General features: G+C 73.9%; 54 protein-coding genes (1 of these 54 only partly in view). 17 read left to right on the plus strand and 37 right to left on the minus strand.

From position 1 onward, the window contains the following. Positions 1-147: 147 nt before the first annotated feature. From hpf to mtrA, 5 genes are all read right to left on the minus strand, one after another. Positions 148-783, minus strand: coding sequence for a ribosome hibernation-promoting factor, HPF/YfiA family (gene hpf, locus ACGF7U_RS30590; RefSeq protein ID WP_393112633.1), 636 nt, complete (start codon positions 781-783; stop codon positions 148-150). A gap of 248 nt (positions 784-1,031) precedes the next feature. Beyond that, the gene (locus ACGF7U_RS30595; RefSeq protein ID WP_393112635.1) at positions 1,032-1,736 is read right to left on the minus strand and encodes a ComF family protein; all 705 of its coding nucleotides are present in this window, start codon (positions 1,734-1,736) and stop codon (positions 1,032-1,034) included. After that, complete coding sequence (locus tag ACGF7U_RS30600; RefSeq protein WP_393112637.1) at positions 1,736-3,529, minus strand: LpqB family beta-propeller domain-containing protein; 1,794 nt, start codon at positions 3,527-3,529, stop codon at positions 1,736-1,738. The genes ACGF7U_RS30595 and ACGF7U_RS30600 overlap by 1 nt, the downstream gene beginning before the upstream one ends. Then, the gene (gene mtrB / locus ACGF7U_RS30605; RefSeq protein WP_393112639.1) at positions 3,526-5,310 is read right to left on the minus strand and encodes an MtrAB system histidine kinase MtrB; all 1,785 of its coding nucleotides are present in this window, start codon (positions 5,308-5,310) and stop codon (positions 3,526-3,528) included. Before mtrB ends, ACGF7U_RS30600 begins: the two co-directional genes overlap by 4 nt. Positions 5,311-5,322: 12 nt before the next feature. Next, positions 5,323-6,012, minus strand: coding sequence for an MtrAB system response regulator MtrA (gene mtrA / locus ACGF7U_RS30610; protein WP_089001893.1), 690 nt, complete (start codon positions 6,010-6,012; stop codon positions 5,323-5,325). Positions 6,013-6,210: 198 nt separating this feature from the next. On the opposite strand from mtrA, the gene ACGF7U_RS30615 reads away from it, so the two are divergent. Genes ACGF7U_RS30615 through ACGF7U_RS30635 form a run of 5 tightly spaced genes read left to right on the plus strand, consistent with a single transcriptional unit; the run spans position 6,211 to position 11,363 of the window. Further along, positions 6,211-7,053 (plus strand): hypothetical protein, encoded by an 843-nt coding sequence (locus ACGF7U_RS30615; RefSeq protein ID WP_393112641.1) that lies wholly within the window; start codon positions 6,211-6,213, stop codon positions 7,051-7,053. Then, positions 7,050-7,625: a DUF4129 domain-containing protein gene (locus ACGF7U_RS30620; protein ID WP_393112643.1), complete on the plus strand. Its 576-nt coding sequence runs from the start codon at positions 7,050-7,052 to the stop codon at positions 7,623-7,625. The genes ACGF7U_RS30615 and ACGF7U_RS30620 overlap by 4 nt, the downstream gene beginning before the upstream one ends. Then, the gene (locus tag ACGF7U_RS30625; protein WP_393112645.1) at positions 7,622-9,067 is read left to right on the plus strand and encodes a DUF4350 domain-containing protein; all 1,446 of its coding nucleotides are present in this window, start codon (positions 7,622-7,624) and stop codon (positions 9,065-9,067) included. Before ACGF7U_RS30620 ends, ACGF7U_RS30625 begins: the two co-directional genes overlap by 4 nt. Next, positions 9,064-10,056: an AAA family ATPase gene (locus ACGF7U_RS30630; RefSeq protein WP_393112647.1), complete on the plus strand. Its 993-nt coding sequence runs from the start codon at positions 9,064-9,066 to the stop codon at positions 10,054-10,056. Before ACGF7U_RS30625 ends, ACGF7U_RS30630 begins: the two co-directional genes overlap by 4 nt. Then, the gene (locus tag ACGF7U_RS30635) at positions 10,053-11,363 is read left to right on the plus strand and encodes a DUF58 domain-containing protein (RefSeq protein WP_393112649.1); all 1,311 of its coding nucleotides are present in this window, start codon (positions 10,053-10,055) and stop codon (positions 11,361-11,363) included. Before ACGF7U_RS30630 ends, ACGF7U_RS30635 begins: the two co-directional genes overlap by 4 nt. Positions 11,364-11,403: 40 nt before the next feature. Here ACGF7U_RS30635 and ACGF7U_RS30640 read toward each other — a convergent pair whose 3' ends face one another. Then, positions 11,404-12,393: a stage II sporulation protein M gene (locus ACGF7U_RS30640; protein ID WP_393112651.1), complete on the minus strand. Its 990-nt coding sequence runs from the start codon at positions 12,391-12,393 to the stop codon at positions 11,404-11,406. 33 nt (positions 12,394-12,426) lie between these two features. Here ACGF7U_RS30640 and ACGF7U_RS30645 point away from each other — a divergent pair, with 33 nt between their 5' ends. From ACGF7U_RS30645 to ACGF7U_RS30660, 4 genes are all read left to right on the plus strand, one after another. Beyond that, entirely contained in the window at positions 12,427-13,587 is a 1,161-nt protein-coding gene (locus ACGF7U_RS30645) for an RDD family protein (RefSeq protein ID WP_393112653.1), read from the plus strand. A gap of 75 nt (positions 13,588-13,662) precedes the next feature. Further along, positions 13,663-14,109, plus strand: coding sequence for a hypothetical protein (locus ACGF7U_RS30650; RefSeq protein ID WP_393112655.1), 447 nt, complete (start codon positions 13,663-13,665; stop codon positions 14,107-14,109). Then, on the plus strand, positions 14,106-14,978 hold the full coding sequence (locus tag ACGF7U_RS30655; RefSeq protein WP_393112657.1) for a tetratricopeptide repeat protein: 873 nt from the start codon (positions 14,106-14,108) through the stop codon (positions 14,976-14,978). Before ACGF7U_RS30650 ends, ACGF7U_RS30655 begins: the two co-directional genes overlap by 4 nt. 13 nt (positions 14,979-14,991) lie before the next feature. After that, the gene (locus tag ACGF7U_RS30660) at positions 14,992-15,159 is read left to right on the plus strand and encodes a hypothetical protein (RefSeq protein WP_393112659.1); all 168 of its coding nucleotides are present in this window, start codon (positions 14,992-14,994) and stop codon (positions 15,157-15,159) included. A 129-nt stretch (positions 15,160-15,288) separates the two neighbouring features. Here the strand turns inward: ACGF7U_RS30660 and ahcY are convergent, their stop codons facing one another. From ahcY to ACGF7U_RS30725, 13 genes are all read right to left on the minus strand, one after another. Continuing rightward, positions 15,289-16,788 carry an adenosylhomocysteinase gene (gene ahcY / locus ACGF7U_RS30665; RefSeq protein WP_393112661.1) on the minus strand — a complete coding sequence of 500 codons (1,500 nt, stop codon included), beginning with the start codon at positions 16,786-16,788 and terminating at the stop codon, positions 15,289-15,291. A 338-nt stretch (positions 16,789-17,126) separates the two neighbouring features. After that, a complete protein-coding gene (gene manA / locus ACGF7U_RS30670; RefSeq protein ID WP_393112663.1) occupies positions 17,127-18,290 on the minus strand; it encodes a mannose-6-phosphate isomerase, class I in 1,164 nt (387 codons plus the stop codon). A gap of 3 nt (positions 18,291-18,293) precedes the next feature. Next, complete coding sequence (locus ACGF7U_RS30675; protein WP_393112665.1) at positions 18,294-19,295, minus strand: cation diffusion facilitator family transporter; 1,002 nt, start codon at positions 19,293-19,295, stop codon at positions 18,294-18,296. Between the two features lie 76 nt (positions 19,296-19,371). Further along, positions 19,372-20,568, minus strand: coding sequence for an SIS domain-containing protein (locus ACGF7U_RS30680; RefSeq protein WP_393112667.1), 1,197 nt, complete (start codon positions 20,566-20,568; stop codon positions 19,372-19,374). Next, positions 20,565-20,747: a Trm112 family protein gene (locus ACGF7U_RS30685; RefSeq protein WP_091097439.1), complete on the minus strand. Its 183-nt coding sequence runs from the start codon at positions 20,745-20,747 to the stop codon at positions 20,565-20,567. Before ACGF7U_RS30685 ends, ACGF7U_RS30680 begins: the two co-directional genes overlap by 4 nt. 62 nt (positions 20,748-20,809) lie before the next feature. Beyond that, positions 20,810-22,195, minus strand: a complete 1,386-nt coding sequence (locus ACGF7U_RS30690; RefSeq protein ID WP_393112669.1) for a phosphomannomutase/phosphoglucomutase — start codon at positions 22,193-22,195, stop codon at positions 20,810-20,812. A 69-nt stretch (positions 22,196-22,264) separates the two neighbouring features. Beyond that, positions 22,265-23,296 (minus strand): hypothetical protein, encoded by a 1,032-nt coding sequence (locus tag ACGF7U_RS30695; RefSeq protein WP_393112751.1) that lies wholly within the window; start codon positions 23,294-23,296, stop codon positions 22,265-22,267. A gap of 175 nt (positions 23,297-23,471) precedes the next feature. Beyond that, a complete protein-coding gene (gene nfi / locus ACGF7U_RS30700; protein WP_393112753.1) occupies positions 23,472-24,218 on the minus strand; it encodes a deoxyribonuclease V in 747 nt (248 codons plus the stop codon). Positions 24,219-24,250: 32 nt separating this feature from the next. Continuing rightward, a complete protein-coding gene (locus tag ACGF7U_RS30705; protein ID WP_393112671.1) occupies positions 24,251-24,463 on the minus strand; it encodes a hypothetical protein in 213 nt (70 codons plus the stop codon). A gap of 98 nt (positions 24,464-24,561) precedes the next feature. Continuing rightward, complete coding sequence (locus ACGF7U_RS30710) at positions 24,562-24,987, minus strand: hypothetical protein (RefSeq protein ID WP_393112673.1); 426 nt, start codon at positions 24,985-24,987, stop codon at positions 24,562-24,564. A gap of 5 nt (positions 24,988-24,992) precedes the next feature. Beyond that, a complete protein-coding gene (locus tag ACGF7U_RS30715) occupies positions 24,993-29,363 on the minus strand; it encodes a toxin glutamine deamidase domain-containing protein (protein ID WP_393112675.1) in 4,371 nt (1,456 codons plus the stop codon). 18 nt (positions 29,364-29,381) lie between these two features. Beyond that, complete coding sequence (locus ACGF7U_RS30720) at positions 29,382-29,720, minus strand: hypothetical protein (RefSeq protein WP_393112677.1); 339 nt, start codon at positions 29,718-29,720, stop codon at positions 29,382-29,384. Then, a complete protein-coding gene (locus tag ACGF7U_RS30725) occupies positions 29,720-30,139 on the minus strand; it encodes a YbaB/EbfC family nucleoid-associated protein (protein ID WP_393112678.1) in 420 nt (139 codons plus the stop codon). Before ACGF7U_RS30725 ends, ACGF7U_RS30720 begins: the two co-directional genes overlap by 1 nt. Positions 30,140-30,214: 75 nt before the next feature. Here ACGF7U_RS30725 and ACGF7U_RS30730 point away from each other — a divergent pair, with 75 nt between their 5' ends. Further along, positions 30,215-31,447, plus strand: coding sequence for an SUKH-3 domain-containing protein (locus ACGF7U_RS30730; protein WP_393112680.1), 1,233 nt, complete (start codon positions 30,215-30,217; stop codon positions 31,445-31,447). 1 nt (position 31,448) lies between these two features. Here the strand turns inward: ACGF7U_RS30730 and ACGF7U_RS30735 are convergent, their stop codons facing one another. Beyond that, the gene (locus ACGF7U_RS30735) at positions 31,449-32,888 is read right to left on the minus strand and encodes an aldehyde dehydrogenase family protein (protein WP_393112682.1); all 1,440 of its coding nucleotides are present in this window, start codon (positions 32,886-32,888) and stop codon (positions 31,449-31,451) included. A 136-nt stretch (positions 32,889-33,024) separates the two neighbouring features. Here ACGF7U_RS30735 and ACGF7U_RS30740 point away from each other — a divergent pair, with 136 nt between their 5' ends. Together ACGF7U_RS30740 and gabT are read left to right on the plus strand one after the other, a co-directional pair. Continuing rightward, positions 33,025-34,461 (plus strand): gamma-aminobutyraldehyde dehydrogenase, encoded by a 1,437-nt coding sequence (locus ACGF7U_RS30740; RefSeq protein WP_393112684.1) that lies wholly within the window; start codon positions 33,025-33,027, stop codon positions 34,459-34,461. A gap of 3 nt (positions 34,462-34,464) precedes the next feature. Further along, positions 34,465-35,739 (plus strand): 4-aminobutyrate--2-oxoglutarate transaminase, encoded by a 1,275-nt coding sequence (gabT, locus tag ACGF7U_RS30745; protein ID WP_393112686.1) that lies wholly within the window; start codon positions 34,465-34,467, stop codon positions 35,737-35,739. A gap of 91 nt (positions 35,740-35,830) precedes the next feature. On the opposite strand, the gene ACGF7U_RS30750 is transcribed toward gabT, so the two are convergent. The 9 genes from ACGF7U_RS30750 to ACGF7U_RS30790 all read right to left on the minus strand — a co-directional run bounded on the left by ACGF7U_RS30750 (position 35,831) and on the right by ACGF7U_RS30790 (position 44,509). Then, entirely contained in the window at positions 35,831-36,142 is a 312-nt protein-coding gene (locus tag ACGF7U_RS30750) for a helix-turn-helix domain-containing protein (protein WP_393112688.1), read from the minus strand. Continuing rightward, positions 36,108-36,533, minus strand: a complete 426-nt coding sequence (locus tag ACGF7U_RS30755; protein ID WP_393112690.1) for a type II toxin-antitoxin system RelE/ParE family toxin — start codon at positions 36,531-36,533, stop codon at positions 36,108-36,110. Before ACGF7U_RS30755 ends, ACGF7U_RS30750 begins: the two co-directional genes overlap by 35 nt. Positions 36,534-36,591: 58 nt before the next feature. After that, a complete protein-coding gene (gene speB, locus ACGF7U_RS30760; protein ID WP_393112692.1) occupies positions 36,592-37,605 on the minus strand; it encodes an agmatinase in 1,014 nt (337 codons plus the stop codon). After that, positions 37,602-38,804: a saccharopine dehydrogenase family protein gene (locus ACGF7U_RS30765; RefSeq protein WP_393112694.1), complete on the minus strand. Its 1,203-nt coding sequence runs from the start codon at positions 38,802-38,804 to the stop codon at positions 37,602-37,604. Before ACGF7U_RS30765 ends, speB begins: the two co-directional genes overlap by 4 nt. Beyond that, positions 38,804-40,264, minus strand: coding sequence for an NAD(P)/FAD-dependent oxidoreductase (locus ACGF7U_RS30770; RefSeq protein ID WP_393112696.1), 1,461 nt, complete (start codon positions 40,262-40,264; stop codon positions 38,804-38,806). The genes ACGF7U_RS30765 and ACGF7U_RS30770 overlap by 1 nt, the downstream gene beginning before the upstream one ends. After that, positions 40,261-41,106 (minus strand): ABC transporter permease, encoded by an 846-nt coding sequence (locus ACGF7U_RS30775; RefSeq protein ID WP_393112698.1) that lies wholly within the window; start codon positions 41,104-41,106, stop codon positions 40,261-40,263. The genes ACGF7U_RS30770 and ACGF7U_RS30775 overlap by 4 nt, the downstream gene beginning before the upstream one ends. Positions 41,107-41,164: 58 nt before the next feature. Beyond that, on the minus strand, positions 41,165-42,079 hold the full coding sequence (locus tag ACGF7U_RS30780; RefSeq protein WP_393112700.1) for an ABC transporter permease: 915 nt from the start codon (positions 42,077-42,079) through the stop codon (positions 41,165-41,167). Between the two features lie 73 nt (positions 42,080-42,152). Beyond that, a complete protein-coding gene (locus tag ACGF7U_RS30785; RefSeq protein ID WP_393112702.1) occupies positions 42,153-43,319 on the minus strand; it encodes an ABC transporter ATP-binding protein in 1,167 nt (388 codons plus the stop codon). A 5-nt stretch (positions 43,320-43,324) separates the two neighbouring features. Beyond that, positions 43,325-44,509 carry an extracellular solute-binding protein gene (locus ACGF7U_RS30790; RefSeq protein WP_393112704.1) on the minus strand — a complete coding sequence of 395 codons (1,185 nt, stop codon included), beginning with the start codon at positions 44,507-44,509 and terminating at the stop codon, positions 43,325-43,327. Positions 44,510-44,714: 205 nt separating this feature from the next. Between ACGF7U_RS30790 and ACGF7U_RS30795 the strand changes: the two genes are divergently transcribed. After that, complete coding sequence (locus tag ACGF7U_RS30795; protein WP_393112706.1) at positions 44,715-45,227, plus strand: Lrp/AsnC family transcriptional regulator; 513 nt, start codon at positions 44,715-44,717, stop codon at positions 45,225-45,227. On the opposite strand, the gene ACGF7U_RS30800 is transcribed toward ACGF7U_RS30795, so the two are convergent. Then, complete coding sequence (locus ACGF7U_RS30800; protein ID WP_393112755.1) at positions 45,187-45,867, minus strand: Scr1 family TA system antitoxin-like transcriptional regulator; 681 nt, start codon at positions 45,865-45,867, stop codon at positions 45,187-45,189. The two genes, ACGF7U_RS30795 and ACGF7U_RS30800, sit on opposite strands and share 41 nt — an antisense overlap. Here ACGF7U_RS30800 and ACGF7U_RS30805 point away from each other — a divergent pair. Further along, positions 45,866-47,212: an aspartate aminotransferase family protein gene (locus ACGF7U_RS30805; protein ID WP_393112708.1), complete on the plus strand. Its 1,347-nt coding sequence runs from the start codon at positions 45,866-45,868 to the stop codon at positions 47,210-47,212. The two genes, ACGF7U_RS30800 and ACGF7U_RS30805, sit on opposite strands and share 2 nt — an antisense overlap. Before the next feature lie 75 nt (positions 47,213-47,287). Here ACGF7U_RS30805 and ACGF7U_RS30810 read toward each other — a convergent pair whose 3' ends face one another. Continuing rightward, positions 47,288-47,656, minus strand: a complete 369-nt coding sequence (locus ACGF7U_RS30810; protein WP_393112710.1) for a DUF3499 domain-containing protein — start codon at positions 47,654-47,656, stop codon at positions 47,288-47,290. A gap of 155 nt (positions 47,657-47,811) precedes the next feature. Between ACGF7U_RS30810 and ACGF7U_RS30815 the strand changes: the two genes are divergently transcribed. Further along, the gene (locus tag ACGF7U_RS30815) at positions 47,812-48,261 is read left to right on the plus strand and encodes a metallopeptidase family protein (protein ID WP_393112712.1); all 450 of its coding nucleotides are present in this window, start codon (positions 47,812-47,814) and stop codon (positions 48,259-48,261) included. Positions 48,262-48,346: 85 nt separating this feature from the next. On the opposite strand, the gene ACGF7U_RS30820 is transcribed toward ACGF7U_RS30815, so the two are convergent. From ACGF7U_RS30820 to ACGF7U_RS30840, 5 genes are all read right to left on the minus strand, one after another. After that, complete coding sequence (locus ACGF7U_RS30820) at positions 48,347-48,604, minus strand: WhiB family transcriptional regulator (protein WP_007455784.1); 258 nt, start codon at positions 48,602-48,604, stop codon at positions 48,347-48,349. A gap of 471 nt (positions 48,605-49,075) precedes the next feature. After that, positions 49,076-49,411: a phospholipase gene (locus tag ACGF7U_RS30825; protein WP_393112714.1), complete on the minus strand. Its 336-nt coding sequence runs from the start codon at positions 49,409-49,411 to the stop codon at positions 49,076-49,078. A gap of 12 nt (positions 49,412-49,423) precedes the next feature. Continuing rightward, complete coding sequence (locus ACGF7U_RS30830) at positions 49,424-50,155, minus strand: DUF4331 domain-containing protein (RefSeq protein ID WP_393112716.1); 732 nt, start codon at positions 50,153-50,155, stop codon at positions 49,424-49,426. 208 nt (positions 50,156-50,363) lie between these two features. Further along, positions 50,364-52,871: a bifunctional FO biosynthesis protein CofGH gene (locus ACGF7U_RS30835; RefSeq protein WP_393112718.1), complete on the minus strand. Its 2,508-nt coding sequence runs from the start codon at positions 52,869-52,871 to the stop codon at positions 50,364-50,366. A 143-nt stretch (positions 52,872-53,014) separates the two neighbouring features. Further along, positions 53,015-53,923 (minus strand): hypothetical protein, encoded by a 909-nt coding sequence (locus ACGF7U_RS30840; RefSeq protein ID WP_393112720.1) that lies wholly within the window; start codon positions 53,921-53,923, stop codon positions 53,015-53,017. Positions 53,924-54,022: 99 nt separating this feature from the next. Between ACGF7U_RS30840 and cofD the strand changes: the two genes are divergently transcribed. Both cofD and ACGF7U_RS30850 read left to right on the plus strand, forming a co-directional pair. Then, the gene (gene cofD / locus ACGF7U_RS30845) at positions 54,023-55,018 is read left to right on the plus strand and encodes a 2-phospho-L-lactate transferase (RefSeq protein WP_393112722.1); all 996 of its coding nucleotides are present in this window, start codon (positions 54,023-54,025) and stop codon (positions 55,016-55,018) included. Beyond that, positions 55,015-56,094, plus strand: coding sequence for a coenzyme F420-0:L-glutamate ligase (locus ACGF7U_RS30850; RefSeq protein WP_393112724.1), 1,080 nt, complete (start codon positions 55,015-55,017; stop codon positions 56,092-56,094). The genes cofD and ACGF7U_RS30850 overlap by 4 nt, the downstream gene beginning before the upstream one ends. Before the next feature lie 127 nt (positions 56,095-56,221). On the opposite strand, the gene ACGF7U_RS30855 is transcribed toward ACGF7U_RS30850, so the two are convergent. Beyond that, a protein-coding gene (locus ACGF7U_RS30855; RefSeq protein WP_393112726.1) for a transcriptional regulator crosses the window boundary here: on the minus strand, positions 56,222-56,394 show its 3' end. The gene runs 829 nt beyond the window's last position; only the last 173 of its 1,002 coding nucleotides appear in the window; its start codon lies beyond the right edge, outside the window; the stop codon is at positions 56,222-56,224.

The following is a 56,394-nucleotide window of genomic DNA, read 5'->3' on the forward strand; positions in this document are numbered from 1 at the left end:
CGGGGGGGGGGGCGGGGGCGGGGCGGGGGGGGGGGGGGGGGGGGCGCGGTGCGGCCCCCGGGGGGGGGGGGGCGCCCCCCCGCGGGGGGGCGGGGCGGGGCGGGGGGGGGGGGGGGGGGGGGGGGCCCCCCCCCACGGCCGTCGGGATCAGATGGCGAGGGAGATGATTCCGTAGTCGTAGGCGTGTCGCCGGTAGACGACGCTCGGCCGGCCGGACTCCTTGTCCTGGAACAGGTAGAAGTCGTGGCCGACGAGTTCCATCTGGAACAGGGCGTCGTCGACGGTCATCGGCTCGGCGGGGTGCACCTTCTCCCGCGCGATGTGCCAGGGCTGGTCGTGCTCCTCCTCGACCCGTTCGGCGACGGCGGTGGCCGTGCCGGCGCGGGCGCCGTCGGCGGAGGCCCCCAGGGGGACGTCGAGGTCGGCGACCGGCAGGCCGGCGGTGGCGGCGGCGACGGAGAGCGGGGCGTGTCGGCCCCGGTGGACGCGGCGGCGGTCGGCCGCCCGGCGCAACCGGGTGTCGAGCTTGGCGATGGCCGCGTCGAGCGCGCTGTAGAAGTCGTTCGTGCAGGCTTCCGCCCGGATCACCGGGCCCCGGGAGACGCAGGTGATTTCGACGCGCTGGCAGTGGTCCGCCTGGCGGGGATTGCGCTCGTGGAAAAGCTCCACATCGACACGAATAAGTTTGTGGTCGTAGCGTTCGATCTTCGCGAGTTTCTCCGCCACGTGCACCCGGTAATGGTCCGGCACTTCGACGTTACGGCCCTTGACCACGATGTCCATGTGACCTCCCTGGTCGGATGGTCGTTCGATCCGGCATCCGGTCGCTCGCCCCTGGGGGAGGTCCCACTCGGCGTCGACCGGTCAGTACGGCTACGCCTCCTTTCACCGCCGGGGGCGGGTGGGAAGACCTCCTACCCCCGACAGGAAAACGCTAACTCCTGTTCGCCCGGCAGTCACCCCCGGTCGCCGAGCCGGCCAGAAATTTTTCACACCTCATACACCAACGGGTGAAACGGAAACACGATCAGTTACGAACGGTGCCGTTTCTCGGTCGCGGCGAGCACCGCCGCCACCGTCGGTGACAGCCCGCTCGCGGTCAGCGCGCGCCCCACCGCGGCGAGGGTGGCGCCGGTGGTGAGGATGTCGTCGAGCACCACGACCGCCGTACCGTCCGGGGCGGGCCCGACCCGCGGGCGGACCAGGAAGGCGGACTCGGCCGCCGCCGCCCGCCCGGCGCTGTCCAGCGTCACCGAGTCGGGACGGGGCAGCGCGCGCAGGGGCCGCCGCACCCGCACCGACCAGCCCGCCCGGCGCAGCCGGTCCGCGCAGTGGCGGGTCAGCCGGCCGAGGTGGTCGCCGTAGCGGGCACGGGCCGCCGCCGCGGTGTCCGGCACCGGCACCAGCGTCACCGGCCGCGCCCCGCCGACCCCCGCCGCCACCACCTCGGCGAGCAGCGCGCCCAGCGGCCGGGCCAGCCCGTGCCGGCCGTGGTCCTTGTACGCGAGCAGCGCCTCCCGCAGCGGGCCCGCGTACGGGCCGAGGGCGACGCAGGGCGGCAGGTCGGGCGGGGCGGGGGTGGGGCGCACCGCCCGGGGCCGCAGCCCACCCAGCGCCGCCACGCACTCCGGGCAGACGCCGTGCCGCAGCCCCGGCCGGCGTTCCCGGCAACCGGCGCACTCCACGGGCAGCACCAGGTCGGTGAGGTCCGCCCAGAGCGCGCCGAGGTCCGGCATCAGTAGAGGAAGAAGGGGGCGGTCGGGTTGCCGGCGCGCGTTCCGGGCGAGGGCGGCGACACCTGCACCTGCTCCGGCTGGATCCGCTCGAACGGCGCGCTGCTGTACGCCACCCCGTTCGCCTCGTACATGGCCGCGCCGCGCGGCACCTCGGTGTTGGCCGGGTACGCGGCGAGGTGGGTCACCCGGGCGCCGATCTTGTCCTCCACCCGGCTGTCCCGGGCGCCGTCCACGCTGACCTCGTAGACCGCCGGACGGCCGGACTTCCCCGCGAGGATCAGCTTGTCCTCGCCGTACCAGTCGACGGCCGACAGGTCGGTCAACCGGGTGGGCAGCCGACGGGCCGGGCCGAGGGTCACCCCGCCCTCGTTGGCGCTCAGGGCGGCGACGTGGAGCGCGCCGCCGGCGATGACGGCGATCCGGTGCCCCTCGAGCGAGGCGGCCACCGCGGTCACCCTGCCGGGAACGCCGAGCGACACCGGGGTGAGCTGCGCCCGGGCGTCGAAGCGGTAGAGGACGCCGTCGGCGACCACCAAGCCGGCCGGGGCGCCGCCGGCCGTCGAGCGCAGCCAGACCGGCCGGCCGATCGTGCCGTAGCCCTTGGCGCTGCGGGTGAAGACGGCGACCGGGTCGCGGCCGGTGCCGACGGACAGCCACTGCCGGCCCGCGTCGGTGACCACCAGCGCCGCCAGGATCTGGTCGTCGGCGCGGCTCAACCCGGCCGTCACGACGTTCCTGTTCACCTCGGGCGCCACCGGCACCGCCGCGATCGTGCCGGCGGCGTCGGCCAGCGGGTGGACGGCGCCCTCGTAGACGCAGAACCGCTGGAAGCCGTCGCCGATCCGGTACACCGGGTGCGCCTGCCGGTGCGCTTCGAGGTCGGGGATGTCCTTCCGGGGCTGGGTGCGGATCTTGATCTCCAGCGGCCCGTCGACGTCGTCCAGCGACCAGGCGAGCTGCGTGGCGAACTGCTCCAGCCGGACCTTCTCGTCCGGCATCTCCAGGTCGACCTCCCAGCGGCCGTCCGTCCGGGTGGCGTTGTTGATCAGCCGGGTGCCGTCCGGCAGCCCGGTGACCCCGGAGCGCAGCCAGAGGGAGGGACCGGCGGTCAGCCACTTCACCACCTCGCTGACCAGCCGCTCGTCGGGCACGGCGAGGGGCAGGTAGCGCTGGTCCGGCACGAGCCGGGTGCGGTCGGAGGTCCAGAAGTAGATCGTCCGGCTCTGGTAGTACGCCTCCAGCGCGTCGACGCTGAGCAGCAGCACGTTCGGCGGGTTGGCCACGAACAGTCCGGCGTCCACCCGGCCCTCCTGCCCCGGCGGGTTGCGCAGCTCGAAGGAGTACGCCGTGGTGCTCGTCTCCGGCGGGGCCAGCGTGCCGTCGGCGCGCAACTGGCCCACCTGCTGCACCTTGAGCGTGACCTCGGTCCTGTTGTCCGGGGCGTTGACGATGACCGGCTCCTCGGTGAGCCGGACGACGGTCAGCGCGACCTCGCTGCCCTCCTTCACCTGGAGGCGGTCCCGGTCCTCCGGGGCGATGAACTGCCGGACCCGCTGGTAGGCCCGGTCCGGCTCGCCCGCCGCGGCGGAGAGGAAGTTCTTGACGAACTGCTCCTTCTCGCTGCTCGCGCTGCGGTTCGGGGGCTCGCCCCGGACACCGCTGACGGAGCCGGCCTCCGCCGCCGGGCCGGATCCCTCCACCCGCACCTCGGTGTGGTCCGGGATGCCGCAGCCGGCCGCGCCACCCAGCAGCAGCGCGCCGCCGAGCACACCGGCGAGCAGGTGGCGCCTCACGATCCCACCTCCGTGCGTCCCCCGGCTCCCTGCCGCCCCGGCCCGACGGCCACCCCGTCCGTGGCCGGGCCGATCGCGAGCACGCCCCCGCTGCCGGGGCCGATCGCCAGCAGCCCGCCCTCACGGGGGCCGCCGAAGGGCAGGGTGGCATCGGCCGGCACCAGCCGCAGCGGCGAGGTGGTCAACCGGTCGCCGGCCCGGGCCGGCAGGGTGAGCCGGAACTGCGCGCCCTGCCCGGGCGCGCCCCACGCCTCCAGCCAGCCGCCGTGCAGCCGGGCGTCCTCCAGGCTGATCGACAGCCCCAGCCCGGTGCCGCCGGTCTGCCGCGCGCGGGACGGGTCGGCCCGCCAGAAGCGGTTGAAGACGAGCTTCTCCTCGCCCGGCTTGAGGCCCACCCCGTGGTCGCGGACGGTGATCGCGACGGCCGTGTCGTCCATCCCCAGGGTGATCAGCACCGGCTTGGCCTCGCCGTGCTCGACGGCGTTGCCGACCAGGTTGCGCAGCACCCGCTCGACCCGCCGCGGGTCGACCTCGGCGATCACCGGGGTGGTGGGGACGTCCAGCTCGATGGGCACGCCGACCCGCTCGGCCAGGCCGGCCAGCCGGTCGGCGACCCGGTGCACGACCGGCACCAGGTCGGTCGGCTCGGAGTCGAGCATCGCGAAGCCGGCGTCGAAGCGGCTGATCTCCAGCAGGTCGGTGAGCAGCTCCTCGAAGCGGTCCAGCTCGGCCTGGAGCAGCTCGGCGCTGCGCGCCACCGCCGGGTCGAACTCGTCCCGCTCGGCGAAGATCAGGTCGGCGGCCATCCGGACCGTGGTCAGCGGGGTGCGCAGCTCGTGCGACACGTCGGAGGTGAAGCGGCGTTGCAGCCGGGACATCTCCTCCAGCCGCAGGATCTGGCGTTGCAGGTTGGTCGCCATCTGGTTGAACGACGCGGCGAGCAGGGCCAGGTCGTCCTCGCCGTTGACCGCCATCCGCTGGTCGAGCAGGCCGGCGGAGAGCCGCTGGGCGGTGCGGGCGGCCACCCGTACCGGGGTCACCACCAGCCGGGTGACCAGGCCGGCGAGCAGGCCGAGCAGGATCACCAGGGCCGCCCCGGTGGCGACCACCGTCGCGCGGGCATCGGCGGCCGTGGCGTCCTGCCGGGTCAGCGGCACGAGGTAGTAGAGCTCCACCTGACCGAACTTGGTGGGCACGGGCGAGCCGTAGACCAGGTACTTCGTGCGTTCCCCGCCCAGCCGGCCGGTGCGGATCTGGCTGGCCACCTTGCCCCCGGCGACCGTGGCCCGCAGCTCGCGGCTGATCAGCGGCCGGACGTTGACCGCGGGCGAGGACCGCGGCTGGATGAGGCCGGTGTGGCTGTCGGCGGTGAGCGCCACGATCACGCCGGTGGTCTGCTGCGGGTCACCGCCGGCGAGGTAGTTGACCGTGCCGTCGACGGTCTCCTGGAACTGCGCCTCCTGCGGCTGGTTGTAGAGGCCGAACTGCTTCGCCGCGTACGCCGCGCCGCTGTCCAGCCGCACCCGCACGTCGGTCTCGGCGTTCTCGATCAGGATGCTGGTGATCTTGTCGGCGATCAGGTAGGCGAAACCGCCCACCAGCAGGCTGGACGCCACCAGTGTGATGGTCACCACCCGCAGCTGCAGCGACCGCCGCCAGGCCTGGTGCAGCCCCGCGAACAGGCGCGCGGCCCGGCCGCTCACGCCACGCCACAGCTCCCGCGCGGCGACACGCCGGCGCGGGGCTGCCGTCTGAGGGTCCGGGATCGGGGAGGTGGCCACAGTGTGACCAGGCTATCCGGTGCCCGCCTTGTAGCCCACGCCCCGCACGGTGAGGATGATTTCCGGCCGCTCCGGATCCGGCTCGATCTTGGCGCGCAGCCGCTGCACGTGCACGTTGACCAGCCGGGTGTCCGCCGCGTGCCGGTAGCCCCAGACCTGCTCCAGCAGCACCTCGCGGGTGAACACCTGACGCGGCTTGCGGGCGAGCGCGACCAGCAGGTCGAACTCCAGCGGCGTCAGCTTCACCTCCTCGCCGTTGCGGCTGACGGTGTGCGCCGGCACGTCGATGGTGATCTGGTTGCCGGGCGGCCCGATGGTCAGCATCTCGGGGGCGACGTCCTCGCCACGGCGCAGCCGCGCCCGCATCCGGGCGACCAGCTCCTTGGGCTTGAACGGCTTGACCACGTAGTCGTCGGCCCCGGACTCCAGGCCGAGGACCACGTCGACGGTGTCGCTCTTGGCGGTCAGCATGACGATCGGCACGCCCGACTCGGCCCGGATCGACCGCGCCACGTCGATGCCGCTCATGCCGGGGAGCATGAGGTCGAGCAGGACGATGTCCGGCCGGTTCTCGCGGAACGCGGCCAGGGCCCGCTCCCCGTCGGCGACGAAGGAGGGCAGGAACCCCTCGCTGCGCAGGACGATGCCGAGCATCTCGGCGAGCGCGGGGTCGTCGTCGACCACCAGTACCCGGGCTCTCATGGGGTTAATGTTTCCATCCCGTTCAGTTCGGTGGGATCCGCGTCACCCGGCACGGTACTGCCGTGGGACGCCGCCGCCCAGCAACCGACGCCGGCGTCGCCGCCCCGGCGTGCGGGTCCACCCGATCGGACCGCGCGTGTCACCATGATCCCCGCGTGCGCCGTCACGCGCCACCGCCGCCCGTCCCCAGGAGTACGCGTGCCCGACGCCGGCCCGACCGCCGTGCTCCCACGCCGCCCGCTCACGGTCGGCGAGCTGCTGGACTCCGCGGTCCTGCTGCTGCGCGGGCAGGCCCGGGTGTTGGTCCCGCTCGCCGTCGTCCTGGCCGTCGGCGAGCAGCTCCTGCTCTACCCGCTGCGGCTCGCCGCCGACGTCGCGCCCCCGGCCTGGTTCGTGCAGTTCGAGCGGTTCGGCGCGTACTGGCTGCTGCTGGCGACCGGCGCGGCGACCGAGGCGATGATCATCACGCTGCTCGGCAGCCCGGCCGCCCGGGCCGCCGGCGGCGCGCTGTTCGGTCGTGCGGCCGGGCCGCGGGAGGTGCTCCGCCCCGCCGGCGCCCGGTGGGGCGCCACCGTGCTGCTGACCGCCCTGGTCGGGGTGGTGATGTGGGTGGCGGCGCTGTTCGGGCCGGCCTGGTTCGTCGGCTTCGCCCTGCTCGGCGCCGTGGCGCCCGCGCTGGTCGTGGACCGGGTGCACCCACTGCGCGCCCCGCTGCGGGCCGCCACCCTGGCCGTCCGCGGCGGCGGCCGGGCCGGCTGGATCCGCCTGCTCGGCTACCTGGCCTGGTGGATCGTCCGCCTCGGCCTCGGCATCGGCGTCTACTACGGGCTGGGCGCGCTCGACCTGGTCGACCGGGACTGGGCCGCCTGGCTGTCGCTGGCCGTGTGGGCGGGCGTGAACAGCGTCGCCTACCCGGCCCTGGCCTGCCTGGACGCGGTGCTGCATCTGGAGACCCGGATGCGCACCGAGGGGCTGGACATCCGGCTCTCCCGGGCGCGGGCGGGCACGCCGGAGAACGCCCTGCTGGCGGCCGACCGATGAGCTTCAGCCGGTGGTGGACCGAGACCACGGCCGCGCTCGGCGACCACGTGCCCCTCCCCCTGGCCGCGCTGCTGCTGGTGCTCGCCGCGGTGCTGGTGGCGGTCGGCTGGTACGCGTACCCCGCGTGGGTGCCCCGCCGGCTGCCCCGACTGCCCCGGTTGCGTCGCCGCCGCCGGGAGCCCCCGCCCGCGGACGCCCCGGCGCCGGTCGTACCCGCGCCGCGCGAGCCGGAGCTGCCGGCCGCCGCGTACGCCTCCCTCGCGGACCGGCTGGCGGCCGAGGGCAGGTACGCCGAGGCCGTCCGGGAGCGGCTGCGCGCGATGATCCGGGAGCTGGTCGCCCGGCGGCTGCTGGAGCCGCAGCCCGGCCTGACCGTCCTCGAGGTGGTGCGGGCCGCCACGGAGCACCGCCCGCAGGTCGGTCCGCCGCTGAGCGCCGCCGGGGCGGTCTTCTCCGAGATCTGGTACGCCCAGCGCCCCGCCTCGGCCGAGCACGACCGGCGGATGCGGGAGCACGCCGCCGACCTGGACCGGCTGCTGACCGGCCGACCCGAGGACGGGCCACGACCATGAGCGCACAGGTCACCGCCGCCCCGCCGGCCTCCGGGGTCGGCGCCGCACCCCGGCGGCGCCGCCGCCGGCACCGGCTGCTGATCCCGTTGGGGCTGGCCGCCGCGCTGCTGACCACCACCCTGGTCACCCACGCGGTCGACCAGCCCGACGCCGACGACCACGGGTTCCTCTCCCCCGTCGCGACCGGGGACGACGGCGGCAGCCGGCTCGCCGAGGCGCTGCGCGAGCGCGGGGTGACGGTGCGGCGGGAGACGGACACGCTGGCCGCGCTGCTGGCCGCCCGCGACAGCCCCGCCACGCTCTTCGTGCCCGCGCCGGCGCTGCTGCACCCGGACACGGTCGGCGCGTTGCGCTCGCTGCCCTCGGCCACGCGGCTGGTGCTGGTGGACCCGCCGCGGCGGGTGCTCGACGCGGTCCCGCTGGGGATCGAGCCGGCCGACCGCAGGTGGGCCGCGCAGGCGGTGGAGCCCGACGCGCGGGGCCTGCCCTGCCCGATGCCCGAGCTGCGCGAGCTCGGCCCGGTGGCGGTCGGGCTGCAGCGCTACGCGGTCAGCCCGGGCGCGTCCGCGCCGCAGTTCTGCTTCGACGGCGGGCTCGCCCGGCTGCTCCGGATCCCCGAGAGCGTGGTGGTGGTCGGCGCCAGCGACCCGTTCCGCAACGACCGGATCGACGAGTGGGACAACCTGGCGTTCGCCACCGCGCTGCTCGGCGGGGCGGGCCGGGTGGTGTGGCTCGACCTGGACGGCCCGGCGCCGCCGCCGACCTTCGGCTCCGGCGACAGCGGCAGCCCCGCCTGGTCGCCCACGCCGGGCGGCTCCACCGAGTACGGCGGGCCGGGTGGCGGCCGCCCCGGCGGCGAGGGGGACGGCGACGCCGGGCGCGGCGATCCGGGCCGCGGCTCCGACGGTGACGGGGACGGTGACGACTCCAGCGCCGGCGGCTCCGACCCGCCGAACCCGCTCTGGTCCGCCTTCCCCGGCTGGTTCTGGGCGCTGCTGGTCCAGCTCGCCGTGGCCGCCCTGCTGGCCGCCGCCTGGCGGGCCCGCCGGCTCGGCCCGCCGACGCCGGAGCCGCTGCCGGTGACGGTCCGCTCGGCGGAGACGGTGCTCGGCCGGGCCCGGCTCTACGAGAAGGCCGGCGCCCGGGACGTGGCCGCGCGCACGCTGCGCACCGCCGCCCTGGACCGCCTGCTGCCCCGGCTGAACCTGCCGCCGACCGCCCCGACCGCCGAGGTGGCCGCCGCGGTCGCCGCCCGCACCGGCGACGGCCCGGGACGGGCCGAGGAGTTGCTCTACGGCGGCGCGCCCGACACTGACCAGGATCTGCTGGAGCTGGCCCGCGCGCTGGACCGGCTGACCCGCACGGTCGCCCCGCACCCGGCCGACGGGCCGCCACCGACCGCCGCGCCGCACCCGCACCGACCCGAAGGAGACGCCCGGTGACCCGACCCGCCGGAACCGCCGAGCCGCCGACCGCCGGCGCCGCCGACCCCCGTGCCGCCCTGCACCGGCTGCGTGCCGAGGTCGCCAAGGCGGTCGTCGGGCAGGACGCGGTCGTCACCGGCCTGGTGATCGCCCTGCTCTGCCGCGGGCACGTGCTGCTGGAGGGCGTGCCGGGCGTGGCCAAGACCCTGCTGATCCGCACCGTGGCCACCGCGCTCGACCTGGGGTCCAAGCGGGTGCAGTTCACCCCGGACCTGATGCCGGGCGACGTGACCGGCTCGCTGATCTTCGACCCGCACACCGCCGCCTTCACCTTCCGCGAGGGCCCGGTCTTCACCAACCTGCTGCTCGCCGACGAGATCAACCGGACCCCGCCGAAGACCCAGTCGGCGCTGCTGGAGGTCATGGAGGAGCGGCAGGTCACGGTCGAGGGCGACCGGCGTCCGCTGCCCGACCCGTTCATCGTCGCCGCCACCCAGAACCCGATCGAGTACGAGGGCACCTATCCGCTGCCGGAGGCGCAGCTCGACCGGTTCCTGCTCAAGCTCACCGTGCCGCTGCCCAGCCGGGAGGAGGAGATGGGGGTGCTCCGCGCGCACCACGCCGGCTTCGACCCGCGCGACCTGAGCGCCGCCGGCGTACGACCGGTGGCCACCGCGGCCGACCTCGCGGCGGCGCGGGCGGCGGTCGGCCGGGTGCACATGGCCGAACCCCTGTTCGGCTACATCGTCGACCTCTGCCGGGCGACCCGCAGCACGCCGGCGCTGGAGCTGGGCGCCTCGCCCCGGGGCGCGACCGCGCTGCTCACCACCGCCAAGGCGTGGGCCTGGCTGGCCGGCCGGGACTACGTCGTCCCGGACGACGTGAAGGCGGTCGCCCGGCCGACGCTGCGGCACCGGCTGCGGCTGCGGCCCGAGGTCGAGCTGGAGGGCGTCGGCGTGGACGCGGTGCTGGACACGGTGCTGGCCACCGTGCCGACGCCGCGATGACCTGGCGGGCGGCGCTCCTGCTGGCGGTCGGCGCGCTGACCCTGCCGGCCTGGCCGGCGCCGTTCGTCGGCCTGCTCGTGATGACCGCCGTGGTGCTGCTGCTCGTGCTGGTCGACCGGGCGCTGGCCGTGCCGCCGGGGGCGCTCGCGGCGGCCCGGGAGGGTGACCGGGCGGTCCGGCTCGGCGGCACGGCCACCGTCACGCTGCTGCTGCACAATCCCGCCGCCCGTACGCTGCGCGCCCGGGTCCGCGACGCCTGGGTGCCCTCCGCCGGCGCCCGCCCGGACGTCCCGCCGTCGCGGACGGTGCGCGTCGAGCCGGGCGGGACGGCGGCGCTGCCCAGCCGGCTCACCCCCCTGCGGCGGGGCGACCGGCCGGCGGTGACGCTGACCGTGCGCTCGTTCGGGCCGATGGGGCTGGGTTTCCGGCAGCGCTCCGGCCGCCCGGCCACGCCGCCGTGGACGCTGCGCGTGCTGCCCCGCTTCGACTCGCGCCGCCACCTGCCGGAGAAGCTGGCCCGGCTGCGGGTGATCGACGGCACCCAGGTGAGCCGCGGGCGCGGCCAGGGCACCGAGTTCGACACCCTCCGCGAGTACGTGGTGGGCGACGACGTGCGGTCGATCGACTGGCGGGCGAGCGCGCGCCGGGCCGACGTGCTGGTGCGGACCTGGCGGCCCGAGCGGGACCGCCGGCTGGTCTGCGTGTTGGACACGGGGCGCACCTCGGCGGTGCGGGTCGGCGACGAGCCCCGGCTGGACACCGCGATCGACGCCGCGCTGCTGCTCACCGCCCTCGCCGCCCGCGCCGGTGACCGCGTCGACCTGCTCGCCGCCGACACGGCGGTCCGGGCGACGGTGACCGGCACCGGGCGGCCGGCCCTGCTCCCCCGGCTGGTGCACGCCCTCGCCCCGCTCCAGCCCGCGCTGGTCGAGACGGACTTCGACCTGATCGCCGGTGAGCTGCTGCGCCGGCGGAGCCAGCGCGGCCTGGTGGTGCTCTTCACCGCCCTGGAGGCCGGCGCCCTCGGCGAGGGGCTGCTGCCGGTGCTCCCCCGGCTCGCCGCCCGGCACAAGGTGGTGATCGCCGCGACGCACGACCCGGTGCTGACCGCGCTCACCACGGCCGCCCCGCAGCGGCCCGGGGACGCCTACGCCGCGGCGGCGGCCTGGCGGGCGCTGGCCGAACGCGACCGGGTGCGCGCCGCCCTGGGCCGGCACGGGGTGATGGTCGTCGACGCTCCGGCGGGTCGCCTGGCCCCCACCCTGGCCGACACCTACCTGCGTCTCAAGTCCCTCGGCCAGCTCTGACAGCGGTCCCGACGGGTCTGACAGCGAACCGACGGGGCGGTCAGCGGGCAGCGTGCGGGTCGAGGACGTCGTCGCCGGCGGACGGCGCGGCGCCCGCCCGGCGACCGAGGAGCACGACGTACGCCAGGAAGGCGAGCCAGACGGCGGTGCCCACGGCGACGCGGAACGGAACCGGCACCGGCGCGGGGGTCACGAACGCCTCGATGACGGCGGAGACCGCGAAGAGCCCCACCAGGCCCACGGCGACCAGGACGCCCTCGCGGCCCGCCCGCGCGACCGCCTGCCCCCGGGTGAGCTGCGCGGGCGGCGCGATCCACGCCCAACCGGTGCGCAGGCCCAACCCGGCCGCCACGAAGACGCCGGTCAGCTCCAGCAGCCCGTGCGGGGTGATCAGTCCGAAGAAGACGTCCGCCCGGCCGTAGGCCACCATCACCCCGCCGACCACGCCGATGTTGAGCGCGTTCTGCCAGAGCAGGTAGAACACCGGGACGATCAGCACACCGGCGGCGAGGCACTGGGCGGCGAGCCACGCGTTGTGCGTCCAGAGGTGGAAGGCGAAGGTCGGCGCGGCGAACTCGGTGTAGTAGCCGGCGAAGCCCGACTCGACCAGGTCGGCGGCCGCCTCCTCGCCGATGAAGGCGCCCGCCGTGTCCGGGTTGCCCGCCACGAACCAGATGAGGAAGAAGCTGAGCAGGGTGAAGCCGGTCGCCACCCCGCACCACCAGGGCCAGGCGCGGTACACCGCGCCGGGGAAGCCGACCAGCAGGAACCGGCCGACCGCCGCCCAGGACGGCCGGGGACGGCCGGTGAGCCGGGCCCGCGCCCGCAGCACCACCTGGGAGAGCTGGCTGACCAGCGCCGGGTCGGGTGAGCGGCTGCGCAGCACCGAGAGCTGGGTGGTCGCCCGCTGGTAGAGGGCGACGAGTTCGTCGACCTCGGCGGCGTCGAGCCGGCCCCGCCCGGAGAGCTGCTCCAGGCGCCGCCACTCCCCGCCGTGTTCCGCGACGTACGCGTCGAGATCCACCGTCACCCCCGTTCGGCGATCATAGTGTTCACTGTCGGGGTGAGAGCGCAACCACGACCGCCGGCCCGACCCGCCCCGTGGGGCGACGCCGGGCTGGTCAGCGGGGAGGCCGTGGAGCTGGACGTCCGGGCCGCCCGGATCGGCTCCCGGGTGCTCGCGCTGATGCTGGACGTCCTGGCCCAGCTGGCCCTGCTGCTGATGCTGTCCATAGTCGCCGGCGTCGTGCTCGTCAACCTGCCGGCGGCGCTGGTCGACGGGGCCCTGGCCGGTGGCCTCGCGACGGTGGGGCTGGTCCTGGTGCTGGTCGGCTACCCCGTGCTCTGCGAGCGGTTCAACCACGGCCGGACGCTGGGCAAGATGGCGGTCGGGCTGCGCGTGGTCAGCGCCGACGGCGCCCCGGTCGGGCTGCGGCAGTCGCTGACCCGGGCGCTGGTCGGCGTGGCGGTGGAGTGGCCGGGCCTGGTGCTGCCGCTGCTGAGCTGGGTGGCCGGGGTGGCGGTGATGCTGTCCGACCGGCAGGGGCGTCGGCTGGGCGACCTGGTGGCGGGCACGCTGGTCGTGCACACCCGGACGGCGACGGCCTGGCGGCCGGTCCCGACCGCGGTGCCCGTGCTGGTCGGCTGGGCGCACACGCTGGACCTGAGCCGGCTGGACGACGGCCTGGCGCTGGCCGCCCGGCAGTACCTGGCCCGGGTGCACCAACTCGCGGAGCCGGCCCGCGGGCGGCTCGGCCGCGGCCTGTGGGCCGAGATCTCGGCGGTGACCACGCCGCCCCCACCGCCGGGCATGCCGGAGTCGGTCTACCTGGCGGCCGTCCTCGGCGAGCGGCACCGGCGGGCCTGGCACCGGCTGGGTCGTGGCCGGGCCGTCGCCGCGACGCTCTGGCCCGAAATGACGCCCGGCCCACCCGCGCCGCCCTACGCGGCCCCGCCCGGGATCGCCGCCCCGCCCGGGATCGCGGCCCCGCCCGGGATCGCGGCCCCGCCCGGGATCGCGGCCCCGCCCGGGATCGCGGCCCCGCCCGGGATCGCGGTCCCGCCCGGGATCGCCGCCCCGCCCGGCACGATCCGCCCGGCGGTGCCCGGCGCCCGGGCCGCCGGCGACACGCCGGACACCGCGCCGGCGCCGGTCCTGCCGGCCGCACGGCCCGCCGTCGCCTCGTCGGCGCCGGCGGGCGGCGTCCCCACGCCCGGCGCCTGAGCGGCGGCGGGCCGCCGACCGTCGGCCGGCTGTGGCAGGATCCGGCTCGCTCGCCCCTACCGAGACGGGAACACCGTGTCCGACGATCTGTTCACCCCCACCATCGCCCCGGCGGCGTACGAGGCGCGACGCCCGCCGTGGCGACCGCAGTCGCTGATCTTTCCCGCCGTGTTCGGCGGGCCGGCGGCGGCCACCGTGCTGGCCCTGGTCAACGGGCACCGGCTGGCCCTGCCCCGCCGGACGAACCTGGCGGTGCTCGGCGTCGGGCTGGCCGCGCTGGCGGCCCGGCTGGTGGTCACGCTGACGATCTTCGACAACGCGGCCGACCGTCCCGTCCGGCTGGTCGGGGCGCTCTCCGGCGCACTGGTCTGGCTCGCGGCCTCCGCCGCGCAGAAGCGCCGGTTCCGGGCGTACGAGCTGCGCGGGGGCGAGACGGCGTCGCTGTGGCTGCCCGGCATCGGGGCGGTGTTGTTGATCGGCTTCGCCGAGGCCCTGCTCGTCACGCTGGTGGCCGCCGCGTGACCGCCCCGGAGATCCACCTCGCCCGGGTGGCCCACCTGCTGGAGCTGAACCGCCCGGAGCAGGCGCTGGACGAGATGAGCCGGCTCCCCGCCGTCCTGGGCACCAGCCCCGCCGCGTTCCGGCTGCGGACGGCGGCGCTGACCGCGCTGGACCGCTGGGACGACGTCGTCACGGTCGCCCGCCAGGGGCTGGCCGAGACCGGCCCGGACGCGGAACTGCTCGGCCGGCTGGGTCTCGCGCTGCGTCACCGCCGCGAGTTCGCCCCCGCCGAGCGGGCGCTGCTCGACGCGCTCGCCATCGAGCCGGAGAATCCGTGGCTGCTCTGCCAGTACGCCGACCTCTGCTCGGCGGTGGGTCAGACCGACAAGGCGGAACGCCTGGTCGCCCGGGCCGCCGCGATCGTCCCGGACGCGCCGGCCGTCTTCGCCGCCCGATTCCAGCTCGCGTACGCCCGGGGCGACGACCGGGCCGCCGAGCGGATCGCCCGGGAGTTCCTCGGCGTGTGGCCGGGCAACCCGGCGGCGCTCGCCCTGCACGGCGTCGCGGCGGCCCGGCGCGGCCGGGTGGGCGCCGCGCACCGCGCCTTCGGCGAAGCGGTGGCGCACGACCCGACCGACGCCGACTACGCCGAGGCCGCCTGGGAGACCCGGGTGTACGCGCACCCGCTGCTGCTGCCGCTGCGGCCGCTCTACCGGCTGGGGATCCTCCGCACCTGGCTGCTCGCGATCGGCGTGGTCGTGCTGCTCAACCTCGCCGGGCTGGACCTGCTGGCGGGCCTGTTCGGCCTGGCGTGGCTGCTCTTCTGCGTCTGGTCGTGGATCGCCCCGCCGCTGGTCCGCCGGATGGTCCTCGGCCGATGGCGCTCGTGAGCGGGTGCGGGCGGTGGCGCTCGTGAGGGCGTTCGGGCCGTGGCTGGCCGTCCTGGCGGTGGTGCTGCTGCTCAGCGCGCTGCGCCTGCGCACCCTGGCCGCGCTGGTGTCGCTGGCCTGGCTCGCCTGGTGCGTGTGGACCTGGATCCGCCCGGCCCGCCGCCGCTCCCGCCCCGACTGACCGCCGTCCGCCCCCCGCACCCGACCGCCGCCGCTCCCACCGCGACCGGCCGCCCGACCGCGGACCCGGCGAAACGCCGACCGGGCCGGTCCGCTGCTTGCGCGGGCCGGCCCGGTCGATGCGGCGGGCTCAGTACCGGTAGTGCTCCGGCTTGAACGGGCCCTCGACGGAGACGCCGAGGTAGGCGGCCTGCTCCTTGGTGAGCGTGCTCAGCTTCGCGCCGAGCGCCTCCAGGTGCAGCCGGGCGACCTTCTCGTCCAGGTGCTTCGGCAGCACGTAGACGCCGGTCGGGTATTCCTCGGTCTTCGTGAACAGCTCGATCTGGGCGATCGTCTGGTTGGCGAAGGAGTTCGACATCACGAAGCTCGGGTGGCCGGTGGCGTTGCCCAGGTTCAGCAGGCGGCCCTCCGACAGCACGATGATCGCGTGCCCGTCGGCGAACTTCCAGAGGTCGACCTGCGGCTTGATGTTGATCCGCTCCACGTCGGACCGCTTCGCCAGGCCGGCCATGTCGATCTCGTTGTCGAAGTGACCGATGTTGCCGACGATCGCCTGGTGCTTCATCCGGGCCATGTGCTCGTTGGTGATGACGTCGAAGCAGCCGGTGGCGGTGATGAAGATGTCCGCCTGCTCGACCACGTCGTCCAGGGTGGCGACCTGGTAGCCGTCCATCGCCGCCTGAAGGGCGCAGATCGGGTCGACCTCGGTCACCACGACCCGCGCGCCCTGGCCGCGCAGCGACTCGGCGCAGCCCTTGCCGACGTCGCCGTAGCCGAGCACGACCGCCATCTTGCCGCCGATCAGCACGTCGGTGGCGCGGTTGATGCCGTCGATCAGCGAGTGGCGGCAGCCGTACTTGTTGTCGAACTTGCTCTTCGTCACCGAGTCGTTGACGTTGATGGCGGGGAAGAGCAGGGTGCCGGCGCGGTGCATCTCGTAGAGCCGGTGCACGCCGGTGGTGGTCTCCTCGGTCACGCCCTTGATGCCGGCGGCGATCCGGGTCCACCGCTGGCCGTCCTCGGCGAGCGAGCGGTGCAGCAGGCCGAGGATGACCGCGTACTCCTCGGAGTCGGCGGACTCGACCGGCGGGACGGCCCCGGCCTTCTCGAACTCGACGCCCTTGTGCACCAGCAGGGTGGCGTCGCCGCCGTCGTCGAGGATCATGTTCGGGCCCTGCCCGTCGGGCCAGGTGAGCACCTGCTCGGTGCACCACCAGTACTCCTGGAGGCTCTCGCCCTTCCAGGCGTACACCGGGACGCCGGCCGGGGCCTCCGGGGTGCCGTCCGGCCCGACCACGATCGCGGCGGCGGCGTGGTCCTGGGTGGAGAAGATGTTGCAGGACGCCCAGCGGACCTGCGCGCCGAGCGCGACCAGGGTCTCGATCAGGACGGCGGTCTGGATGGTCATGTGCAGCGACCCGGTGATCCGGGCGCCAGCGAGCGGCTGGGCGTCGGCGAACTCACGACGGATCGCCATCAGGCCGGGCATCTCGTGCTCGGCGAGCTGGATCTCCTTGCGCCCGAACTCGGCGAGCGACAGATCCGCCACCTTGTAGTCGCCCTCGGCGAGGGTGCTCGGCCGGGCCTCGGACGGCGTTCCGCTGGCGGACGCCGGGAGGGTGCTGGTCATGGAAGCTCCTGTCGGACGATGTGCTGCGCGACCCTCACCTTACGCGCGCGGGCCGATGCCGAAGGGACCGGCCGGTGAAGAGAGCAGGAAGACAGAAGCGGACAGCGCACGGGGCGGTCGGTCGTGAACGGACTTGCCGTCCACCAGCCGCCCGCCCCGTGCATCCCCCCGGTTTGGATCCCTCGCGCGCGTTCTCGGACCGTCGTCGCGATAACGCTGCGTACTCATAGGGTCACACTGCGCCAACCGCACGTCAAGCTATTCCGGGAAAGTCGGACTTGCCCCTGTCGAGGTTGCCCGAGTCAGCGCAGGCCGCCGGGTCAGCACAGGCCGCCGGCTCAGCGCAGGCCGCAGCTCGCGACGTACGCCTCGCCCGTGCCCGCCAGGCGCAGTGGCCCGGCGGCGGCCGTGCCGACCGCGGCCCGCCCCGGCCCGAGCGTCACCGGGCCGGCCCCGTCGTCCACCGAGAGCTCGCCGGCGCCGCACAACACCACCCGCGGCCCCGGCACCGGCAGCGTCACCTCCGGCAGCGCCGCGCCCACCGTCACCCGGTGCAGCGCGAAGTCGTCCACCGGCACCGGCCAGGTGACCACCCCGGGGGCGACCTCCAGCGGCGGCACCACCGGGTCGCGCAGCACCTCGAAGCGCAGCACCCGCAGCAGCTCGTCGACGTCCACCCGCTTCGGCGTCAGCCCGCCGCGCAGCACGTTGTCGCTGGCCGCCATGATCTCCACGCCGGTGCCCCGCAGGTAGGCGTGCAGGTTGCCGGCCGGCATCCAGATCGCCTGCCCGGGCGCCAGCCGCACCCGGTTGAGCAGCATCGCCACCAGCACCCCGGGGTCGCCCGGGTAGGCGGCGGCCAGGTCCCGGGCCAGCTCCGCGTCCGGCCCCGCGACCGGCGCCGCCGCCACGGCCGCCACCAGCGCGTCGCGCCCGTCGGCGGGCCAGGTCAGCAGCAGCCGTACGGCGTCGCGCAGCCCCGCCGGGCCGGTGCGCAACGCCGCCAGCACCGGCTCCAGCCCGGGTACGCCGAAGCCGGCGAGCACCTGCGCCGAGGCGACCGGGTCGCGGAACCCGCAGAGCGCCTCCATCGGCGAGAGCGCGACCAGCAGCTCCGGCTTGTGGTACGGGTCGACGTAGTTGCGCTGCCCGTCCGGGCGGTCGGCGTCGGCGGCGTGCCCGGCGCGGGCCTGCTCGGCGTCCGGGTGCGCCTGCAGGCTCAGCGGGGCGTCCGCGGCGAGCACCTTGAGCAGGAACGGCAGCCGGGTGCCGAACCGGCCGACCACCCGCTCGCCGAGCCAGTGGTCCGGCTCGGCGAGCAGCAGGTCGGTCAGGCTGACCCGGCCGCCGTCGCGGTCGACCATGGCCGGGGCGCCCGGGTGGGCGCCCAGCCACAGCTCGGCCTCCGGGCCGTCGCTCGGCACCGGCCGGCCCTGCAACCGGGCGATCGCCGAGCGGGACCCCCAGGCGTAGTCCCTGATCGGTCCGTGGAGCAGTTCCACCCGTCAGCTCCCGGGCCGCCCGGCGGCCTCGCCCGGCTCGGAGCCCGGCACGGCGGTGTGCGCCGCGCTCCCGGTGCCGGCCCGCTCGGCGGCGGCGCTGTAGATGTCCGGCTCCAGGTAGATCACCCGGGCGGTCGGCACGGCCGCGCGGATCCGGGCCTCGACGGTGTTGATGCTCCGCGCCAGCACCTCGGCGTTCTCGCAGGCCGGCGCGGCGACCTTCGCGGCCACCATCAGCTCCTCGGGGCCGAGGTAGAGCGTCTTCATGTGGATGATCCGCTCGAACTCGGGGCCGTCGGTGACCGCCTTCTCGATGGCGGCGACGTCGTGCGCCTCGGCGCCCTCACCGAGCAGCAGGCTCTTGGTCTCGATGGCCAGGACGACGGCGATGACCACCAGCAGCACGCCGATCATCGCGGTGCCGACCGCGTCCCACTCACCGTTGCCGGTGATCAGCGTCATGGTGACGCCGAAGAGCGCGAAGACCAGGCCGACCAGGGCGCCCAGGTCCTCCAGCAGCACCACCGGCAGCTCGGGCGCCTTGGCCCGCCGGACGAAGTGCACCCAGGACTGGTTGCCCCGGACGAGGTTGGACTCCTTGATGGCCGTGCGGAAGGAGAACGTCTCCATGATGATCGCCGCCACCAGCACGGTGACCGGCACCCAGTGCCACTCGGTGATGCCCTCCTTGTGCGACCACTTGTGGTACGCCTCGTAGAGGGCGAAGAGACCACCGACGCTGAACAGCACGATCGACACGATGAACGCGTAGACGTAGCGCTCGCGGCCGTAGCCGAAGGGGTGCTGCGGGGTGGCCGCCCGCTTGGCGCGCTTGCCGCCGAGCAGCAGCAGCCCCTGGTTGCCGGAGTCGGCGACCGAGTGGATCGACTCGGCCAGCATCGACGACGACCCGGTCAGCAGGAACGCGACGAACTTGGTGACGGCGATGCCGACGTTGGCCAGCAGCGCGGCGACGATCGCCTTCGTCCCGCCGTTGGCGCTCACGCCGTCGCTCCGGTCCGTCGCGCGGCGCCACCGGCCACCGGCGCACCGCGCCGCCCGACCCGTTCCCTGCTATCGCTCACTGGTTTGCCAGCTCCTTCATCTCGGTGATGGCCGGTACGGCCATCGGGTCCAGTCCGTGTGCCAGGGCGAGGTAGACCGAGGCGAAGTCCGGCACGGCGACCAGCGAGGCGAGCCGCTCCAGCGCGGAGCCGCCCTCGGCGGTCACCACGTCGCAGCGCACGCCGCGCCGCTCGGCGAGCGTCTGCACCGCGTCCGCGCGGCGCTCCTCGACGGCGAGCGGCTCGTCGGCGTCGTCCTCGGGGTTCAGCCCGCCGTCGCGCAGCAGCACCAGCCGCAACCGGGTGCCGGCCGGCTCCTCCTCGTCGGGGTCGGCGAAGATGTCCCGCTCCCCCTCGACCAGGCCGCCGAAGACGCCGTCGAGCAGGCCGACCCGCCCGCGTCCCGCCTCGCCCAGCGCCCCGCTGACGACCGGGTAGCGGGCGTTGGCGGACAGGGTGTCGCCGAACCGGCGGGCCGCCACGGTGGCCAGCGGCGACGAGCCCCAGACGATCGGCACCGAGCCGGCCAGGCCCAGGGCGAGCGACTTCGCCGGGTTGACGAAGGACTCGGCCGTGGGGCGGCAGCGGTCCGCGTCCGCGTCGAGCCGGGCCGCGGTCTCCGCCAGATCCGCCTCGTTGACCTTCACCAGGCCGAGCGTACGGGCGGCGAGCAGGACCGGCACGGTGAGCGCCCAGAGGCTGGCCCGGGCCGGGGCGCGCCGGGGCACGGGGATGAACGGCGCCCGGGCCCGCTCGGCCACCGACTGCAACTGCGAGTCGGGCGCGCCGACGGCGACGAGCCGGGCGCCCCGCCGGTGCGCGGCCTCGGCGGCGCCCAGCGCCTCGGGGCTGCGGCCGGAGGCGCTGACGGCGATGACCACGTCGGCGGCGCCCACCCAGCCGGGCACGCCGGCGCTGCGGTGCGGGATGACCGGCACCGGGCAGCGCGGCCCGGCGACCGTGGCGAGCACGTCGCCCGTGCGCCCGGCGGTGCCGATGCCGGCGATGACGACCGCGCGGGGCCGGCCCTCGTCGGCGAGCACCTGGAGGTTGGCCTCGGCGGCCAGGGCGGCCGACTCGCGGACCTGCGCCCCGGCGGAAGCGGTGTGCCGCAGCATGCCGCCCGGGTCGTGCTCGGCGAGCGCGTCCTGGTCGTCGAGCAGGGCCTCGTCGGGCTCGCGTCGGCCGCTGACCCCGGCCGTACCGTCGATCACGACCGCTCCGCGGGGCCGCGCGCCTCGTCCAGCAGCAGCACCGGCACGTCGTCGCGGACCTCGAAGATCCGGCCGCACTCGGTGCAGGTCAGCGTCTGCGCCTCGGCGTCGTAGTCGAGCGGGGCGTGATGCGTGTCCGGACAGGCGAGGATTTCCAGCAACTGCGGGTCCAGGGCCACGGCGCGGCTCCTTCCACGTATGCGGTTTCACCGATCGACGGTGCCGACCGGCGCAGGCGATCTTATCGGCGAACCCGGTCGAGCACCTCGTCACGGAGGGCGGTCATCCGCTCCCGCGTCGGGGCCTCGACGTTGAGCCGCAGCAGCGGCTCGGTGTTGGAGGCGCGCAGGTTGAACCACGCGCCGTCCGGGAAGCGCAGCGTGAGCCCGTCCAACTCGTCGGCCTCGGCCTGCGGGTACGCGGCCCGCACCTCGGCCACCTTGGCGGCCTGGTCGGCCACCGTCGAGTTGATCTCGCCGGAGGCGACGTACCGCTCGTACTCGCCGGCCAGCACGGACAGCGGCAGCGACTGCTCGCCGAGGGCGGCCAGCGTGTGCATCGCGGCGAGCATTCCGGTGTCGGCGAACCAGAAGTCCCGGAAGTAGTAGTGGGCGGAGTGCTCGCCACCGAAGATGGCGTTGGTCCGGGCCATCTCCGCCTTGATGAAGGAGTGCCCGACCCGGGCGACGACCGGCTCGCCGCCGTGCTCGCGGATGATCTCCGGCACGGCGCTGGAGGTGATCAGGTTGTGGATCACCGTCGAGCCGGGGTGCTTCGCCAGCTCGCGGGCCGCCACCAGGGCGGTGATCGCCGATGGCGAGACCGGCTCGCCGCGCTCGTCCACCACGAAGCACCGGTCGGCGTCGCCGTCGAACGCCAGACCGATCTCGGCGCCGTGCTCGAGGACCGCGCGCTGCAGGTCGACGAGGTTCGCCGGGTCCAGCGGGTTGGCCTCGTGGTTGGGGAACGTGCCGTCCAGCTCGAAGTAGAGCGGCACGATCTCCAGCGGCAGCGCCGGCAGGGCGGCGTCGCCGAGCACTGTCGGGACGGTGTAGCCGCCCATGCCGTTGCCGGCGTCGACGACCACCTTGAGCGGGCGGATGCCGGAGAGGTCGACCAGTTCCCGCAGGTACGCCGCGTAGTCGGCCAGCAGGTCGCGCCGCTCGGCCGGCGCGGCCGGCTCGCCGGCCGGGCGGGCCTCGCCCTTGTCCAGCAGGGCCTGGGCCCGGTCGCGGATCTCGGCCAGCCCGCTGTCCTGCCCGATCGGGCGGGCGCCGGAGCGGCACATCTTGATGCCGTTGTACTGCGCCGGGTTGTGGCTGGCGGTGAACATCGCGCCGGGCAGGCCGAGCGAGCCGGATGCGTAGTAGAGCATGTCCGTCGAGGCGAGCCCCAGCTCGATCACCGAGCGCCCCTCGGCGCGGACGCCGGCCGCGAAGGCGGCCGCCAGACCGGGGCCGGTGGCACGCATGTCGTGCGCGATGAGCACCGCGTCGCCGGCCTCGCCGTGAGCGCCCAGCACCTGCGTGAAGGCCGCGCCGAGAGCCTCGGCGGTGCGCTCGTCCCACTGGTCCGGCACCGTCCCACGGACGTCGTAGGCCTTCACGATCTGGGACAGATCAGACACCGGTCTCGCTCCTTGCGCCGCAGGTCGTCAACGGCCTGAGCGTATCGGAGCGGCGCCGGGCGGCCCGGCTCAGCCGGGGAGCCGGGGCATGAGCACCGTGTGGTCGCCGCCGCCGGTCTCCGAGGGCGGGTCGCCGGGCCGCCCGGAGGCGGGCGGAGCCGACGTCGGCCGGCCGTACTGCCCCGGGGCGGGCGGCGACGACGTCGGGCTCCCGGGCGGGGCGGACACCGGCGGCGGGGTCGAACCGCCGGGCACCACCTGGGTGGCCTCCGGGCCCGGGCGGCTGCCGTACACGCCGCCGGCCGGACGCGGCGCGGGCGCGCCCCCGTAGACGCCGGGGGTGGGCGGCTGCTGGCCGTACACCTGGCCGGGCGGGGTGGGGGCGGCGGCCGGGCCCTGCGCGGAGCGGTAGGTGGTGCCACCGGGGTTGCGCGGCAGCGGGACGTGGGGCAGGTCGTCGGCGGGCTCCTTGTCGGCCCGCGACCGGCGGAACAGCAGGACGATGAGCAGGATCCCGACGGCGACCATGGCGATGCCGAAGAACATGATCATCGAGCCGCCGGAGGACTCCTCCTCGGCGGCGTTGACGGCGGCGCCGCCGCCCTGGCCGGCGAGGGCCGCCACGGTCGCCTTCACCTCGGCGCCTCCCGCTTCGGTGGCGACCGCGCTCGGGGTGGGCGAGGGCTTCTTCGAGGGCGTCGGGGACGGCGAGGCGGTGGCCCGGCCGCCGACCACCCGGGACGCCTCGGCGCCCCGACCGAGCAGCCGCCCGAGCGCGTTGCTGGCCTCGCCGGTGACCGTCAGCCGGCCGTTCGACGCGCCGGCGGTGAACGCCACCCGGTAGCGCACCGTGATGCTCTTGCCCTTGCACAGCCTAGGGTTCGCCGGCGAGGTGGCCGGGGTGGCCACGCTGCCCCCGCCGTCGCTGCGCTTGCGCACCTCGATCGAGACGCCCTCGGCGGAACCGCCGGCGGTGAAGCTGCCGGCCGACCGCACCCGGACCGAGTCGGCGGCGAGCGCCGGCGTCGCGCCGAGCGCCACCAGGCCGCCCAGCAACGCGCAGACCGTCGCGAGCCGCGCCACGTGCCGACGTACCGCCATGATCACCTCGCCGTTCCTCCCCCCACGGGGGTCCGCCGGTAGGCTACTACCGCGCCCGGGTGGGGCCCGGTCATTGAGCGCTCCGGATGTGCGCCGTATTACCCCCGTGGTGGCGCCACGGCACCTGTCCCGACGGGCGGGCTGGTCGGGGCGGGGTCGCGCCTCGCCACCAGCCTCAGCGGGCCGGACCGGCGCCTCGTCGGTGCGCCGGCGGTGGCGGCTCGCGGCGTCGGTCCGGCGCGGCGGCGGCCAGCGCGTCGCGGCAGAGCCGGTCGGCGGTACGGGTGGTCTCCGGCAGCCGGTAGCGCGGCGTCAACGCCAGCACCCGGGCGGTCGCGTTGTCGAGGCTCATCCGGTGGCCGACGCTGACGAAGACCGGCTTCACGCCGTCCCGGGTGCGCAGCACCCGACCCACCACCTCGCCCCCGTCGCGCAGCGGCGTCCACGCCCCGCGCCGGTCCGCCGGGGGAGACCACGCACCGAGCAGCGGCGTCTTGCCGACACCGATCGCCGGCAGGCCGGTCACCACGCCCAGGTGGCAGGCCAACCCGAACCGGCGCGGGTGGGCCAGCCCGTGCCCGTCGCAGACCAGCACCTCCGGGCGCACGGTCAGCCGGTCGAGCGCGTCGAGCAGCGCGGGCAGTTCGCGGAACGCGAAGAGCCCCGGGACGTAGTCGAAGGCGGGCCGGCCTACGCTGACCGCCGAGTCGACCACCGCGAGGGTCCGGGCGTCCAGCACCGTCACGGCCGCCGCGAGTCGGTCACCGCTCTCGGCGTACGCGACGTCCAGGCCGGCCACCGTCGCGGGCTCGGCCGGCCCCGGCCCGACGAGGTCGACCAGCGACCGCAGCCGCTCCTGTACGGCCAGCGCCTCCGCCACGCTCCCCGGCGGGTCCACCCGCGCACCCGCCACCCCAGACATGCCGTCCTGCGCCGCCCCCGATCCGTCGGTCTTCACGACTGGCCGGCAAACCGATGGGCACGCGGCTGGCCGGCGTCGACGGCAAGGACGAGCGTGACACCGATACCGATGCCCAAGCCAACGCCGGCGGCGCCGTCCAGTGCGACCAGGCCGGTGACCAGACCGAGCATGATGCCGACCGGCCACGCCCAGGGGTTGGGCTGGCCGTCGCCGGACCGCTCCCGCACGCTGTCTGATTCAGCCATTTCGCCATGCTATTCCGGCTTCACAAGCCATCCCGCCGGGCGAACGGTCGTGCGTCGACTGACCGACGTGGCAGTCGACCAGGCTCGTGCTAGCTGCGCTACTGGGCCAGCGAAGGATCGGCGGCAGGATCACCTGCTCGCTGAAGCTCCTCCTCGAACATCACGAAGGTCTTGCGCCTGATGCCACGAACCAACGCCAGTTCCTTTGTAGTCAACTGACGCCTCTCGGCCTTGGCATTTTCCATGATGGCCTTGACCGTCTCGTAAAGCGCGAAAATCGGCCCCTCGCCCCGCAGGTAGCGGCCGCGGTCATGCTCCGTCCAGTCCACGAAGGAGTCCACCGTCAATGAACTTATCTCTCCGCCAACAGCGAACAGAATCTCTTCAATCAGGTCGTCGGCAGGCTCCCACCCACCCGTGTCATGCGACAGCCGCCAAGCCTTGATGCCGCCATCAGGAGTGTCGACCAGTTTGACGGGCGACTTGTAATAGCTGAAGTAGGCCGGCAGCACCAACCCAGGCATCTCGGTCATCCTAGCGGGCCTCCGCCCAATGTCGTCTGCAGCGCCTGCCAAAAATATCGCTGCTCCTCTTTGAGAACACCGTTCCAGACAGCGCGTTCCACCTGCGACATGGTACGGCCTTGATCTTTGGCCACCGCTTTTAGGTCCCGCCGGACTTCGTACAAGGCATGCTCCCAGGCGGCTACGTCGTCCAAGGCTTGAAGATGCAGGCGAAATTCCGCAATGTGCCCGTTCGATGTCCGCAGCGACATCTGGACGTCGCGATAGCCACTTGATTGAGGGGAGATGAAACGGTCTTCGAATTCGACAATCTCCACGCCAACATATCCGTGAAGCACTTCAAGCGCCGCGTAGAGATCTGAGAGTTCATGAAAGGCGACCTTCGCGGCAGCAAGGTCGGTCAGCATCGAAACGTCCCCTCGATACTTGGCCACCTTGTCCTCTGCCCGTTGCCTGTCCTTCGGCGCGGGGCGGCCATCAGGTACGGCCGGCCCAGGCGATTCGGCAGCCAGGCGCCGCGCGAGAGCGGTAACCTCCCGCTGCGCTTCGACCGCATCGGCATACAACCGGTCAAGATACTCCGCCTGATACTCGACGTCGTTCTTGCGAGCTACGTCGAACCCGGACTGAATGGACCGTTCCGGACCTGTGGGAAAGAGCGCGCTGATCCTTCGTTGATCGTCCGTAAGAGGCGTTTGGTGAGGCGTAGGCACCGATCCTCTGACGACCGCTTCGGCTCCTCGTACCGCGATGTCGTCAAGCACCGAGCCGAGGACGTCGATCGCCTGTTGGTGGCTGGCCAGGTGATGCAGCGTCACCGGGCGCGCAGTCAGCGAGTTCGCCAACTCCGGCGTAGAAAGAATCATCCGCGCCAGGTCCGGCTGTCGCACCAACTGCCGCACGAGGGTCTCGGCGAGCATCGGCTCACCCCGGGGCGGATCTCGCCAGGTGTCATCCAGCATGCGCTGCACGCGCGGCTCCGCGAACAGCCGCGCTACGTCCGTGGCGGCCGGCTCGTCGAGGTCAGGTACGAGTCGCCGGAGTGCCGGCGCATCGAGCCCGGCCGCCACCTCTGCCGGGGTCGCGCCAGCGGCGAACACCCGGTCCAAGTCCGGCGCGTCGGCCAGGACGGCGCTCGCGGGGATGCCGTTCGCCACCCGCTCTGCCTGTGCGCGTTCCCGCGCGGCCCGCAGCTCTTCCGGCGGGACGTCGCGCCGGCCGGGTGGCGGCTCGGGCTCACCGAACTGCGCTGAGGGCCCGTCCGACACCGGTTCACCGGGCGGGGCCGCGCCAGGGCCGTCGAGCAGGTATATGCGGTTGAGGTACGGCTCGCCGTACCCCTGGTCGGTCTCGACGGGCGGGTGGTCCGGCAGGTCGGGTCGCTCGCTGAACCGGCCGCGCCGCAGCCCCGCCAGTGGCATCGGTCTGGCGTCCGGGCCGAGCACCAGGACCTCAATGTCGACGGCGTTGTACGGGTGTGGGGTACCCCGGTGCGGGTACAGCGGCGCGTCGGACACGACTCCGGTCTGCGGGTCGAGGTAGAGCACCGTGCCGTGCTGGTTGAGGGCGACCCAGATGTGGGATCCGCCCTGCTCCCAGGTGTTGACGACGAAGGCGAAGCTGCCGTGGCCGCCGATGCGGAGTTGGTCGTGCAGATTGCGGTAGCCGGCTTCGATGCTCCGCCGCCGCTCGGCGCCCTGGACGTCGTCCGTCGGCTGGCAGAGGCGTTGGAAGCGCCCGCCCGTGACGTCCTCGATCCGCCCCATGCCGCCCCGCTCACCGTTGATGGGGCGCGTGACGTCGCCGGACAGGTAGGCGTCGAAGGTGCGGGGAGCGGCCACCCGGGGCCGACCGTGCATCCAGGTGTCGAACAACGACAGGGTGCAGTCGATGCAGTTGATGGCACGCGTCGGGTCGGCCCTCGGCCCACCGTCGTTCACCAGCCCGAACCAGCCGCCGAGTCGCGGGTCGGCGGTGCGCCTGACGCTCCCGTCAGGCTCGCGCGGCACCTGCCGTTCGATGTCGGTCTGGTGCAGTGCCAGCGGTGGACGCAGACCGCCGGGCTGGCCGTAGTTCCGCGACCGGTCGATCGGCGGCGGATGGTCGTCTTCCGTCAGCGCCGAACGGTCGGCGGTCTCCACGGCGCCGAGTGCCAGGTCGCCGACGTCGTCGTTGATCCCGTGGAAGTCCGTGTCGCTGACGGCGACGACGGCCGGGGCGGCCGCCCCGGCAAGGATGGCCTCCGCCAGATCCCGCTGCTGGTGACACCAGCGCTCCCGCTCGCGGCCTTCCTGGAAGTAGCGCTCGGAGGCGGCACGCTGACCGGCCTGCGCCAGGCGACGGCCCTCGCTGACGAGCCACCGGGCTTCGTCGTAGCTCCGGTCGGCAGCCTGGCGTAGCTGGGCCGCGCTGTCCAGGCGACGATTCTGCTCATGGTTGGCCCGCTGGAACTGGAAGTGCCCCCGGTAGCGGCGACGCTCGAACGCGTCCCGGTCCGCGGCCCACATGGCGGCGTACCACTCCGCGGTGCGCGGACGCGGAGGCAGGTCTGCGGTTCCTGAGTGGTGTGCTGGCGGCTCCGGCGCGCGGCTGGTCGCGGACCGGTCATCGGGAGTCTCAGGCGGTGACGGCAGGACGGGCGTGGGCGCGGTCCACGGAGCCGAACCGCTCCTCGCAGCGGCCTCACCGCGCGTCGTCTGCTCGGGGGTCGCAACCGGGTAGCTCTGCGCCGGGACACCGGCAAGGGGGGCGGTGACCCCGGGGTTGTTCGGGGTGGGCGCTCCGGCCGCCGTCGGGGACGTCGCCGCAGCACTCGCGTTTTGCGGAGAGGTCCCGGCACCCGACGCCAGATCGGCGACGTTGCCGACCCCCGCCGACGGCGGATACGCAGGCGCGGGAGGGGCCTCCGGCATGACGGAGGAAAGCGTCGGGTCGACTGGGGCGGCCGGCATGTCCGCACGCGACATCGACGTGACCGGTCCCGCGGCATCAGTCCCCACCATGCGCTGCGTGCTGCTGGACGCCTCGATTGGGACAGGGTCGGGTATCGCAGGGACGACGGAAGCGGCAGGAACGGTCCCGGAGTCGACAGCCGGCTCCCCGGCGGAAGCCCCGCCCTGCTCGGGCAGCCGAGGCCCGGGCTCGGACGCGCGGGAAGTGGAAGCCGCACGCGTCTCGGACGTAGAGCCGGGTTCAAGCGCCGGGTCGACACCGACGGTCGGGCCGTGTCGGGGCGTGGCCGCATCAGGGGTCGCCAACGGGTGCTGGGACACGTCCGCGCTCGCCGACGGACCTGAGATGCCGGTCGAGGTCTGCGCCGAAGCCGCGTTGTCCATCGGTCCAAGCGACATCCCGGCGAGGGCGCTCATCTGCCCGTCGAGCCGGGCCTGCAGCGCCGCGTCGGCCTGCGCGGTGGCGGAGCCGCGGGCACCGGACACGGCCGCGCGGGCCGCGTCCTCCACGGAGGTCAGCCCTTGCCCGGTGGCGAGACTCGCGGCCTGCTCGGCCATCACCTCGCCGGTCATCTCGCGGCCGACGTGCTCCCCGATGCGGGCCCCCCGCCCGGTGGCGTGTCGACCGAGGCCGGCCAGCGGCGCCACCGCCCCGCCGGCCAGGCCGCCGACCGCCGTCGTGCCCAGCTCCGTCAGGTCCAGCCCGTGCCGTCGGCCGGTCGAGTTCTGGTAAGCCTGGGTGGCGAGGTTGATGCCGCTCTCCTCGGCCGCCTCGGACAGGCCACCCAGCGCCGCGCGCCGGCCCACGCCCCGCACACCACCCCTGGTGACCTCCTTCGCCGCCCGCTCGCCGGCCTCCTTGAGCCCCTGCTTGAGCGACTTGCGGGCCAGTTGCGCGATCAATCGCCTGAATATCTGCTGCACGATCAGCCGGGTGGCGGTGATCGCCGCCCCGGCGGCGGGCGAGGCCGCGCCGGCGGTGAGCACGGTCGCGACCGCCAGCGACAGCAGCTCGATCACCAGGATGCCCAGCTCGATCCAGACCTCGAGCTTGGCGCCCTCGATGTCGCAGCCGCACTCCTCCACCAGCCGGCCCAGCTCGGTGCTGACGGCGAGCAGCACGGGCAGCGGCGCCTCGTCGCCCTCCGCCACCCGCCGCCAGGCGGTGTCGAACGCGGCGGAGACCGCTCCGATGCCGCCGTACCCACCGCGCACCTCTCCCGCGGCCGCGACGGCGTCGGTGTGCGGCCCGGCCAGCGCGGCGGCCACCGCGTACCACTGGTCGGCCAGCTCCCAGACGGCGCGCTCGTTCCCCTCCGGCCACTCGACGCCGACCACCCAGTCGAGGGCCTCGTAGACCCAGCCCGGCAGATCCCAGGGCGAGTAGTCGAGCGGGTGCGGGATGGGGCTCGGCAACAGACTCATCCGGGTCTCCTCCGCGGATCAGCGCTGCTGGTGCCGGTCAGCGGCACGGTCGAGCCGACCGGCGCTCGCCGCGTCCGTGCGCAGGTTGGCGTCGACGGACCGGACCACGTCGGCGCCCAGCCCGTCGAGGTGTCGGCCGACGCCCTCCCACACGCGCAGCACCAGTTCCTCGAAGCCCCTGTACCTCTGCTCGAAGGCGGCCCCGATGTCGTCCTTCCCCCACGGCCGGGACGCGCTCGCCGCCGCGATCGCGCCGCCCACCTCGCGTCGCCGCGCGGTGACGGCCTCGCCGGCGAGCGAGAGGTCGGTGCCCCCGCGCCGGGCGCGCTGCGGGTCGAGCCAGAGCTGCCCGTCCATCACTCGCCCCGGCGAAGCGCCGAGTCCGCCCGGCCCAGCAACGAGCCGAAGTCACCCGTACGCAGGAAGTCGACCGCGCCGGAGCCGGCGGGCAGATAGCCGGCCACCAGCTCCTGCGTGGCGGACGCGGCCGCCGCGCCGGCCCGGTGGACGGTGGTGGTGATCTTCCGGCTCAACGCCTTCGCGTCCCGGTCGTGGTATACGGACGGGTGCAGCTCCACCGAGATCAGGTCGCCGCGGGCCCCGACGGTGGCGGTCACCTGACCGTCGTCGGAGCGCTCGGTCACCCGCAGCTCGGCGAGCCGTGTCTGCAGCTCGTCCAAACCGGACCGAAGCCGCTGGTAGTCCCCGTACACCTCGTCGAACCGCGCCCGCAGCGCACGATTGGCGTCCCGGTCCACGCTCTCGGCCAACGCCACCCTCCCCGGTTACCGTCGGTAGGGCGAACCATACCGGGCGCCACGATTTCCGTGGGGTCCGGTAGTTTCAAGCGCGTGATCGATCGCCAGCAGGCCGAGCAGCTCGCCGCCGTGTGGGCCCGCCGCGACTCACAGCGCCTGGGACACGAGTGCCGGCCGGCGGTCGACGAGTTCGACCTCGGCTACGTGATCACGTCCACAGTGTCCGTCGAGGCGCGGACGGTGCCGGGCGAGCTGCCGACCACGGTGGTGGACAAGGAGACCGGCGAGGTGACCACCTGGCCGCGCGTCCCGGTCGAGGTCGTCGAGCAGATGTACCGCCGGAGCCGGCCGGAAGGCACGGGCGCGCCGCGCACGGTCGACCCGGCGAGCCAACTGCTCCGCGAGCTTCACCGGCTCCCCACCCCGGGCACGGCGGCACACCTGACCGTCGAGGGCCGGCTGTTCCGCGCGCAGGGCGCCAAGGGCGACGTCGAACTGAACCACCACCCGCTGGTCCGCGCCTACCTGGACGAGTTGCCCGCGGGCCACCTGGCGCGCGGCGGCGACCGGCACGCCGAGTTGATCGTCGTCTCGGACGTCCTGCACGAGTACGACCACCGCCGCGCCGCCGAGGGCATCGCCCCGTTGGGCATGGCCGAAGCGGAGACACTGCTGGGTGGCGCCCGCTTCGAGGTCTTCCGGGTGCGCGAGCCGGGCGACCCCTACGGCGGTAGGGCCGACCGCGCCTGCGACTCGTGCGTCAACTTCCTGGTGCATTTCAACGTGTTGTCCTGGGCGGAGTTGGCTTTCACCGCGGAGTGGCACCCGGAGCCGCGGCACCCACATCATCCGGACCGCTTTCCGCCAGCGGTCGGCGACGCGCTGATGGATGCCGGCTGGGAGGACAGCGAGTTCAATTCCGCCCTGGCCGCCGGGGCGATCCGGGAGACGTGCGAGGTCACCGGCCAGCGACACCGGCACGAGCCCTTTCCGGCGGCCGAGCGGGCTCTGACGGCCTTCCCCGCTGTCGTGAGCAGTCGCCGAGGTCCGGGCGAGGAGGTGTGGATCAGCCGGTTCACGACCAATCCGCTCCGGAGTGCGCACTCAGCCGACACTTTGGCCGACTTCGCGGCCGTCCTCGGGGCGCGGCTCTTCCCCATGGGCTCCGAGCACGGCGACAGCATCCTCGCCGTCGACGAGCGGGGCCGGGTGTTCGCGTTGGACCAGGCGGGCGAGTGGTTCCTCGGCGAGGACGTCGACGCCGCCCTGACCACCCTGCTGCTCGGCCGCGCCCCCGCCCGCGTCCGCGACGACGGCACCTGGTGAGCTACAACGTCACCCCGGTCAGCACCAGGACGCGCGGGTCGGTGTAGTCCTCCATCGCGCTGCGCAGTCCCTCGCGTCCGACGCCGCTGCCCTTCACCCCGCCGTACGGCATCTGGTCGGCCCGGTACGACGGCACGTCGCCGACGATCACCCCGCCCACCTCCAGGGCGCGGTGCGCGGCGAAGGCGACGTCCAGACGATGCGTGAAGACGCCCGCCTGGAGTCCGTACGCCGAGTCGTTGACCGCGGCGAACGCGGCTTGGTCGTGCTCGACTCGGGCGACCACCAGCACCGGCCCGAAGACCTCCTCTGCGCTGACCCGGGCGTCCGCCGGGACGCCGGTGAGCACGGTCGGCGGGTAGGTCGCGCCCTCGCGCCGGCCGCCCACCTCGATGGCGGCGCCGGCCGTGACCGCCTCGTCCACCCACGCCTCGACCCGGCGGGCGGCCTCCTCCGACACCAGCGGGCCCACGTCCGTCAGCTCGTCCGACGGGTCGCCCGTGCGCATCTCCTGCACGGCCGCCACCAGCCGGGGCAGGAACGCGTCGTAGAGCCACTCGTGCACGTAGACCCGCTGTACCGCGATGCAGGACTGCCCGGCCTGGTAGTTGGCGAACGTCGCGATGCGGTGCGCGGCGAAGGTCAGGTCCTCGTCGGTGTTCCAGTCCTCGCAGATCACGGCGGCGGCGTTGCCGCCCAGTTCCAGGGTGACGTGCTTGTCGGGCACGGACCGGCGGATCGCCGCGCCGACGGGGCCGGAGCCGGTGAACGACACCACCGGCAGCCGGGGGTCGGCGACCAGTTCGCCGGCGCGCTCGTTGGGCAGCGGCAGCACCGAGAACATCCCCTCCGGCAGGTCGGTCTCGGCGAGCAGTTCGCCGAGCAGCAGCGCCGACAGCGGGGTGGCCGGCGCGGGCTTGACGACGATCGGGGCGCCGACCGCGATCGCCGGGGCGACCTTGTGCGCGACGAGATTGAGCGGGAAGTTGAACGGCGTGATGCCGAGCACCGGCCCCTTCGGCGCCCGCCGGACCAGCGCGATCCGGCCGGTGGCGGCCGGGTCGGTGTCGAGGCGTTGCAGCTCGCCGGAGAAGCGCCGCGCCTCCTCGGCCGCCCAGCGGAAGGTGGAGACCGCCCGGCCGACCTCGGCCCGCGCCCACTTGAGCGGCTTGCCGTTCTCGGCGGTGATCAGGCGAGCGACCTCGTCGGCCCGCTCGGCGAGCCGCCGGGACACGTGGTCCAGGGCCGCGGCGCGGGCGTGCGCGGGCAGGGCCGCGGCCGCCGCGGCCACCCCGGCGGCTGCCGCGACGGCCGCTTCGACCTGGTCGGCGGTGGCGAGGGTGGTACGACCGGCAGCGCGCCCGTCGTACGGGTGGTGGACGGTCAGTTCGCCCTCGCCGTGGGCGGGGCGGGAGGCGACATAGAACGCTGCGGGCTCCACATGGAGCAGCGTAGACGACCCGCCCGTCCACGGAAACAGTCGCCTTAACCCTTGTCTGCCGCGAATTCAGTAGCCAAGATGGCAGTCACATTGCGATAACCGCCGAAGACCGCACCCCTCCCGGAGTGAGCCCGTCATGAGCGACCAGCAGCAGCTGCGCAACTTCGTCAACGGCGACTACGTCGAGCCGACCGATGGCGGCTACGCCGACCTGATCGACCCGTGCACCGGTGAGGTCTTCGCGCAGGCCCCGGTCTCGGGGCCCGCGGACGTGGACGCGGCGATGAGGGCCGCCGCCGACGCCTTCGAGGGCTGGCGGGACACGACCCCGGCCGAGCGGCAGAAGGCGCTGCTGAGGCTCGCCGACGCGGTCGAGGCCCGGGCCGGCGAACTTGTCGACGCGGAGGTACGCAACACCGGCAAGCCGCGCCAGCTCACCGCCGACGAGGAGCTGCCGCCGTCGGTCGACCAGTTCCGCTTCTTCGCCGGGGCGGCCCGCATGCTGGAGGGGCGCTCGGCCGGCGAGTACCTGGCGGGGCACACGTCGTACGTGCGGCGCGAGCCGATCGGCGTCTGCGCCCAGGTCACCCCGTGGAACTACCCGCTGATGATGGCGGTCTGGAAGATCGCCCCGGCGCTCGCGGCCGGCAACACGGTGGTGCTGAAGCCGTCGGACACCACGCCGGTGTCGACGCTGCTGTTGGCCGAGATCGCGTCGGAGTTCTTCCCGCCGGGCGTGTTCAACGTGGTCTGCGGCGACCGGGACACCGGTCGTACCCTCGTGTCGCACCCGACCCCGCAGCTCGTGTCGATCACCGGCTCGACGCGCGCGGGCATGGAGGTCGCCTCCGCCGCGGCCCCGGACCTCAAGCGGACCCACCTGGAGCTGGGCGGCAAGGCCCCGGTGGTGCTCTTCGACGACGCCGACGTGGCGGCGGCGGCCGAGGCGATCGCGGTCGGCGGCTACTTCAACGCCGGGCAGGACTGCACGGCGGCGACGCGGGTGCTCGCCGGCCCCGGCATCCACGACGACTTCGTGGCGGCGCTGGCCGAGCAGGCCCGCAACACGAAGACCGGCGCACCGGACGACGCGGACGTGCTCTACGGCCCGCTGAACAACGCCAACCAGCTCGCCCGGGTCAGCGGCTTCGTCGACCGGCTCCCCGACCACGCCTCCGTCGAGACCGGTGGTTCCCGGCTCGGCGAGCGCGGCTACTTCTACGCCCCGACGGTCGTCAGCGGGCTGCGCCAGTCCGACGAGATCATCCAGGACGAGGTGTTCGGGCCGGTCATCACCGTGCAGCGCTTCTCCGACGAGGACGAGGCGGTGCGCTGGGCCAACGGCGTCGACTACGGCCTGTCGGCCTCGGTGTGGACGAAGGACCACGGCCGGGCGATGCGGATGACGCGCCGGCTGGACTTCGGCTGCGTCTGGGTGAACACGCACATCCCGTTCGTCTCGGAGATGCCGCACGGCGGCTTCAAGCACTCCGGCCACGGCAAGGACCTCTCGGTCTACAGCCTGGAGGACTACACCCGGATCAAGCACGTCATGCACAACATCGAGGGCTGACCCATGGCATCGTCCGAGGAGTTGCACAAGCGGCGGGGCGCCGCCGTCGCCCGGGGCGTCGGCAGCGTCGTGCCGTCCTACGTGGACCGCGCGTCGGGCGGCACGATCACCGACGTCGACGGCCGGGAGTGGATCGACTTCGCCGCCGGCATCGCGGTCACCAACGTCGGCAACTCCGCGCCGCGCGTCGTTGAGGCGGTGCGGGCGCAGGTGGAGCGCTTCACCCACACCTGCTTCATGGTCGCCCCCTACGAGTCGTACGTGGCGGTCTGCGAGCAGCTCAACGCGCTCACGCCCGGCACGTTCGAGAAGCGGTCGGCGCTGTTCAACTCCGGCGCCGAGGCGGTGGAGAACGCGGTGAAGATCGCCCGGCACGCCACCGGGCGGCCGGCGGTGGTGGTGTTCGACCACGCGTACCACGGCCGGACCAACCTGACCATGGCGCTGACCGCGAAGAACATGCCGTACAAGCACCGGTTCGGGCCGTTCGCCGGGGAGGTCTACCGGGTGCCGATGTCGTACCCGCTACGCGACGGGGGCCTTTCCGGCACCGAGGCGGCGGCCCGGGCGATCGAGACGGTCGAGAAGCAGGTCGGCGCGGAGAACGTGGCGGCGCTGCTGATCGAGCCGATCCAGGGCGAGGGCGGGTTCGTCGTGCCGGCGCCCGGTTTCCTGCCGGCGCTGCGCCACTGGGCGACCTCCACCGGAGTGGTGTTCGTCGCCGACGAGATCCAGACCGGCTTCTGCCGCACCGGCGACTGGTTCGCCTGCCAGCACGAGGGCGTCGAGCCGGATCTGGTCACCCTGGCCAAGGGCATCGCCGGCGGGCTGCCACTGGCCGCCGTCACCGGCCGGGCCGAGCTGATGGACGCGGTGCACGTCGGTGGCCTCGGCGGCACGTACGGCGGCAACCCGGTCGCCTGCGCGGCGGCGCTCGCGTCGATCGAGACCATGCACGAGCTGGACCTGGCCGCGGCGGCCCGCCGTATCGGCGCGGCGATGACGGCACGCCTGCGGGCGGTCGCCGAGCGGGACCCGCGCGTCGCCGAGGTGCGCGGCCGGGGCGCGATGCTCGCCGTGGAGATCGTCCGTCCCGGCACGCTCACCCCCGACCCGACCGCCACGGCGGCGGTGTCGGCGGCCTGTCACGCCGCCGGCCTGCTCACCCTCACCTGCGGCACGTACGGCAACGTGCTGCGCTTCCTGCCGCCGCTGGTGATCTCCGAGGCCGACCTGCACCGGGGGTTGGACATCCTGGACGAGGCTTTCCGCGGCTGACGGCGCGGGCCACCCGGCTAGCGCCCCAGCTCACCACCATCGTTCGCCCCGCGGCGAGGGGGCCCTCCCCGTCGCTGGGAGCGCGGCACGTTCAGGCGATCTGCCGCAGGTCGTTGCCGTAGTCGAAGATGATGCGCAACCGAGCGCCCAGGGCTGCGGCGTAACGACTCAACGTGGCGACCTCGTTGACGTCGAGGTCGCCGTTCTCGATCTGACTGACCCGTCCCGGCGTGACCCCCATCAGCTCGGCCACCTGGCGCTGGGTCAGCCCCAGCCGCTTACGCTCCTCGGCCAGGTGGAACGCGCTCACCCACGCTTCCGTGCGCGCCCGCTCCCTGTCGTGCTCCGCCTCGTCGTCACGAAGCTCGTCACGGACGTCTTCCCAGTCGTAGAACTCCGTCACGACTCCCCCTTCGCTTGCTCTCGTGGTCGAGCCAAGCCTTGTAAGCGACCTCCGCCAGCGGAACGTTGTCCTGGTACCACCGCGTCAAGTTTCCCGCCTTGTTGCCGGCCACGAGCAGGACGGCCTGAGACCAGGGATCGAAGACGAACAGCACCCGGACCGCGACGTCCCGTCCCGATCTGGGGCGCAGCTCCTTGAGATTACTGATCGCACTTCCACGCAACGTGTCGACCAGTGGACGCCCCAGGCCGGGCCCGACCTCCGCGAGCATGTCGACGGCGACGCTCACGCTCCGGCACGTGTCCGGATCAGTGCGTCGCAGGTCGCGGAGCCACTCGCGCACCTCGCCGGTGACCCGCACGGACCAACGTCCCCCGGCCGCAGCACTCATGGGCGCAACTATAGCTCGAACTAAACAGGCGCGGGACGCCCGCAACGGTGATGCGCGGTCAGCGGGCGTCGAGGAGGGGTTGGGTGGGGTTCCAGGGTGGGCCGCCGGCGGCGTCACGGCGGCGGCGGGCCATCGCCGACAGCGCCTCCAGCACCACGCGGTTGCCCAGGTACGCGGTGATGTCGGCGTGGTCGTACGGCGGGGCGACCTCGACCACGTCGACGCCGACGACGGGCAGCTCGTAGCAGCAGCGCCGGACCGCGTCGAGCAGTTGCCGGGAGGTCAGCCCGCCGGGCTCCGGGGTGCCCGTGCCGGGTGCCATGCCCGGGTCCACCACGTCCACGTCGACGGAGAGGAAGACGCCCTCACACTCGTCGGTGGCGATGGCGAACGCCTCGGTCAGGCAGTCGTCCAGGCCCCGGGCGACCAGCTCGGTCATCTCGTACGACCGCATCCGCTGCTCGGCCATCCACGACAGCGTCTCCGGCCCGGGCCAGTAGCCGCGCAGGCCGATCTGGAGGAACCGGTCGCCGCGTACGGCGCCGGACTCGATGAGCCGGCGCATCGGCTGGCCGTGCCCGTGCAGGGCGCCGAACTCGATGTCCCCGGTGTCGGCGTGCGCGTCGAAGTGGACCAGCGACACCCGGCCCAGCCCGTGGTGGCGGGCGACGCCGGTGGCGTCGGGCAGTGCGATGGAGTGGTCGCCGCCGAGGACGACCGGGATCGCCCCGGCCGAGGCGACCGCGTGCACGGCGGACTCCAGGGCGGCCAGGGACCGCTCGATGTCGCCGGCGAACATCTCGACGTCGCCGGCGTCGTACACCCGCAGGTCGCGCAACGCGTCGACGCGCAGCGCGAGGGACGGGCGGGAGCCGTCGTGCGGCAGGTAGCAGGCCTGGCGGATGGCGGACGGGCCGAAGCGGGTGCCCGGCCGGTGCGAGGTGCCGCCGTCGAAGGGCGCGCCGACGATCACGACGTCGGCGTCGGCGAAGGACGGCGGGTCGTCGAGGGTGCAGCGGTCGACGCCGAGGAAGGTGACGTCGGGGCCGAACATGGGGCCGTAGCGGGTCATCGGTCCTGCATCCCCCAGGGTGAGCCGTATCCGGTGAGCAGATCCAGGAACGGGCGCGGGGGCAGCGCCTCCGGGCCGAGCACGCCGGTGCCGGACCACGCGCCGGTGGCGAGCAACTCCAGGGCGACGACGGGGTTCACGGCGGTCTGCCAGACCACGGCCTGGTGGCCGTACTCCGCCATGGACCACTCGTTGTCGACCACGTGGTAGAGGTAGACCTCGCGCGGCCTGCCGTCGGGGGCCGTCCCACGCACCCAGGTGCCGGCGCAGGTCTTGCCGCGCATGCGGTCGCCGAGGGTGGCCGGGTCGGGCAGGCAGGCGGCCACGACGTCGCGGGGCGCGACCGTCACGCCGCTCACCCGCACCGGCGAGGCCGCGTCGAGGCCGAGCTTGTGCAGGGTCTTGAGGACCTCGATGAACTCGTTGCCGAGGCCGTACTTGAAGGTGACCCGCTTCGCCGCCACCCAGCGCGGGATCAGCAGCACCTCCTCGTGCTCGACGTTGACGCACTCGACCGGGCCGATCCCCGCGGGGAAGTCGAACACCTCCGGCTCCGAGAACGGCGGGGTGGTGTACCAGCCGCGGCCGGCCTCCCAGATGACCGGCGGGTTGAGGCACTCCTCGATCGTGGTCCAGATGGAGAACGACGGCGCGAATTCGTAGCCGTCGACGGTGAGGTTGCCGCCGTCGCGTACCCCGATCTCGTCGATCTCGGCGAACAGCTCGTCGGCGGCGTAGCGGGCGAAGACGTCCGACAGGCCCGGCTCGACGCCGATGCCGCACAGCGCCAGCCGGCCGGCGGCCGACCAGCGGTCGGCGGCGGCGAACTGGTCGTCGCCGAGCTTGACCCCGGTCTCGGCGTAGGGCCGGTCGGGGTGCGGCCGGGACAGCGACATGGCCATGTCGAGGTAGTCCGCGCCGGCCGCGAACGCCCCGTCGAAGATCGGCATGACGAAGCGCGGGTCGACCGCGTTGAGCACGTGCGTGATCCGGTGCTCGCGGCAGAGCGCGGCGACCGCGTCCACCGAGGAGGCGTCGACGGTGGCGGCGACGAACCGGTCACCGTGGCCGGCCACGGCCCGCGTCGCGCGGGCGGGGTCGCGGTCGGCGACGACGACGGTCTCGAAGAAGGAGCGGCGGGCGGCGATGGCGACGGCGGCGGAGCCGACCCCGCCGGCGCCGACGAGCAGGATCCGCATCAGGAATCAAACCCCAAACCGAGACGATCGAGTGTACGGAGCCAGAGGTTGCGCCGTCCCGCCCGCGCGTCGGCCCGGGCCAGGGACCAGCGGGTGAGGTGGATGCCGGTGGCCCGCAACGGCTCCGGCGGGAACGGCAGCGGCTTGCTGCGCACGAGGTCGAGCCGGGTCAGCGGGGTCTGCCCGCCGCCCAACAGGTCGAGCATCACGCGGGCGCCGAACCGGGTCGCGCCGACGCCGAGACCGGTGTAGCCGGCCGCGTACGCCAGCCGGCCCTCGTAGGCGGTGCCGAAGAACGGGCAGAACCGGGTGCAGGTGTCGATGACGCCGCCCCAACGGTGGCTGAACCGCACGTCGGCGAGCTGCGGGAACGTGGTGAAGAAGTGGTCGGCGAGGGCGGTGAACGTGGCCGGCCGTTGCGACAGCTCGGGGGCCATCCGGTTGCCGTAGTGGTAGACGGCGTCGTAGCCGCCGAAGAGGATCCGCCCGTCGCCGGTGATCCGGTAGTAGTGGAACTGGTTGCCGGTGTCGGCGAGGCCCTGCCGGTGGCGCCAGCCGATCGCGTCGCGCTGGCCGGGCGTCAGCGGCTCGGTCGTCAGCACGTAGTCGTAGACCGGCACCAGCCAGGCCCGCAACCGGCGCAGCAGCGGCGGGAACGCGTTGGTGGCGAGCACCACCCGCCCCGCCCGCACCGAGCCGGGGGCGGCGTGCCCGCCCGCCCCCGGGGCGTCGGCCCCCCGAGCGTCGGACGGTCCGCCGAGGGTGGTGGCGCGCAGCGCGGCCCCGTCGCGGCGCAGCCCGGTGACGCGGGTGTGCTCGTGGATCCGCACGCCGAGGTCGAGGCAGGCGCGGCGCAGGCCCCAGGCCAGCTTCGCCGGGTCCAGCATCGCCACCCGGTCGCGGTCCCACAGCCCGCCGAGGTACGTCGGCGAGTCCACCTCGGCGCGTACCTCGTCGCGGTCGAGCAGCCGCACGTCGTGGCCGAACCGGTGGGCCAGGTCGGCGTCGTCGGCGAGCCCGGCGAGTTGGTGGGGCTCGACGGCGACGGACAGCTCACCGGTGCGCTCGTACTCACAGTCGATGCCGTACGCGGCCACGGTGTCGGCGATGGCCGCCAGGTTCTCCCGGCCGAGCCGGTCCAGCACGTCGATCTCGTCCGGGAAGCGCTCGACCCCGTTGGCGAGGCCGTGGGTGAGCGAGGCGGCGCAGAACCCGCCGTTGCGCCCGGACGCCGCCCAGCCGCAGGTGCCCGCCTCGACCAGCAGCACGTCCCGGCCGGGGTCGTCCTGTTTGGCGAGCAGCGCCGCCCAGAGCCCGCTGTAGCCGCCGCCGACGACCAGCAGGTCGGTGGCGGTCGCCCCCCGCAGCGGCGGCAGCGGGTCGGGGCGTTCCGGACGGTCCAGCCAGTACGGCACGGGCGCCGCGTCGGCGAGGGCCCGGCCGGCGTCCGGGCGGGTCATGACCGGCCCCGCGCCGGCCCGCCGGCCGCCGCTGCGGCCCGCAGGCCGGCGCGGCGGCTCCGCCGGCCGCGCAGGGTGCTGGCGAGCACCAGCAGCAGCGCGACCACGAACATCGCCGTGCCGATGACGTTGACCTGCGGCGGGATGCCCCGCTGGGCGGCGCCCCAGACGTACATCGGGAACGTGACGGTGGTGCCGGCGTTGAAGTTGGTGATGATGAAGTCGTCGAACGACAGCGAGAACGCCAGCAGCGCGGCGGCCACGATGCCGGGCAGCACCAGCGGCAGGGTGACCAGCCGGAAGGTCTGCCACTCGCTCGCGTAGAGGTCCATCGCGGCCTCCTCCAGCCGGGAGTCCATCCCGGCCAGCCGCGCCTTGACGGTGACCACCACGAACGACACGCAGAACATGACGTGCGCGATGACGATGGTCCAGAAGCCCTGCGGCACCCCGGCGGAGACGAAGAGGGCGAGCAGCGAGGTGCCCATCACCAGCTCGGGGGTGGCCATCGGCAGGAAGATCAGCACGTTGATCCCGGAGCGGCCGCGGAACCGGTGCCGCACCAGCGCGAACGCCATCAGGGTGCCGAGCACGGTGGCGACGACGGTGGCGATGAACCCGATCTGGACGCTGCGCACCACCGCGTCGCACATGTCGGAGGTGGCGCACGGGTTGCGCCAGTTGTCGAGCGTGAACTCGTGGAAGTCGTACGACAGGCGGCTGGACGGGCGGTTGAAGGACAGGGCGGCGACCACGGCGATCGGCAGGAAGAGATAGCCGAGCACCAGCAGCGCCACGCCCATCACCCAGCGGTCGGCCAGCCAGCGGAGGACCCGGGTCATCGGCGCCGCCCTTCGTTCGCGACCGCGGGGCTGCGCCTCGCGGCACTCCTCGCGCCCATCACAACACCTCGTCCGTGCCGGCCCGGCGCAGGTAGCCGAAGACGACCGCGAGGATCGCCGCCATCAGCAGGAAGGACAGCGCCGCGCCCTGCGGGTAGTCGAGCCGGACCAGGAACGCCGAGTCGATGACGTTGCCGATCATGTACTCGTTGGGGGTGCCGAGCAGCTCGGCGTTGATGTAGTCGCCGCTGGCCGGGATGAAGAACAGCAGCGTGCCGGCGACCAGGCCGGGCATGGACAGCGGCAGGGTGACCCGGCGGAACACCCGCAGCGGGCTGGCGTAGAGGTCGCTCGCCGCCTCCAGCAGCCGGGGGTCGAGCCGCTCCAGGCTCGCGTACAGCGGCAGCACCAGGAAGGGCAGGAAGTTGTACGTCAGGCCGAGCACCACCGCGACCGGGGTCGCCAGCAGCCGGCCGTCGGGGGCGAGCAGGTGCACGTCGCGCAGCAGCCCGACGAGCCAGCCGTTGTCCGACAGGATGGTCTTCCAGGCCAGCGTGCGCACCAAGAAGCTGGTGAACATCGGCGCGACCACGCAGACCAGCAGCAGGTTCTTCCACCGGCCGGCCTTCTGCGCGATCGCGTACGCCAGCGGGTAGCCCATCAGCAGCGCCAGCACCAGCGCGATGCCGGCATAGACGAAGGAGCGGGTGAACTGCGGCCAGTACGCCGCGAGCGCGTCCGGGTAGTTGCCGACGGCCCAGGTCAGCGCGTACCCGGTGGCGAGCGATCCGGCGGGGTCGTACAGGCTGGCGGCGGCGAGTTGGAACAGCGGCACCGCGAAGAAGAGGAACAGCCAGGCCGCGCCGGGCAGCAGGAGCAGGTACGGCAGGAACCGGTGCCGGCCGGACCGGCGGGCCGGCGGGGGCGGCGTCGGATGCCCCGACCCGGTGGGCACGTGCGCGAGGACGCTCATGCCGCCGCCTCGCCCCGCTCGCCGCCCCGAGGCGCCGCCGCACCGGGCTGGCCGGTTCGCTCGCTCCGCCCGCTCACGAGGGCGCACCCACCGGCTCGTCGAGCACCGGCGTGGTCCGGTCGTGCTCGCCGGGCTTTCGGGGCAGCAGAAAGGCGTGCCGAGGGTCCCAGTAGGCCACGGCCTCGGCCCCCACGGACAGCGGGCCGGTCGCGCCGCTGTTGGCCACGAAGACCGACAGCTCGCTGCCCCAGCCGGTGCGCAGCAGGTACTGGGTGCTGACGCCGACGTAGGAGGCGTCGGTGACCACCCCGGTGACGTGCTGGCAGCCGGCGGGGACCTGGTCGGCGGAGTCGACCAGGTGCAGCTTTTCCGGGCGTACGCCGAGGTGGACCGGCCCCCGGTCGACCCGGGCCCGGCCGGCGGGCAGCGAGAAGCGACCGCCGTGCACCGAGACCGCCACCTCGCCGCCGCCCGCGCCGGCGGCCTCGCCGGCGAGCAGGTTGGACTGGCCGAGGAAGTTCGCCACGAACGCGGTGGCCGGAAACTCGTAGATGTCGGCGGGCGCGCCGAGCTGCTCGATCCTGCCGGCGTTCATCACCGCGACCGTGTCGGCCATCGTCATGGCCTCCTCCTGGTCGTGGGTGACGTGTACGAACGTGATGCCGACCTCGGTCTGGATCCGCTTGAGCTCGATCTGCATCTGCCGGCGCAGCTTCAGGTCGAGCGCGCCGAGCGGCTCGTCCAGCAGCAGCACCTGCGGGCGGTTGACCAGGGCCCGGGCCAGCGCGACCCGCTGCTGCTGCCCACCGGAGAGCTGGGCGGGACGGCGGTGCCCGAAGTCGTCGAGCTGCACCAGCGCGAGCATGCCCATGACCTCGTCGTCGACCGAGCGGAAGCCGCGCCGGCGCAGGCCGAAGGCCACGTTCTCGAAGACGTCGAGGTGCGGGAAGAGCGCGTAGCTCTGGAACACCGTGTTCACCGGCCGCCTGTACGGCCGCAGCCGGGCGATGTCCCGGTCGCCGAGCAGCACCTGCCCGCTGGTCGGCTCCTCCAGGCCGGCGATCATCCGCAGCGTGGTGGTCTTGCCGCAGCCGGACGCGCCGAGCAGGGCGAAGAACGAGCCCTGCGGGATGGTCAGGCTGAGGTCGTCCACCGCGGTGAAGATGCCGAACCGCTTGGTGAGGTTGGCCAGCCGCAGGTCGCCGGCCGGTGTCGCGCTTCCCGAGGTCGTCCCGCCCATCCCGATCACGCCCCGATGACCTGCTGGAACTTGCCCTCGTACTCGCGTTCCTGCTTCTCGTCCAGCGCCATGAAGACCTTGGACTTCGCCAGCATGGCCTCGTCGGGGAAGATCAGCGGGTTGGCGGCCAGCTCCGGGTCGATCTTCTCCATCTCGGCCTTGGCGCCCTGGACCGGGCAGATGTAGTTCACGAACGCGGCGAGCTTCGCGGCGACCGCGGGCTCGTAGTAGTGGTTGATGAGCTGTTCGGCGTTGCCCTTGTGGGTGGCCTTGTTCGGCACCAGGACGTTGTCCGACCAGAGCATCACGCCGGACTCGGGCACCACGAACCGGACCTTGTCGTCCTCGAAGCCGAGCTGGATCACGTCGCCGGACCAGCCGATGCACGCGGCGATGTCGCCCTTGGCGAGGTCGGGCGCGTAGTCGTTGCCGGTGAACCGGCGGATCTGGCCGGAGTCGACGGCCTTCTTGAGCTTGTTGAGCGCGTCGTCGAACTGCGGGGCGGTGAAGTTCGCCGGGTCGTGGCCGTTGGACTGGAGCAGCAGGCCCATGGTGTCGCGCATCTCGGACAGCGCGGTCACCTTGCCCTTGAGGTCGGGGCGGGTGAGCAGCTCGTCGACGGTGCGGATCTCCTTGGTCACCTTGCCGTTGTAGGCGAGCCCGGCCAGGCCGGACTGCCACGGGATGGCGAGCTGGTTCTCCGGGTCGAAGGAGCGGTTGCGCAGCGACGGCAGCAGGTTGGCCTCGACGTTGGGCAGCTTCGACTTGTCGAGCTTCTGGATCCAGCCGAGGCGGATCATCCGCGCCGCCATCCAGTCGGTGAGGACCATGATGTCCCGGCCGGTGCCCTGACAGCCCGCGAGCTGGTTCTGCACCTTGCCGAAGAACTCGTTGTTGTCGTTGACGTCCTCGGTGTAGGTGACCTGGATGCCGCTCTTGGCGATGAACGCGTCGAGGGTCGGCCGCTTGGACTCGTCCTTCTCGTCCACGTCCATGTACTGCGGCCAGTTGGAGAAGACGAGCTTCTTCTCGGTGCCGGACAGGTCCTCGCTGACGCAGCCCGCCTCGGTCTGGGTGGCGGCCTTGGTGCCGCAGCCCGCCAGCGAGCCGCCCGCGGCGAGCAGCGCGGCCGAGCCGAGGGTGCCGGTCAGCAGTCCACGCCGGGTGAGGGGCCGAAAGGGAGTTCGCATGTGACGACTCCTAAGGGGGTCATCGTCGGCGGCGGGACGGGGGTGGCGCGCCGGCGGGAGGGTCAGGTGCGGTGGACGACTGATCCTGACATGAGGTGACCTCCCTTACAAGGGATTCCGTTGCGGGAATAGCTCTGGACGACGAAATACGCCAGACTGCCGGGGGCACTAGGCTCAGCCCGGGAACGGACATGGGGAGCGGTCGATGACGAACCGGCAGCACGACAACGGCAACGGCGGACGAAGGGTCACCGTCCGTGAGGGTGCCAGCCACGCACTGCTCGACGACGTGGCGAAGCAGATCATCGAGCAGCTCCAGGAGGACGGCCGCCGACCGTACGCGACAATCGGCAAGGCGGTCGGGCTCTCGGAGGCGGCGGTGCGCCAGCGGGTGCAGCGGCTGCTCGACGCCGGGGTGATGCAGATCGTCGCCGTGACCGACCCCCTCCAGCTCGGCTTCCCCCGCCAGGCCATGATCGGCCTGCGCACCGACGGGGACCTGGAGGCTGTGGCCGACCGACTCGCCGAGCTGGACGAGGTCGACTACGTGGTGATCACGGCGGGCTCGTTCGACCTGCTGACCGAGGTGGTCTGCCGCAACGACGACCACCTGCTGGAGATCCTCCAGCGGCTGCGGGCGGTCGAGGGCGTGCTCTCCACCGAGGCGTTCGTCTACCTCAAGCTGCGCAAGCAGACGTACACCTGGGGCACCGCCTGACCGGGCCGGAGCCCGCCGACCGGCTCCAGAGGCCGGTCGAACTCAGCCGGCGCGCCCGACCGCGCAGTTGGCTGTCCACATAGGCCGCCTCGACGCCGTCGGGCAGGCGGATCAGGACGAACGGCCCGGCGAGCCCGGTGTGCCAGGGCACCTCGGCCGGGATCACCCGCACCTGCACGTGCTCCTGCTCGGCGACCGCCAGCAGGTGGGCCAGCTGACCCGCCATGACCGCGCGGTCGCCGACCGGTCGCCGCGCGGGGGAGGGCGACGGCGGCTCGCTGACCGTCCCGGCCGATCGCGGAGGACGGGCCGCACACCCTCGCCCACGCCTGTCGAGCTGATGTCGTAGACGATTCAACGCCGTCGGCGCCCGCGATGCTCGGGCCCGGCGCGATGTCGCAAACGATTCAGCTCGACAGGGCGCGCGGGGCGCCCCGTGGACACCGCGGACGGACGCCGGTCGACTGCGAACCGTCGGTACGGATTCCGTTGCTTGCTGGTCAGCCGCTCGCTGATTCCGTTGCCAGAGAGCCCACATGCCACCGATCCCACTTGCTTTCGTCGGCCGGACTGTGGGATAACCGTGGGCAGAGCGGCCGGTGTCACCCCTGACCGGCCCGAGACCCGATGGGGCTGACATGGCCAACGCCACCGACCACCTCTGGATGCACTTCACCCGGATGGCGAGCTACTCCGCCGGCGAGGTGCCGACCATCGTGCGCGGCGAGGGCGCGTACGTCTGGGACGCCCAGGGCCGCCGCTACCTGGACGGGCTCGCCGGGCTCTTCGTCGTCAACGCCGGCCACGGGCGCACCGAGCTGGCCGAGGCCGCCGCCAAGCAGGCGGGCGAGCTGGCATACTTCCCGCTCTGGTCGTACGCGCACCCCAAGGCCGTCGAGCTGGCCGAGAGGATCGCCGCGCTCACGCCCGGCGACCTGAACCGGGTCTTCTTCACCACGGGCGGGTCGGAGGCCGTCGAGGCGGCCTGGAAACTGGCCCGGGCCTACTTCAAGCGCACCGGCAAGCCGAACAAGCACAAGGTCGTCAGCCGCTACATCGCCTACCACGGCACCTCGATGGGGGCGCTGTCGATCACCGGGCTGCCCGGCATCAAGAGCGACTTCGAGCCGCTGGTGCCCGGCGGCATCAAGGTGCCGAACACCAACTTCTACCGCGCCCCGGAGCACGGCGACTCCCCCGAGGCGTTCGGGCGGTGGGCCGCCGAGGAGATCGGCCGGGCCATCGAGCGGGAGGGACCGGACACGGTCGCGGCGGTGTTCCTGGAGCCGGTGCAGAACTCCGGCGGCTGCTTCCCGCCGCCGCCCGGCTACTTCGAGCGGGTCCGGCAGATCTGCGACGCGTACGACGTGCTGCTCGTCTCCGACGAGGTGATCTGCTCCTGGGGTCGGCTCGGCGAATACTTCGGCGCCGTCCGGTACGGGTACCAGCCCGACATCATCACCACCGCCAAGGGCATCACCTCCGGCTACGCCCCGCTCGGCGCGATGATCGCCAGCGACCGGCTGATGGAGCCGTTCCTCACCGAGACCGGCATGTTCGCCCACGGGGTGACCTTCGGCGGCCACCCGGTCTCCTGCGCGGTGGCCCTGGCCAACCTGGAGGTCTTCGCCCGCGAGGACCTCGTCGGGCACGTCCGGGCCAACGAGGCCGCCTTCCGCTCCACCCTGGAGAAGCTGCACGACCTGCCGATCGTCGGCGACGTGCGCGGCGACGGCTACTTCTACGGCATCGAGCTGGTCAAGGACAAGGCCACCCGGGCGACCTTCGACGAGGCCGAGTCCGAGCGGCTGCTGCGCGGCTTCCTGTCCACCGCACTCTTCTCCGCCGGGCTCTACTGCCGCGCCGACGACCGGGGCGACCCCGTCGTGCAGCTCGCCCCGCCGCTGATCGCCGAGCAGCAGCAGTTCGACGAGATCGAGCAGATCCTGCGGGCCGTGCTCACCGAGGCGTGGACGCGCCTGTAACCCCTTCCGCCCATCCGGCCGGGTCGGCCGCGCGCCCCGCGGCGCGCGATCGGCCCGGCCGGACCCGCTCGGCGGTCAGTGGCTGGGGGGAATGACGCGGAGGTGGCCGCGGCGGCCCGTCTGGGGGGCCGGGTTGAGGTTCTCGTCGCCCTCGGGCGGGCGGGGGGTAACCGGGCGGGCGGCCTCGCGGACGGCCTCGGCGAGGGCGACCAGGTCGTCGGTGGTGGGCGGCGGGGGCTCGAACTCCCCCTCGTGCCGGACGACGTCCCAGCCGCGCGGCGCGGTCAGGCTGCGGGCGTGCGGCTCGCAGAGGTCGTAGGTGTGTGGCTCGGCGAAGGCGGCAAGCGGCCCCACCACGGCTGTCGACTCGTTGTAGACATAGGTCAGCGTGGCGACCGCTTGCCGGGGGCAGCCGTTACGGGAGCAGCGCCGTGGTGACCTCACGGCGGCAGGGTATCTCCATTACCGGGTCCGGCGCACCGCTTCGCGTTGCGACACGCCCGTCGCGGTGATCACAATTCGGCCCGTTCCGGCCCGCGCCGCGCCGCACCCGCGGCGCTGCCGCAGGCCAGGTCGGTACGGGAGCTAACCTGTCCCTCATGACGAGTCCGGAACACCGCCGCCCCGGCCCCAGCCGGCGCGCCCACCGCGACCGGCACGGACGCGGTCTGCGCGGGCGGCTGGTGCCGGCGACGGTGCCGCTCGCGCGGACCAAGGCGGAGATCTTCGACGACCTGGTGCTGGACACCGTCGAGACCCTGGAACGGCGGTTCGCCAAGGAGTTGGCCGGGGTCGAGTTCGCGGTGGAGGACGTCCCGCCGGACCTCAACGTCTACGACTCCGACGTGCTGGAGGACGGCGAGGTGCCGCTCGCCCGGCTGCTGCCCGGTCGGCCTGGCCGGCAGGAGGTGCCCCCGCGGATCGTGCTCTACCGCCGGCCGCTGGAGTTCCGCGCCATGGACCGCGAGGATCTCGCGGATCTCGTGCACGACGTGATCATCGAGCAGGTGGCCAACCTGCTCGGGGTCGATCCGGACGAGTTGGCCTGAGCCACGCGCCGGATGCCGCCGCGAACGGCGACCGGTCCCACTGCGCCTGAGCCGGGCGGCCCCCACCGCCCCGGCCCGGCACCGCTCAGGCGGCCCGCCGCTTGAGCTTGCGCCGCTCCCGTTCCGAGAGCCCACCCCAGATCCCGAACCGCTCGTCGTGCCCGAGAGCGTATTCGAGGCATTCGGTCTTGACCTCGCAACGCGAGCAGATTCGCTTCGCCTCGCGGGTCGAGCCGCCCTTCTCGGGGAAGAACGCCTCCGGGTCGGTCTGCGAGCAGAGCGCCCGCTCCTGCCACTCCGGCGCGTTTCCGAGCAGGTCGGCCACCTCAAGCTGGCCGTCCATCAAATGCCTCCTTGTCGCGCACCGGCGTCATCGCCGCTGCAACCCCCCACGCGAAAGGCGCGCGTGTCCGTCCGGTCCCGATTTGTTGCGTTCCGCGCGAACAACCCCATTCAAATTACACGCGTGTAATGCGTGCGCCGTCAAGCCGAACTTGATAATGGAGTCGCCCTCCCGACAACACTCCGGACGGCCACCCGGCCGCCCGGCCTCGCAACCTGCCCTATCGATTCAGACCCCGGCCGAGTAACGCCCTCTCCGGCGAGTTGCCCGAGTTTTCTCCCGTGGCGCTTCCCCGCCGGCCCGACCGGACAGGCCGGTGGAGACCCCCGAGAGACCACCCACCACGATCGTTGATCTTGGCGGGGCACAGGTTAACCCGAGTTCGCGCCGACCGCCCGTCGAGCGCGGAACGACCGGCAGTGCCCCGTCCACATGTTGGACAGGGCGCTGCGGTCGACGTCGCCGGCCGGCTCAGCCGCGACCCGGAGCAGCGCTGGTCGGCCAGGCGAATTCGACGATCACCCCGCCGGTCACCGCCACCCTGCCGGCCGGCCTCTGATCGTCCCACCAGACGGTATAGACACCGGCCGGCAGATCGGGGTAGACGGCACTGTGGAAGGTGCCGTCCCGGACCCGACGCTCCCGGACCGCCGAGTGCGTACGGGGCTCGCCGTCCCGGCTGACCTCGATCTCCCGGCCGTGCTGGTCCCGTCCGGTGTAGATGATCAGGGCGTCCGTGTCGCCGCCCAGATCGAGGACCACGCTGCCCGTCTCCGACGGCCCGTGAGTGTGCGGGTGCCCACGCATGTCCGCTCCCGATCAGTGAGGACGACGCCGGCGGGTTGCCGAAGCCGTCGTACGGCGTACCCAGACAGGGGAAGGTTGGGGAGGAACGGCGAACAGCGGGTTGCCCAGCCGGGAGACCTGCGCGAACGGCCCGGCGACGGTGTCCGCGGCCCCGCGCTCGCCGCGTACCCGCACCTGCCGGCGGGAGGCCGACGTCCACACGCCGACGACCGAGGCCCGGTCGGCTACGCCGTACCGGTTCGCCCGGCGGCGCACCCTGGCCAGCGGCACCTGGACCGCGATGCTGTGCACGTTCATCCGGTCCGTGGCGTTGACCGGCTCCCCCTCGACCCTGAAGACCCGCTTGCCGGCCACGTGCAACTGCTGGAACGGCCGCAGGGTGCCGAGGTCGAAGGTCGCGCCGAGGTCGACGAAGAAGCCGTCGGCCCGCTGCCCGGCGAAGACCCGCTCCCCCGTCGAGAGCGTGTACGTGGCCTGGCGCACGAGGTCCGCGTACGTCGGGGTGGAGAGCGGGCCGACGTTGCAGGGCGGGCACTGCAACTTGTGCGCGAGCCGGTGTTCCCGGCCGTCTTCGATCCGGGTCAGGCTGTAGAACTGCCGCCGGTTCCAGTTCCCGCCGTCCAGCGAGTCGATCGGGCCGGTGCTGTAGAGAAAACTGTTCGGATTCGTGATCTCGGTGGTGAATTCGAACCGGTAGGTGACGTCGGCCCGCCCGTCATCCGGCGCCTCGCGGTGGGAAGACATGACGGACCAACCTCACTGCGCGAAATGGGAATCGAGGCTCGGCCGGGCGCCGGAAGCCGGCGCCGGGGCGTGGCGGCGGGTGGGTCAGCGCTCGGCGGCGCGCCGCAGCCGGTCGGCCAGGGCGCGGTCGCGCACCTCGATCCGGACGGCGCCCCGCGACCGCCGCCGGCGTCCACTGGTACGGCCGGCGGCGGGGAAAGGTTCGACCCTACGGCCGGGGGTGACCGTACGCGGTCGTGCGCCTGCGGGCCGGCCGCCCGGCGGCCGCCGCGATGGCGACCAACTGCTCCTCGGTACGCGCCGAGCCGTTGCCGGAGCCGGCCATCCGGGAGATCGTCTCCTCCATCAGGGTGCCGCCGAGGTCGTTGCAGCCGCCCCGGAGCATCGCCGCCGTCCCCTCGTCGCCGAGCTTCACCCAGGAGCACTGGATGTTGTCGATCCGGCCGTGCAGCAGCAGCCGGGCCATCGCGTGCACCACCCGGTTCTCCCGCCACGTCGGCCCCGGGCGGGCGATGCCGGCCAGGTAGATCGGGGCGTTGGTGTGCACGAACGGCAGCGCCACGAACTCGGTGAACCCGCCGGTGCGGTCCTGCACGCCGGCCAGCACCCGGAAGTGCGCGAGCCACTGCGCGGGGTGGTCCACGTGGCCGTACATCATCGTGGAGCTGGACCGGATGCCCAGCTCGTGGGCCGTGCTGACCACGTCGACCCAGGCGGCGGCCGGCAGCTTGCCCTTCGTGAGCACCCAGCGCACGTCGTCGTCGAGGATCTCCGCGGCGGTGCCCGGGATGGTGTCCAGCCCGGCCTCGCGGAGCCCGGTCAGCCACTCCCGCACCGGCACCCCGGCCTTGGCGGCGGCGGTGACGATCTCCATCGGCGAGAACGCGTGCACGTGCATCCCCGGCACCCGCGCCTTGATCGCCCGCACCAGGTCGGCGTAGACGGTCACCGGCAGCTTCGGGTCGATGCCGCCCTGGAGGCAGACCTCGCTGGCGCCGGCCGCCCACGCCTCCTCGGCCCGGTCGGCGACCTGCTCCACGGAGAGCCGGTACGCGTCGGCGTCCCGCTCCCGCTGCGCGAAGGCGCAGAACCGGCAGCCGACGTAGCAGACGTTGCTGAAGTTGATGTTGCGGTTGACGACGTAGGTGACGTCGTCGCCGACCGCCGCCCGACGCACGTCGTCGGCGAGCCGGCACAGCTCCTCCAGCGCCGGCCCGTCGGCGGCGAACAGCGCCAGCGCCGCGTCGGCGTGCCGCGGGTCGAGCAGCGCCGCGGGGTCGTCGGCCGCCAGCCGCAGCCCGGCCCGCAGGTCGCGGTCGGTCCCCGCCCCGCCGCCGGCGCTGACCCTGGTCGCCACCTCGGACCAGTCGCCGTAGACGTGGTCGAAGTCGCCGCGCCGGTCGCCGGTGCGCCCGGTGGTGTCGATGGTGGCGTGCAGGTCGGTCCGGCCGCCGTACGTCTCGTCGGGCTCCTGCCAGGGACGACCCACCGGCCGGGCGTCCTCGACGGCCAGCCCCGTCGCGGGGTCGGCCAGCGCGCTGACGTGCGGCAGCAGGCGCGGATCGAGCCACGGGTCGCCGGCCCGCACGTACTCGGGGTAGATCGTCAGCCGCTCGCGCAGGGTGAACCCGGACTTCTCCGTGTGCCGGGCCAGCTCGTCGATCTGCGGCCAGGGGCGCTCGGGGTTGACGTGGTCCGGGGTCAGCGGGGAGACCCCGCCCCAGTCGTCGATGCCGGCGCGCAGCAGGAGGTCGTACTCGCCCTCGATGAGGTTCGGCGGAGCCTGGATGCGGGCCTTCGGGCCCAGCAGCACCCGGGCCACCGCCACCGTGGCGGCCAGGTCGTGCAGCTCGGCGTCGGGCATCCCACGCATCGCCGTGTCCGGCTTCGCGCGGAAGTTCTGCACGATCACCTCCTGGAGGTGGCCGTACTCGCGGTGGGCGCGGCGGATCGCGAAGATCGCGTCGACCCGCTCGGCGAGGGTCTCGCCGATGCCGATCAGGATGCCGGTGGTGAACGGCACCCCGACCCGGCCCGCGTCGTCGAGCACCCGCAGCCGGACCGCCGGCTCCTTGTCCGGTGAGCCGAAGTGCGGGCCGCCCGGCTCCGACCACAGCCGCGTCGCCGTGGTCTCCAGCATCATCCCCATGCTGGGCGCGACGGGCTTGAGCCGTTGCAGCTCCGACCAGGACAGCACGCCCGGGTTCAGGTGGGGCAGCAGCCCGGTCTCCTCCAGCACCGCCACCGCGCAGGCGCGCAGATAGTCCAGGGTGGAGTCGTAGCCGCGCTCGTCCAGCCACCGCCGGGCCGCCGGCCAACGCTCCTCCGGCCGGTCGCCGAGCGTGAACAGGGCCTCCTTGCAGCCCTGGGCCGCCCCCGCCCGCGCGATCGCGAGGACCTCGTCGCGGTCGAGGAAGGCCGCCGGCAGCCGGTGCGGCACCGTGGCGAAGGTGCAGTAGTGGCAGCGGTCCCGGCACAGCCGGGTCAGGGGGATGAAAACCTTCTTCGAGTACGTGACCACGCCCGGCCGCCCGGCCTCGCGCAGCCCGGCGTCACGGACGGCGCCGGCGACGGCGAGCAGGTCGTCCAGCGCCCCGCCCCGGGTGCTCAGCAGCGCGGTGGCCTCGTCGGCGTCGAGCGCCCGCCCGGTCGCGGCCCGGCGCAGCGCCCGCCGCACGCTCGCGTCACTCGGACCGGGCTCGGTGCGATCAACCATCCGCCCAGCCTAAGCGCTCACCGGTCCCGCCCCGCCCGCCCGGCCCACACCGTGAACAAGCGCACCACGCCGGGGCGGGCCGGACGGGCGAGCGCCCCGCACGGGACCGTGCGGGGCGCTCGGGTGCGGGTGGTGCCGCGCGGTCAGCGGGGCGCGTCGGGGTTGTCGCCCGGGTTGATGTGCTGGGTGCGGTCGGACTCGCCGTCGGTGGGGCGCGGGATGGCCTGGGTCGGCTCGACGGACTGGCGCGGGATCGCCTGGGTCGGGTCGGCCGAGGGCGGCGGCCCGAACGGCGCGGCGCTGGGCGACCCGAACGGGGGTGCGGACTGCGGCGCGGCGTTGGCCGGCGGGCCCGACGGCGGCGCCGGGTTGAACGGCGGGGTCTGCTGCGGGCCGCCGAACGGCGCGGGCTGCTGGCCGTACGGGGCGCCGTACGGGCCGGAGGCGGGCCAGGCGCCCGGCTGACCGGGAACCGGCTGACCCGGCTGGCCCGGCTGACCCGGGTAGCCGCCCTGCTGCGGCCAGCCGGGCTGCGGCTGGCCGTACACGCCGGGCTGGGGCTTCGGCTTGGGGACGTGGTACAGGGTGCGCCAGATCTTGAAGACGACGAACCCGGCGAGCGCGAGGAGCGCCAGCCAGGCCACCCGGGTCAGCAGGCCCAGGAAGGAGTCGAGGATCTCGCCCTCGGCCAGCCGGTCGACGGTCCAGATGAGGAGGGTCAGCACGCCGAACAGGGCGCTGAGCGCGTACTCGGCGAGCGCCACCTGGGTGATCAGTTTCGCCCTGGCCGCGGGGGGCCGCACGTGCGTGGCGAGCAGCACGGCCAGCACCGGCAGGACGACGGCCTCCAGGCCGACGAAGGCGAAGAAGGCGCTGCCCGCCCGGCCGGCGAAGGTCGTGTACTGAGCCGGCGTCAGCAACCGGATCAGGCCGACGAAGAGGAACACGGCGTTCGCGCCGAGGAGCACGAACGCGGCGAGTTCCCGCAGCGGCTTGGTCAGTTGGCTGGCCTGCGTCCCGTCGGTGGGCGCGGGCTCGGCGGGGCTGGTCACGGAATTCCCCCTCGGGGCGAAAGCGGACAGTTGCCGACGTGAGCCTAGTCTCCCCGGCCGCGGGCGGATCGGAGGCGGCCCGTGCGCGAGGATGTCGACATGCGCATCGTGGTTCTGACGGGCGGCATCGGGGGCGCCCGCTTCCTGCTCGGCGTCCGGGCGTACGCCCGCGAGGTCGGCGCCGAGGTGACCGCCGTGGTCAACGTCGGTGACGACCTGCTCCTGCACGGGCTCAAGGTCTGCCCCGACCTGGACAGCGTCATGTACACGCTGGGTGGCGGCGCCGACCCGGAGCGGGGCTGGGGTCGCGTCGGCGAGAGCTGGACGGTCAAGCAGGAACTGGCCGCCTACGGCGCGGAGCCGACCTGGTTCGGGCTCGGCGACAAGGACATCGCCACCCACCTGGTGCGCACCACCATGGTCAACGCCGGTTACCCGCTGCACGCCGTCACCGAGGCGCTCGCCACCCGCTGGCAGCCGGGCGTACGCCTGCTGCCGGCGACCGACGACCGGCTGGAGACGCACGTCGTGGTGAGCGGGGGCGGTGAGCCCGCGGGATCCGGGGTCGCGGACGGCGCGGCCGCGCCGGACGGCGGTCAGCGGGCGATCCACTTCCAGGAGTGGTGGGTGCGCCACCGCGGGAACATCCCCACCCACCGGTTCGTCTTCGTCGGCGCGGAGACCGCGAAGCCGGCCCCCGGCGTGGTCGAGGCGATCGCCGGAGCCGACGTGGTGCTGATCGCGCCGAGCAACCCGGTGGTGAGCATCGCCCCGATCCTGGCGGTGCCGGGGCTGCGCGAGGCGGTCGCCGACGGCGCCGCCCCGGTGGTCGGCGTGTCGCCGATCATCGGCGGCGCTCCGGTACGCGGCATGGCGGACCGCTGCCTGGAGGTGCTCGGGGTCGAGTGCAGCGCGGCCGGCGTGGGCCGCCTCTACGGCGGCCGGGCGGCCGGCGGGCTGCTCGACGGCTGGCTGGTCGCCGAGGAGGATGCCGGCGCCCTGGTGCCGGAGGTGACGGTGCGCGCGGCGCCCCTGCTGATGACCGACGAGGCGGCGACGGCGGCGATGGTCCGCGCCGCGCTGGAGCTGACGTGAGGCTGGAGATCCTGCCGGTGCCGGGCATCGGCCACGTGTCCGAGGGCGACGACCTCGCCGCCCTGATCGCCACGGCCGCGCCCTGGCTGCGCGACGGCGACGTGCTGGTGGTGACCAGCAAGATCGTCTCGAAGGCGGAGGGGCGGCTGGTGGACGTCCCGGCGGACGGGCCGGAGCGGCTTGCCGCCCGCGACGAGGTGCTGGCCGCCGAGACGGCGCGGGTGGTGGCGACCCGGGGCGCGACCCGCATCGTGCAGACGCACCACGGTTTCGTGATGGCCTCGGCCGGGATCGACGCCTCGAACGTCGACAAGACCCGGCTGGTGCTGCTCCCCGAGGATCCGGACGCCTCGGCCCGGGCGCTGCGCGCCGCCCTGCGCGACCGCTACCACGTCGACGTCGCGGTGATCATCAGTGACACGATGGGCCGGCCCTGGCGCAACGGGCTCACCGACGTGGCGCTCGGCGTCGCCGGCATGGACGCGATCCGCGACCACCGGGGCGAGGTCGACCCGTACGGCAACGAGCTCCAGCTCACCCAGATGGCGGTCGTGGACGAGCTGGCCGGCGCGGGCGAGCTGATCAAGGGCAAGTGCGACCAGATGCCCGTCGCGGTGGTGCGCGGCTACCTCAGCGCGCCCCGGCCCGACGACGGCGCCGGCGCGGCGACGCTGGTCCGGGACGCCGCGATGGACCTGTTCTCGCTGGGCACCGCCGAGGCGAAGGCCGCCGGGCTGGCCGCCGCCGCCACCCTGCCGGACGCCGCCAACCCCACCCCGCCCGACCCGGACGCGGTGCGGCGGGCGATCGCCGCGGTCGCCGACGTGGTCGCGCCCGGCACGGAGTTCGCCCTGGTCACCGACGAGGCCGTACGCGCCGGGCTGGTCGCCGCCGTGCCCGGCTGGCCGGCGGACGCGACGGCGCTGGTGCTCGGTTCTCCGGCCGACCCGGCCGATCTGGTCCGCTTCGGCGCCGACCTGCACCGGCTGCGCAGCGCGCTGGCGGCGGAGGGCGTCGCCTCGCTCCCGCTGCCGCCGCCGGCCGGCAGCCCGGCGGCCGCCTGCCTGGCCCTCTGACGGCGCGGATCCGCTCCCGCCGGCCCGGCTGCGGACGGCGGATCCGCTCCCGCCGCCCCGCCGGCCCCCGCCAACGTGCCGGCCCGCCGGTCCGCCGGCTTCCCGGCACGCTGGCGGGGACCGGTGCTCAGGAGTTGAGCATGGCCCGCCCCAGCGGGGTGAGGGTGTGCAGCACGGTGTTGCGGTCGCGGTGGCTGACCAGGAGGCCGGCGTTGCGCAGCACGGTGGTGTGCTGGCTGGCGGCGGCCGGCGAGATGTTCAGCCGGCGGGCCACCTCCCCGGTGGTGCAGCCGTCGTCGC

Origin of the sequence: Micromonospora sp. NPDC047670 (assembly GCF_043204915.1) — a bacterium.
Taxonomy (GTDB): Bacteria; Actinomycetota; Actinomycetes; order Mycobacteriales; family Micromonosporaceae; genus Micromonospora.

Coding starts and splice junctions, on each gene's coding strand:
- ACGF7U_RS30805 (WP_393112708.1), top strand. CDS start 45,866: ATGGCCAACGCCACCGACCACCTCTGGATGCACTTCACCCGGATGGCG.
- nfi (WP_393112753.1), bottom strand. CDS start 24,218: ATGTCTGGGGTGGCGGGTGCGCGGGTGGACCCGCCGGGGAGCGTGGCG.
- ahcY (WP_393112661.1), bottom strand. CDS start 16,788: ATGACCAGCACCCTCCCGGCGTCCGCCAGCGGAACGCCGTCCGAGGCC.
- ACGF7U_RS30635 (WP_393112649.1), top strand. CDS start 10,053: ATGACCTGGCGGGCGGCGCTCCTGCTGGCGGTCGGCGCGCTGACCCTG.
- ACGF7U_RS30825 (WP_393112714.1), bottom strand. CDS start 49,411: ATGCGTGGGCACCCGCACACTCACGGGCCGTCGGAGACGGGCAGCGTG.
- ACGF7U_RS30720 (WP_393112677.1), bottom strand. CDS start 29,720: ATGGACGGGCAGCTCTGGCTCGACCCGCAGCGCGCCCGGCGCGGGGGC.
- ACGF7U_RS30830 (WP_393112716.1), bottom strand. CDS start 50,155: ATGTCTTCCCACCGCGAGGCGCCGGATGACGGGCGGGCCGACGTCACC.
- ACGF7U_RS30785 (WP_393112702.1), bottom strand. CDS start 43,319: ATGGGCGGGACGACCTCGGGAAGCGCGACACCGGCCGGCGACCTGCGG.
- ACGF7U_RS30765 (WP_393112694.1), bottom strand. CDS start 38,804: ATGCGGATCCTGCTCGTCGGCGCCGGCGGGGTCGGCTCCGCCGCCGTC.
- ACGF7U_RS30775 (WP_393112698.1), bottom strand. CDS start 41,106: ATGACCCGGGTCCTCCGCTGGCTGGCCGACCGCTGGGTGATGGGCGTG.
- ACGF7U_RS30770 (WP_393112696.1), bottom strand. CDS start 40,264: ATGACCCGCCCGGACGCCGGCCGGGCCCTCGCCGACGCGGCGCCCGTG.
- ACGF7U_RS30790 (WP_393112704.1), bottom strand. CDS start 44,509: ATGCGAACTCCCTTTCGGCCCCTCACCCGGCGTGGACTGCTGACCGGC.
- ACGF7U_RS30715 (WP_393112675.1), bottom strand. CDS start 29,363: ATGAGTCTGTTGCCGAGCCCCATCCCGCACCCGCTCGACTACTCGCCC.
- mtrA (WP_089001893.1), bottom strand. CDS start 6,012: ATGAGAGCCCGGGTACTGGTGGTCGACGACGACCCCGCGCTCGCCGAG.
- ACGF7U_RS30710 (WP_393112673.1), bottom strand. CDS start 24,987: ATGCCTGGGTTGGTGCTGCCGGCCTACTTCAGCTATTACAAGTCGCCC.
- hpf (WP_393112633.1), bottom strand. CDS start 783: ATGGACATCGTGGTCAAGGGCCGTAACGTCGAAGTGCCGGACCATTAC.
- ACGF7U_RS30705 (WP_393112671.1), bottom strand. CDS start 24,463: ATGGCTGAATCAGACAGCGTGCGGGAGCGGTCCGGCGACGGCCAGCCC.
- gabT (WP_393112686.1), top strand. CDS start 34,465: ATGGCATCGTCCGAGGAGTTGCACAAGCGGCGGGGCGCCGCCGTCGCC.
- ACGF7U_RS30695 (WP_393112751.1), bottom strand. CDS start 23,296: ATGGCGGTACGTCGGCACGTGGCGCGGCTCGCGACGGTCTGCGCGTTG.
- ACGF7U_RS30815 (WP_393112712.1), top strand. CDS start 47,812: ATGACGAGTCCGGAACACCGCCGCCCCGGCCCCAGCCGGCGCGCCCAC.
- ACGF7U_RS30795 (WP_393112706.1), top strand. CDS start 44,715: ATGACGAACCGGCAGCACGACAACGGCAACGGCGGACGAAGGGTCACC.
- ACGF7U_RS30780 (WP_393112700.1), bottom strand. CDS start 42,079: ATGAGCGTCCTCGCGCACGTGCCCACCGGGTCGGGGCATCCGACGCCG.
- ACGF7U_RS30755 (WP_393112690.1), bottom strand. CDS start 36,533: ATGAGTGCTGCGGCCGGGGGACGTTGGTCCGTGCGGGTCACCGGCGAG.
- ACGF7U_RS30620 (WP_393112643.1), top strand. CDS start 7,050: ATGAGCTTCAGCCGGTGGTGGACCGAGACCACGGCCGCGCTCGGCGAC.
- ACGF7U_RS30740 (WP_393112684.1), top strand. CDS start 33,025: ATGAGCGACCAGCAGCAGCTGCGCAACTTCGTCAACGGCGACTACGTC.
- cofD (WP_393112722.1), top strand. CDS start 54,023: ATGCGCATCGTGGTTCTGACGGGCGGCATCGGGGGCGCCCGCTTCCTG.
- ACGF7U_RS30625 (WP_393112645.1), top strand. CDS start 7,622: ATGAGCGCACAGGTCACCGCCGCCCCGCCGGCCTCCGGGGTCGGCGCC.
- ACGF7U_RS30835 (WP_393112718.1), bottom strand. CDS start 52,871: ATGGTTGATCGCACCGAGCCCGGTCCGAGTGACGCGAGCGTGCGGCGG.
- speB (WP_393112692.1), bottom strand. CDS start 37,605: ATGACCCGCTACGGCCCCATGTTCGGCCCCGACGTCACCTTCCTCGGC.
- ACGF7U_RS30595 (WP_393112635.1), bottom strand. CDS start 1,736: ATGCCGGACCTCGGCGCGCTCTGGGCGGACCTCACCGACCTGGTGCTG.
- ACGF7U_RS30820 (WP_007455784.1), bottom strand. CDS start 48,604: ATGGACGGCCAGCTTGAGGTGGCCGACCTGCTCGGAAACGCGCCGGAG.
- ACGF7U_RS30800 (WP_393112755.1), bottom strand. CDS start 45,867: ATGTCAGCCCCATCGGGTCTCGGGCCGGTCAGGGGTGACACCGGCCGC.